Genomic DNA, 54,593 nt, shown 5'->3' with positions numbered 1-54,593 from the left:
CTAAGAAACAAATAGATATGGCATTAGAGAAAGGTTTTATAGCACTCCATACTTATTATGAAGATATAAGGATAGAAGCAAGAATGGCAATAGATTATGCAAGGCTTCATCATAAACCTATTGTGGTGTTAGCAGGAAGACCTTATCATATTGATCCAGAGATTAATCATGGGATAGATCAGCTCCTTAATGATCTTGGAGCAGTGGTAGTAAGTGAAGATAGTATTTGTCCTAAGGATGAAAAGCCAGAGGTGAATATACTGAATCAATGGACTTACCAGGCAAGGCTTTATAATACAGCTCATTATGTAGCGCGTCAGAAGGATATAGATCTTATTCAACTTGTATCATTTGGATGCGGGACAGATGCAATTACATCAGATGAAATAAATAGTATTTTACAGCGAGCAGGAAAACTTTATACACAGCTTAAAATAGATGAAACAAGCAATCTAGGAGCTGCTAAAATTAGAATTAGAAGTATGTTCGCAAAGGCAATAGAGGGGCAGGGGAGAAAGTCTTATGCAAAATTATAAAGTATTCACAAAGGAAATGAAAAAAGATTATACCATTATTGCACCAACTATGTTACCCATACATTTTGGGATTATTAAAGAGGTTCTGAGACAGTATGGTTATAAGCTGGATTTTTATGAAGGTACAACAGAGCAGATGTTAAAAGAAGGCTTAAAAAGTGTTCATAATGATTTGTGTTATCCAGCTATTATTGTTATAGGGCAGCTCATGGCAGCCTTAAAAAGTGGCGAATTTGATCCTGATAAAACAGCACTTATGATTACACAGACGGGAGGAGGATGTAGGGCCTCTAACTATATCCATCTATTAAGGAAGGCGCTTAAGAAAAGTGGGTATGCGCAGGTCCCTGTTATTTCAGTTAATGCAAGTGGGCTTGAGAGACACCCAGGTTTTAAACTAACGCCAGCGCTACTTGGCAAGTGTCTTATTGCTATGTGGTATGGGGATTTAATTATGTGGGTAAGCAATCAGTGTAAACCCTATGAGCTTAATAAAGGAGATACTCAAAAAGTCAGTGACCATTGGGTGAGTTACTTAGCGGATATTTCAAGTACACCTAAGTTTTTGCAAATTAAACGTCAGTATAAAGCTATTCTACGTGACTTTGAAGCTATACCTAAGCATCATGTAGAGAAAATAAAGGTAGGTATTGTAGGGGAAATTTATGTGAAATACTCACCACTTGGTAATAATCACTTAGAGGATTTTCTTATTCGAGAAGGAGCAGAAGTGGTGATGGCAGGCGTTGGGGATTTTATGATGTACTGCTTAAGTAATAGGGAAATAGATGCAAGGCTTTATGGGCGATGTGGTATAGGTGTTCTAACTTGTAAGCTTGGTTATCACTATTTGCACCATGCCCAAAGAAAAATGATTAAGTGTATTAAAAGATTTAGTCATTTTAAGGCGCCTACAGATTTTGAGAAAGTTAAGAAACTAGCAAGTGATTTTATGGGGCTAGGTGTTAAGATGGGAGAAGGTTGGCTTCTTACAGCAGAAATGTTAGAACTGGTAGAAAGTGGTGTTCAGAATGTGATTTGCACACAGCCTTTTGGGTGCTTACCTAACCATATTGTGGGCAAGGGTATGATGAGAAAGATTAAAGAAATCTATCCAGAATCTAATATTGTAGCCATTGACTATGACCCTTCAAGTGCTAAGGTCAATCAGGAAAATCGTATTAAATTAATGCTTGCAAATGGTATGCAAAATATTCATTTGAAAAATGCCTAGTAAATGAGAAAAAATGGATAAAAAACCGTTTATAATGCTGAAGTTAAATTTTTTTTATAGTTTAAAATTGGAAAAAATAAGCATATTATATAAGGGATAAAAGAAAATTTAGAAGGGTATAGGCAGATTGACTATTGAAAAAAATAAAAATAGCAAAATGAACAAAAAAATAAAAAGAACACAAAAAACTTAGGGCAGACTTAAGCGTTACCCCTTGCTATAATAATCATGTAACTTCCCCCAGATGTTACAGCAAATATGAATTTATTTGCTACCCCTAGAATAAAATACCTTCTCTCAAAGAGAAAGACCCGTTGTCTTTCTCTTTTTTCTTTGCCCTTTTTTATTTTCCAAATACATACTAATGTTCCCAGAAGTAGTTTCTAATATAATAGAACTATAAAGATAAAGTAAGAGGGGGAAAGTATGAAGAAGCAGTTAAAGCAAAAAAAGTGGCTTATGATAGGACTTGGTTTAGGAATACTGATTCTTTTAAGTATAGGCGTTTATAACTATAAGCAATCTCAAAGTTTTTTTATGAATTATAATGCTTTTCAGGAACAAGTAAGAGAAGGAAAGATTAAAGAAGTAAGTATAGGGGATAGCCCTTATATTACGTTTAAACAAGTAGGGGACGATATACTTTATAAAACAGAGAACCCTCGTACGTTAGATTTCAAAGAAAAACTTCTTTTGAAAAATATAAAAGTGACAGAAGGTAATAATAACACAACTTTTTATTTTGTTCAGATGTTCATTAGTGCGACAGTTTTTATAGGCGTCTTTTATATTGTTTTTAGAGGGACTAAAAGACACACAGGTATGCAGACTATGGCATTAGGTATAAAAGCTATTGAAGCAGATGATTTAAGAATAGGTTTTGAGCAAATAGCAGGTAACCATGAGGTTAAAGATCAGGTGGAAGATATTATAGGTTTTATTAAAGACCCTCAGAAATATACACAGCTTGGTGCACGTATGCCAAAAGGACTTATATTTTATGGGCCACCAGGTACAGGTAAGACACTTATGGCCAAGGCTATTGCTAAGGAAGCAGGTGTACCTTTCTTTTCATTAAGTGGGTCAGACTTTGTACAGATGTATGTAGGTGTAGGTGCAAGCCGTATCAGAGAAGTATTTAAAGAAGCTAGAAAACATGAAAGAGCTGTTATTTTTATTGATGAAATTGATGCTATTGGTAAAAAGCGTAGTAATAATCTTTCAGGAAGCAATGAAGAAAAGGATCAAACTCTTAACGCATTACTTACAGAGATGTCAGGGTTTAAACATGATGAAGGCATTGTGGTTATTGCAGCAACCAATAGATTAGAGTTATTAGATGATGCTCTTCTAAGGCCAGGACGATTTGATAGACAAATTGAAATAGGTTATCCTGATCAAGGTGCTAGGGAGCAAATTATTAAACTTTATTTACAAGGTAAGCCTATAAGCGATGAGGTGGATAGTGAGAAATTGGCTAGACAAACTGTACGTTTTACAGGTGCCATGCTTGAGAATCTTCTTAATGAGGCAGCTATTTTAGCGGCTAAAGCGGGAGAGATAAAAATTACAATGAATCATATTGAAAAGGCCTTTTCTGTTGTACTAGCAGGAGCTGAAAAAAAAGACCGTTCCTATATTACGCAAGAAGAGAGACGTATTACAGCCTTTCATGAAGCAGGGCATGCCCTTATTACTAAGCTTATAGTACCTATGCAGCGTGTTGTCAAAGTAACAATTGTACCAACAGTAAAAGGCGCTGGAGGATTTAGCATGAGTATTCCAAAAGATAGTATGTATATGACTAAGAGAGATTTTATCAGCCAGATTCAAATTGCACTTGCAGGCAGAGCAGCAGAGGAAATAATTTTTGGAAAAGATCTTATTACAACAGGAGCTAGCAATGATATAGAAAAAGCAACTTACTATTTAAAAGAACTCATAACACGCTATGGTATGGATGATACGTATGGATTAATCAACTGTGAGGTCATTTGTCCAGGTAACAGTAACCAAGAACTTTTAAAAGTATGTAAGGAAAAAATGGATCAGATTTATGAAGAGACTAAGCTTGTTTTAAAGGAACATGAAGAAAAGCTTATGGTACTTGCTGAGGCTTTACTTGAGCATGAAACTTTAAATGAGGATAAAATTATAGAGTTAATAGCATAAAAAGAAGCCAGGTCCTACGGCCTGGCTTCTTTTCTAATATTTATTTTTATGTAATGCTGAAATATCATCACGCCAGTATAGTCTAACTCGGTTAATAGTTTTTACAGGGGTGATCTTACCTTTACTCACTAATTCATCGAGGTATTGCCTTGAACAATTCAAAAGCTCAGTTGCTTCAGCTGTTGTAATGATTTCGGATTGAATAAATGTTATGAGCTGTTCCTTACTATCAAAATTAAATTCCATATCAATATGCCCCTCTCCGTAAAACGCAAAATCCCTTAAATTTACTTTATCATATAGATGTTAATTCTATTGTAAAATAAAATCGTGAATTTGGCAATTAATTATAGAATATATCGGAATAATGCAATAAAAAAGTAAAGTTATTTTTCAATCTTTCTTCACATAATTTGGCTATAATCATAGTAAAAATAAGGGTTAATACAGCTGATTTGGAGGTTATATAATGAATATTTTAATTATAGAAGATGAAGTACGTGTAGCAGATATTATGACAAAGTATCTTGAAAAGGAAAATTATAAGGTTTTCTATGCCTATACAGGTAGAGAAGGACTAGATTTATTTTATAAAAATAAAATAGATGTAGTGCTACTGGATTTAATGCTACCGGATATCCAAGGAGAAGATATTTGTAAAGAAATGAGAAGTGTTTCAAATGTTTATATCTTTATGATTACAGCAAAAGGTACACTGGATAATAAAGTAGAGGGGTTCCAAATAGGAGCCGATGAGTACTTAGTCAAACCAGTAAGTCCTAGAGAGCTTGTTGCACGTGTCAAAGCATTAGAAGGTCGTAAAGAGCGAGAAGAAAATAAGGATACACTTGTCTTTGATAAAGGTCACCTTAAAATCTATCTTCAAGAGCGTATGGTGAAAATCAATAATGAAATTATTAATCTTACGCCAAATGAATTTGATTTGCTTTATGAACTGGCTTCTTCACCAGGACGTGTTTTCACCAGAGAGCAGCTTATAGAGGCTGTTATGGGTATTGATTTTGATGGGTTTGACCGTACTATTGACGTGCATATTAAAAACTTACGTAAGAAAATAGAAGAAGATACAAAGAGTCCTAAATATATTAAGACTGTAACAGGTATAGGTTATAAATTTGAAGGTACATTAGTATGATTTCCATGCGTAAGCAGCTTTTTGCGCTACTTTTATGTGTAGGTACATTAACGATTCTTATTACAGCACTTTTTGTTAACGCTACTATCCATACAGAGTTTAAAAATTATATAGAGGATAACATTCAAAAGACCAGTGGAATCATTGTAAGACAGTTAGAAGAAATTTATGATAATGAAGGTTCATGGAATGAAACTTTAGAAGAAAGCCTATTGACTAATACACAAATTGGTAAGTTTTCAGTAGCTATTTTAAATCCTGATAAAGAACTTATATGGGGGAAAACGAAAGAAGAACTAGCTCAGGAGATAGAAGACTTAGAGTATCCATTCTTTTATTTACCACAGATGATGCAGTTTAAGGATAAGATCTATACATTTCAAGACATTCCTATTGAATCGGAGCAATACGGCTTAGTAGGTTATGCACGTATTGGTTATTTCCCTTCATGGTTGTTATCTACTTCAGACATTGATTTCCAGGCAGGGATTAACCGCAGTATTATTTGGAGTGGGCTTATTGCACTGGTATGTTTTGCTTCTATAGGTGCTTATATTACAAGGTTATTTACTAAACCTATTTATGCTATTGCAAGAACTTCAGTAGACCTAGCGGAAGGCAAATATTATACAAGGTATAATAAACATAGTAGCATTAAAGAAATAGAAAATTTAAGGCATAGTATGAATTACCTAGCTCAAAAGTTAGATGAGCAAGATACTTTAAGACGAAAATTGATTTCAGATGTTTCTCATGAGATTCGTACACCTCTTCATATTTTACAGAGTAACTTAGAGGCAATGATAGATGGTATCTATCCAATAGATGAAGATCAAATGCAAGTACTTTATCAAGAAGTTGTGCGATTTGGAAGCCTTCTAAGTAACCTAGATAAGCTGAAAAATATTGAAGATAGCACAACAGATCTTCATAAACAGGAACTTTATATGAATAGTTGTATTAAGGAAGTCTATAATGTCTTTAAGATTGTAGCTAAAGAAAGGCATATACACTTTAAACTAGATTTAAAACAGACAGACCATGTAACTGTTTATGCAGATTACAATGCTTTAAAGCAAATTCTTATGAACCTTTTCTCTAATGCTTTTAAATTTACAGAAGAAGGTAGTATTAGAGTGTATACAACCATTGAAGAGAAAATGGTATGTATGTATATAGAAGATACAGGAATCGGTATAAGCAAAGAAGATTTGCCTTATATCTTTGAACGTATGTATAGAGGAGATAAGAGTAGAGAGAAATATGAAGGCAGCGGTATAGGGCTTACAATGGTGAAAAAACTTATTACTGAGCATCAAGGAAAAGTTGAAGTGCTTAGTGAAGAGGATAAAGGAACGACTATGATTATTAAGCTTCCTCTTATACATCATACAAAGTCTAAAACTTTAAAAAGTCTTTTTCCTAAAGAGTAATATAAGAAAAGGTCACCTAATGGGTGACCTTTTTAAGTCTTGTTTTCACTATAAACAATTGACTAAGTTTATAAACGATTAACGTTCAGCGTATTTCATAAAGAAAGGTGAAATATATTTATAAGTCACCATAATAAGTGCACTTTCTATAGGAAGCATAAGGAAGGATTTAATAACACGTGCACTAATAAGTACCATAAAGGCCTTACCTGTAATCATAGAAAGCCATAATGGATTTAAGAATAGCTGAACAATTAGAATAACGAGTAAATTACTTAGGACAATACGACTAATAGACAGCTTGTGGCCATAGAGCATCTTTCCATAAATATAACCTGTTGCAAGAGCACTTAAAGTAAAACCAGGGAAATAAGCACCTCCTGTTGGAAAGACAATGGCACCGATAAAATCGGCTAATGCTGCACCAAGGGCAGCAGAGCGTGGTCCAAAGAGCATACCCATAATAACAATGGTAATAAAACCAAAGTTAATACGAAGTAGTGGACCAAGGTTAATACTAGCAAAGCGCACTAAAACAATATTAAGTGCGACAAGTAGTGCAATAAGCACCATTTTAGTTAATTTATGATTCATAAAGCACCTCCAAAAAATGTGTATTGAAGAGCGCTGACTTGGCAGCGGAATGCGACATAAGCACCGCAAGCATTAAGCTTTTCGTCTAGTGGCAACTTCCCGTCCAACTAGCACTTAACGCGCTTACATCTACTCTGCCAACTGTCTATAGTGATAGTAGTATTATATTCAAAAATTCATACAGTTACAAGAATTGTTTCTACCAAGTAGGCAGGTTTGGTTGACACTCTAAATTTAAGAGACTATAATGACTTTAAATTGTAATAAAATGACACACTTTGACAAAAGAAAGGACAGAAAAAATGGAAAATTTAAATAGAAAAGACCCTTATATGATGCTTAGTATTGTGAATATGAAATTAAGAGATGAATGTGATTCTTTAGAGGCACTTTGTAAAGACTATGATTTAGACATGGAAGAACTTTTAGGGCGTATGGATGCTATTGGTTATACATATAGCATGGCAAACAATCAGTTTGTAGGCTAAATCAGAAAGGAGAAAGGGTTATGGAAACAAAAGAAAAAAATTTATTAAATTATGCAAAGCTTATTGTAGAAGTAGGTGTTAATATTCAACAGGGGCAGTATCTTATGATTACATCACCAATTCAAACAGCTTATTTTGCAAGGGCACTTACAAAATGTGCTTATGAAGCAGGTGCTAAAAAAGTTTATGTAGATTACGTAGATGAAGAATTAAGTAAAGTAACGTATATGCATGCACCAGATGAAGCCTTTTTAGAATATCCTCAGTGGGTGGCCGAAGGGAAAAAAACACTTGCAGCAAACAACTGTGCTTTTATCAGCATTTCTGCATCTAATCCAGACTTATTAAAAGATGTAAATCCAGCACGTATTGCAACGATGCAAAAAACGGCAGGTATAGCTTTAGAAGGATTTAGAAACTACATTCAAAATGGAGATGTAGCTTGGTGTGTAGCTTCTATTCCAACAGCCGAATGGGCTATGAAAGTATTTCCTAAGGCACAAAATAGTGATGAAGCTATAGAAAAATTATGGGATAAAATTTATATTGCAACACGTATATATGAACAAGACCCAGTAGAAGCATGGAAAGAGCATACAAGGAATTTAGAAGAAAAAACAAAGTTCTTAAACAGCAAGAAGATTACACAGCTTCATTATCAATCTAAAGGAACAGACCTTTATGTAGAACTGCCAAAAGGTCATATTTGGCAAGGTGGTGGAAGCTATAATAAAGCAGGAACTTACTATGTAGCTAATATGCCGACAGAAGAAGTTTTCACTATGCCTTCTAAATATGGTGTAAATGGTAAGCTAGCTTCTACAAAGCCTTTAAGTTATGGCGGTAACTTAATAGAAAACTTTGTTCTTTATTTTGAGAAAGGCCGTATTGTAGATTTTACAGCAGAGTCAGGATATGAAACACTTAAATCTCTTATTGAGACAGATGAGGGTTCACATTACCTAGGCGAAGTAGCTATTGTACCGGATGACTCACCTGTATCTAATACCAATACTATTTTCTATAATACATTATTTGATGAAAATGCTTCTTGTCATTTTGCTATCGGAAGTGCTTATCCAGATACAATTGAAAAAGGTACTGAGATGAATAAAGAGCAGTTAGAAGCAGTTGGTGCCAATACATCTTTAACACATGTAGATTTTATGGTAGGGGATACAAATCTTACGATTGAAGCAGAGACAGAGAGTGGAGAAAGCTTTATAGTGCTTAAAGACGGTAACTGGGCTTTTTAATTTGACTGGTTACTTTCAAAGATTGAAGTAGGAGAACAATATAAATAATTTTTATAAAGAGAGGGCGAGGCAATATAGGTGCTTCGTCCTTTGCTATATAAAGTGATAAAGAGATACTTTGAAAAGTAAATACATAATAAAAGGAGAGAAGATGATGAAGATTTGTGTACTTGATGCTAAAACATTAGGAGATGATATAGACCTTACGCCTATTCAAGCAATGGGAGAAGTCATGATTTATGATTTAACTCAGCCTCATGAAGTTGCTGAAAGAGTTAAAGATGCTCATGTGGTTGTGACCAATAAGGTACAGCTTGGCAAGAAGCAGCTAAAAGATGCTAAAGAACTAAAATTGGTTGCACTCTTTGCAACAGGTTTTAATAATATTGATTTAGAGTATATGAAAGATAGAGGAATTGGCGTAGTCAATGTACCAGGATACTCTACAAAGAGTGTGGCACAGCATACCTTTGCTTTACTGTTTAATTTATTAGAGCATTTAGCTTTTTATGATGAATATGTAAAGACTAAGTCTTATGCAAATAGTAATACTTTTGCATATATTGCCAAGCCTTTTTATGAAATAGCAGGGAAGACTTGGGGGATTATAGGAATGGGTGCTATTGGCAAGGAAGTAGCAAGAATAGCCGAAGCTTTTGGCGTACATATTATCTATTATTCCACTTCTGGGAATAATGGACGTGCTGGCTATACGTGTGTAGATTTAGATACCTTGCTTAAAGAAAGTGATATTATCTCTATTCATGCGCCTTTAAATGAAAAAACTCAAAACCTTATAGGATATAAAGAGATGAGTAAGATGAAGAAGAGTGCTTTGCTAATGAATCTTGGAAGGGGAGGTATTATAGAGGAGGTGGAACTTGCTAGAGCACTTAAGGAAAATCTCATTAGAGGAGCAGCCCTAGATGTCTTAAAGGTAGAACCAATAGAACAAGAGCATCCTTTATATGATGTAGATCCATCTAAATGGATTGTGACACCTCATATTGCATGGGCTAGTGTAGAGGCCAGAGGTAACCTAATTGGACAAGTAGCAGCTAATATAGAAGCCTTCTTTAAAGGGGAGATGAGAAACCGTATTGTTTAAAGAGAGAATAAATTCCAAGCTTGTCAATAGGTATGATTTAGAGTCTGGCATCATATGTTAGTAATAAGACAGTACTTTTTAGGAGGTACTTATGAACCCTATTTTCTTAATTGTTATTCTCGTTATATGTGTTATTATCGTGTTTATTCTTGCAGATATTCAGAGTCGTAAAATACCTTCTACATTTCCTGAGGAGATAGAAACTAATGAAGAGGAAGAAGGAGACGAGGAAGATGAAGAAGATGAAATACCAGAAGAAGAGGAGCAAGAAGTTGAGATAGGTGAAGATGCTACAGACGAGAAATCAGAAAAGCTAAAGTCATAACAGAGAGTGATTAAAGGCACTCTCTTTTTTCATTGCTTTTAAAATAGGTTACCCTTACAATAGATTTTATAAAAAAGCATAACAAATACATAAGAGGAGATGACAAAATGAAAGGGTTATTGATTGTAAATGGATATATGCGTACACCAAAATTTGAAGAGATTACACAGTTATATAAAGAAGCAGCTGGTAGTTATGGGGTTAACTTACAAGTTTGCTACACAGATGAAATAGCATATGGTATGGATGATAGAGGTAAGTTATGGGTAAATGTAAACGTAGAAGAGATAGGGTTTGTACTCTTTTTAGATAAAGATATAGTTTTAGCACAGCATTTAGAAACATTAGGACTTAGAGTGTTTAATACATCGGCTGCCATTGGTGTTTGTGACCATAAAGGAATGACTATGCAGGCATTAGGCGGAGCCAATATTGCAATGCCTAAGACCATTATCGCACCACTTGTATTTGAAGGTATGTATGATGAGAAACAGGAAGACCGTTATATTAGACATATTGAAGAGGAGTTGAGCTATCCACTTATTGTCAAAGAATGTTATGGTTCTTTTGGTATGCAAGTTTATAAGATAGAGGATACAGAAGCATTAGTAGAATTAAGAAGTAGAATTGCACATAAACCTCATCTTTATCAAGCTTATGTAGCAAGTAGTGAAGGAAAAGATGTACGTATTCATGTAGTGGGAGATAAAGTGGTAGCGAGTATGCTCAGAGTGAATGAACATGACTTTAGAGCTAATATTACGAATGGTGGTAAGATGATAGCTTATAGTCCTTCTAAAGCTTTTGAGGAAATGGCTGTGAAGGTATGTAAAGTGCTTAAAGTAGATTTTGCTGGCGTAGATCTTATGTTTGGAGAAGCAGGTGAACCTCTTTTATGTGAGGTTAATTCTAATGCACATATTAAAAATATTTTAGATTTAACAGGCATTAATATAGCAGAGAAGATTATGGCTTATATTTTAAAGGAAGTGACAAAATGAAACAGGGTTTACTGATTTATAAAAGAGAAGATTATAGGGTTAATGAAAGTTATGCGGCTATGCTTATGGAGTATGGCAAAAAGAATCAGTTACAGATACAATTTGTATTCTATGAAGATTTGCAGCTTGGAGTAGATGAAGATGGACTTTGGATGAGTCATAAAGGAAAACGACTAGAAGGGGTAGATTTTGCCATTAATCGTTCAAGAGAGAGCATGCTTTCTAAGCAATTAGAGTTTATGGGGATAAGGGTATTTAATTCATATGACGTGACCTATTTAGCAAATCATAAAGGGCGTACGCATCAGTTTATAAGTAGCTTAGGGATACCTTCTCTTAAGACAAGCTTTTTTTATCCAGAGTTTATGAAGAGTGAAAAGGTACCCTTCAAGTATCCTTTTGTAATAAAGGCACCAGAGGGACATGGTGGAACAGAAGTGTTCATGGTACATACAGGTGATGAACTACAACAAATTCTTAGAGAGTATGAACATAAGGAGTGGATTTTGCAAGAGATATGTTCACATGTAGGTGAAGATGTGAGAGTATTTGTAATCGGAGGAAAGATTATAGGTGCTATAAGAAGATATTCACAAACAGATTTTAGAGCCAACTACTGTTTAGGTGGAAAAATAGAATGGTATGACTTACGTGAAGAGCAGAAGAAACTTGTAGAATGTATTTTAAAGCATTTACCTTGTGATTATGTAGGCATTGACTTTATGATAGATGGGAAAGGAAAATTTATCTTTAATGAGCTCGAAGATGTTGTAGGAAGTAGAAGTTTATATACACTGAAGAGAGTAGATACAGCAAAGCTCTATATAGAACATGTTGCAAAGAACTTAGGCAATAAAAATGTCTAGAGAGGCCATAGGACTGACTCTAGACATTTTTTAATCTTCTTTAACATGTTCATAGCCTTGATGAAAGATTTGCTGAATATGTGAATCAGCAAGAGAATAATAAACGACTTTACCTTCTTTACGCGCTTTAACAAGTTTAGCGGCCTTAAAGGTACGTAGCTGATGAGAAATAGCTGAATGGGTCATATTAAGTACTGCAGCAAGGTCGCATACACACATTTCGGATACGAAAAGTGCACTAAGTATTTTGATACGTGTAGGATCAGAAAAAACTTTAAAAAAGCTGGATAAATCGGTTGCACTATTTTCATCTAAAATACAAGGGATCACTTTCTGAACGACCTCTGTATGGATGACATTACAACTGCATATATCTATTTCTTTTCCGTTCATAAGAATCCTCCTATTCATTATAAGTTCTATTATTAATAGGTTAGCCTTAAGTTAGAGGAATGTCAAGTTAACTAAATATTTATATACATTATAGATAAATGTTGATTATAATAAAAGTTGGTTGTACTATGAAAATAGAAGACTTGTGTCATGTTAAGAGAAATGGGGTGAAGGTATGATTAAATTTGAAAAGGAACTTGAAAAATTCAAACCAGTATTAGAGGTTAATAGTATTGAAGATCATATAAGTAATGAAGAGATAAAAGATATTATAGATCTCATTAAGATGAATCAACAAGTTAATGAACAGGGGAATTGATTTATGCAGGTAAAATGTCCATATTGCAATCATGAAGTAGAAGCCTTACAGTATTGTGAAATCTGTGAAAAAAAAATAGATTGGATTATAGGTTTCTATGAAAAAAGTCAATATTACTATAATAAAGGGTATGGCCATGCAGCTCTAAGAGAACTTTCATTAGCTATTCCCAATTTAGAAAAAGCTATTTATTATAATAAATATAATATTCAGGCAAAGAACCTTTTAGGACTTATTTATTTTGAGATTGGACAGGTTTCTTTAGCACTTAAAAGCTGGATTTTAAGTGAGGCACTTTGTAAAGAAGATAATCTTGCAAGTACATATATAGAAAAATTACAAAATCATCCTAAGCAGCTTGAAAGTTATAAAGATAGTATTGTACTTTACAATAGAGCCTTACATTATATGCAGAAGAAAAATGATGATATGGCTATTATTCGTCTTAAAAAGGCCATCCATATTAATCCTAATTTTCTAGAAGCACGTAACTTATTAGCACTATGCTATATATATCAGAAACAAAATCATAAAGCATTGCCACATCTTCATTATGTCTTAAGGAAAGATGGAAGCAATACAAAAGCATTACATTTTTTAAAAGAGATAGAAATGCCACAAGAAGAAATAGAAGAAATGTCAGACGTCATCATAGAAGCACCTCATATTAATGATTTAGATATTATGACGGATATTAAGCCACAAAAAGTTATTAATAGAGGCGGTATATTTGGACACTATGTCCTGTACTTTTTATTTGGAGCGCTATGTATGTTTGGTATACAAGTAGGCCTTATTACGCCAAATAAAACTGCCCAGCTTGAACAAGAACTTTATGATAGAACAACAGAAAATACAAGTATTAAAGTGCAGCTTGATACCTTTATGCAAGATTATGAAACTAAAATAGGGAAGCTTACAGAGTCTAATACAAAACTTTTAGCGGAGAATGAAAATTTAAAACAAGAATATATGAAAATAAGCCAGGAAAGTAAGCTTTGGGAAGTACGCATGCTTAGAGACAAAGGAGATATGAAAGGTGCAGCAGAAGTACTTAATAACATTTCTGTTAGCGATTTAAAAGAAGATAAGAAAACCCTTTATGAAGAATTGAAAGCAAGTATTTATCCAAAGGCAGGAGAGGCTTTTTATAACGAAGGCTATAAGTTGTATAAAGCCGAGCAGTATATTGATGCTATGATACAGTTTGAAAAAACACTGATTTTTATACCAAAAACTAAAAATGGTGGTAATGCCTTATACTATATGGGACAGATAGAAGAAAATAATAAAAATATCTCTAAAGCATTACAATATTATCAAATAGTTCTTAAGGATTATACAGAAACTCCAGTTTATAAAAAGGCTCAGGAGAGAGTAAAAGAGCTTGAAACACAAGGTTCTCAATGAAATGTAAAAAATTAGAAATTGATTGACAATATTTGTAAAATATACTATTCTATAGAAGTAAAATACTTAAGAAAAGGGGTGCTGCATTGAACATAGAGTTTTGTATGCACGACACTACACTTATTGTGAGTCTATCTGGAGAGATTGATCACCATACTTCTGTAGAGATACGTGAAACAGTAGATAGAGAGTATCAAAAAAGACGTGCAAAAAATATTTTATTTGATTTTAGCAACATTGTATTTATGGATAGTTCGGGGATAGGACTACTAATGGGACGCTATCGCAATGTTTCCATATGTGGAGGCTATGTAGGCTTATACAATGTACCAACTAAAGTGGATCAAATTTTAAACATATCAGGAATTTATAAATTAATGAAGCTTTATGAAAGCAAAGAGCATGCTTTTAAAAGCCTTGCATAAATAGATGGTAATAGGGGGAAAGAAGATGCAAAATTCAAATGACATGCAGATAGAGTTTGCAAGCAACTCGCTTAATGAATCTTTTGCACGTGTTGCAGTAGCTGCTTTTTTATCACAGCTTGATCCTACAGTAGACGAGCTGTATGATGTGAAAATGGCAGTTTCAGAAGCTGTAACAAACAGTATTATACATGGATATGATGCAGACCCTAATCGCACCATTTGGATTAGGTGTGCCTATAGTGATAGGCTTGTAACCATTGAAGTTAAAGATGAAGGCAAAGGAATCAAAAATATTGATGAAGCTATGCAAGCTCTTTTTACAACATCTGAAGAGGATGAACGCGCAGGGTTAGGATTTACAGTGATGCAGTCTATGATGGACCAAGTAGTTGTTGAGTCTGAGGTTGGCAAAGGTACTAAAGTCACCATGACAAAGACTTTCTATTAATATCCCACACATTTGGTAGAAAGGTGGGAGCTTATGGATCATACAATCAAATTGATTATGAAAGCACAACAAGGAGACGAGATTGCTAAAGAAGTTCTAGTAGAAGAAAATATTGGTCTTGTTTGGAGCCTTGTTAAAAGGTTTGGAGGAAGAGGTTATGAACTGGAAGATTTATTTCAAATCGGCAGTATCGGGCTTCTCAAGAGTATTGAAAAATTTGATTTAAGTTATAATGTTAAGTTTTCAACATATGCAGTGCCAATGATAGTGGGGGAAATAAAAAGGTTTCTGCGTGATGATGGCATGATTAAGGTGAGCAGATCTCTTAAGGAAACAGCTTATAAGGCTAAAATGATGAAGGATGAACTTTGTAAGAGTTTAGATAGAGAGCCGACTATGAATGAAGTAGCAGCGGGCTTAGATTTGCCGCTTGAAGAAGTAATTGTTGCGTTAGAAGCGAATACAGAAATTGAATCTTTAAGTGCAGTTATCCACCAGGGGGATGGTAAGCCTATTACACTTGAAGATAAGATAGACCAGGCGCCTACTCAGCAAAATAATATGATTGATCATATTGTGATTGAGCAGGTTATCGAAACACTTGAACCATTAGAAAAAGAAATTATTGTATATCGTTATTATGAAGATCGTACACAGACAGAAATAGCACAGCTTTTAGGTATTTCACAAGTTCAAGTGTCACGTATAGAAAAACGTATTCTAAAAAAAATGAGGGGAATGCTAAACTCCTCGTAATTGAAAACTCAGTAGGTAAAACGATTTCTACCTGCTGAGTTTTTTGTGTTTTATAATGTTCGGATTTTTAGGGGAGTGCTCTATAAAAATAAACAACATAAATAATAAAGATAAAACAAATAAAAGAAAAATACGAACTATAAAAAAATAATAAAATAAAATGTTCGAAAATATATTGACGATGTGAAGTGTTCTGTGGTACCCTTTATACATAAGAAAATAAACTTTTGTAAAAAAAATAGAATTTTCAATAGGGGGACCTTATGGAGAACTTTGTTATTTATGTTGAAAAAAGACCTAGTTTTGATGTTGAAGCAAAACGTGTTCAAAATGAACTCATAGAGTTCTTAGGGATTAAAGGAGTAAAAAATGTACGTGTACTCAATCGTTATGATGTAGCAGAGATTACAGCAGATGCTTATGAAAAAGCACTAAAAACAGTTTTCTCTGAACCACAGTCAGATGAAGTATATGAAGGGGAATTGCCAGAACTTAATGGTTTTATCTTTATGACAAGCTTCTTAAGTGGACAATATGATCAAAGAGCAGATTCATGTGTACAATGTATTAAAACAATTGATCATACACTCATGCCACTTGTAAAAGCTTCAAAAGTTTATGCTATTGAAGGTGAATTAACACAAGCAGAATGTGAGTGTGTTAAGAAACACTTAATCAATCCTATTGAAAGTGAAGAAGTTGCACTTGACGCAAAAGATTTATTAAATACTGTGCATCCAGTCCCAGAAAGCGTTAAAGTACTGGATGGATTTACTGATTTAACAAGAGAAGGACTTGAGGCCTTTAGAAAAGAGCAAGGACTTGCAATGAGTTTAGATGATCTTGTTTACTTCCAAAATTACTTTGTTTCAGAAAAACGTAATCCAAGTTTTACAGAACTTAAAGTAGTTGATACCTACTGGTCTGACCATTGTAGACATACAACTTTCATGACAGAGCTTACAAATATTGAGATTGAAGAAGGTACACTTGCAGCTCCAATTAAAGAAGCTTTTAAGGTCTATAAAGGCATGAGAAGGGAGCTGTATAACAACAAAGATAAAAAAGTAAGTTTAATGGACATGGCGACAATCATTGTGAAAGACCTTAAAGCTCAGGGGGGTCTTAAAGAGATGGTGGAGTCAGATGAAATTAATGCATGTACACTCGAAAAAGCTATTGAAGTAGATGGTAATATGGAAGACTACTTAGTACTTTTCAAAAATGAAACACATAACCATCCAACAGAAATTGAACCATTTGGTGGTGCTGCAACTTGTCTTGGTGGTGCAATCCGTGATCCACTTTCAGGTAGAAGCTATGTGTACCAAGCTATGCGTGTAACAGGAGCAGGGGATGTTACAGAATCTATGGATGAAACAATCCCAGGTAAATTACCACAAAGAAAGATTACACAGACAGCTACAAATGGATACAGTTCATATGGTAACCAAATAGGTCTTGCAACAGGTGAAGTTAAAGAATATTATCACCCAGGTTATAAAGCGAAGCGTCTTGAAGTAGGTGCTGTAGTAGGTGCTGTTAAATCAGATGCTGTAAGACGTGAAGAGCCAAAAGCTGGTGACATAATCATTCTTCTTGGTGGTGCAACAGGCCGTGACGGCTGCGGTGGTGCAACAGGTTCTTCTAAAGAACATACAGAAGACTCCCTTAAACAGTGTGGGAGTGAAGTACAAAAGGGGAATCCGGTAGAAGAGCGCAAACTTCAACGTATTTTCAGAAATCCAGAGTTCTCAAGATGTATTAAACGTTGTAATGACTTTGGTGCAGGTGGGGTATGTGTTGCTATTGGTGAAATTGCAGAAGGTCTTATTATTGATCTAGATGCAGTGCCAGTTAAATATACAGGTCTTGACGGTACAGAACTTGCTATTTCTGAATCACAAGAACGTATGGCTATTGCTATTGAAGCAAAAGACTTTGATAAAGTTGTAGCACTTTGTGAGAAGGAAAACTTAAATGCAGTAAAGGTAGCAGATGTAACAGAAGAAAAACGCCTTATTATGCAATGGCGTGGTGAAGAAATTGTTAACATTAGCCGTCAGTTCTTAGATAGTGCTGGGGTTACTCAACAAAGAGAAGCTTATGTAACAGCACCAAATTGGGTACAAGATACAAGAACACTTACAAAAGAAAATGTTATAGATACATTTAAGGATCTTAATGTAGCAAGCCAAAAAGGTTTAGGTCTTCAATTTGATTCAACAATTGGGGCTGGTACAGTGCTTATGCCATATGGTGGTAAGAATCAGCTTACAAAAGAAGTAGGTATGGTTGCTAAAATCCCAGTTCTTAAAGGTGAAACAACAGCAGCAACTTATATGACACATGGCTTTGATCCATATCTTTCAGAAGGCAGCCCATTCCATGGTGCTTTATATGCAGTTGTAGAAAGTGTAGCAAAACTTGTAGCACTTGGCGCAGATTATAAAGATACTTATCTTTCATTCCAAGAATACTTTGAACGTTTAGGTGAAGAAAAAACGAAATGGGGTAAACCAGTAGCAGCTATTCTTGGTACACTTACAGCACAAAAAGCACTTGGCATTGCAGCAATTGGTGGTAAAGACAGCATGTCAGGTACGTTTGAACAGCTTACAGTACCTCCAACACTTATTTCTTTCACTTGCAACATTGGAGATGCTAAGACATGTGTAAGTGGTAGCTTTAAAGAAGTAGGAAGCAAACTTGTTTATGTACATATTCCGGTCGATGAGCATAAAGTACCAAACTTTGAGGTGATGAAAACAGCTTATGATACAGTTTATAATCTTGCAAAAGAACAAAAAGTGCTTGCAAGTTATGCTATTGGTAAAGGTGGCCTTGTGACCGCCCTTAGTCAAATGGCAATTGGTAACGATATTGGTGCAAATGTAAGTTTTAAAGGTTTGGATGTACTCCCATTTGAAGCAAACTACGGGGATCTTATTTTAGAAGTTTCAAATGAAGTGGCAATGGCGTTAACGCAAGATATCTTCGTAGTAATAGGTAAAACAGTAGAGGAAGCTACCTTAACAATAGATGAAGTAACTGTAGGCTTAGATGAAGTTAAGCTAACCATGGAAAAGCCACTTGAAAAAGTATTTACTTTAAAGGTAGATGCTAAAGAAGATGCAGTAGATGCAACTTTTGATAAACCATCTAAAATCTACACGGCTACACATAAAATTGCAGTGCCAAAAGTTGTTATTCCGGTATTCCCAGGTACAAATTGTGAAAATGATACAACAAGAGCCTTTGAAAAAGCAGGAGCGAAGGTAGAACAGGTTCTTTTCCTTAACCGTAGTCCAGAAGCAATCAAAGATTCTATTGAACGTATGGCAAAAGCAATTAATGAGGCGCAAATTCTTGCTTTCCCAGGTGGCTTTTCTGCAGGAGATGAGCCGGATGGTAGTGCAAAATTCATTGCAGCGGCTTTCAGAAATGAAAAACTCACAGAAGCAGTAATGAAGCATCTTTATGAACAAGACGGTCTTGCACTTGGTATTTGTAATGGTTTCCAAGTACTTGTAAAACTTGGTCTTCTTCCATATGGTGAAATTTGTGAAATGACACATGCAACACCAACTCTTACTTACAATACAATTGGTAAACATATTTCACTTATGGCTAAAACAAAGATTACAAGTGTTCAGTCTCCATGGCTTCGTTATGTAACAGTAGGCGATATACATGAAATTCCACTTTCTCATGGTGAGGGGCGCTTTGTAGCACCACAAGTTGTACTTGACGAACTTGTGAAAAACGGACAAATCTTCAGCCAATATGTAGATGCCAATGGTAATCCAACAAAATCTGGAGATGTTAATGTAAACGGTAGTCTTTATAACATTGAAGGTATTGTATCAAAAGATGGCCGCATTATCGGTAAGATGGGGCATAGTGAACGTATAGGTGAATGCGTACACAAAAATATTCCAGGACATAAAAATCAACGTCTCTTTGAAGCTGGCGTAGATTACTTCAAATAAAAGGAGTTAAGGGTATGAAAATAGCATTTGTAATGGGTAGCGATTCAGATCTACCTATCGTAGAAAAAGGAATAGAAGTTGTACAAAGCTTTGGTGTACCTGTTGAAGTGCGCGTGATTTCCGCGCACCGTACACCAGCTGAAGCTGAAAGTTTTGCAAGAAATGCTGAAGCAAACGATATTGGAGTTATTGTAGCAGCAGCAGGTAAGGCAGCACATCTTGGTGGTGTACTTGCAGCTTACACAACACTTCCAGTTGTAGCACTTCCAATCAAATCAAACACACTTGATGGTTTAGATGCACTTTTATCTATGGTGCAAATGCCACCAGGGATTCCAGTTGCAACAGTAGCTATTGATGGAGCACTGAATGCAGGGCTTTTAGCGCTTCAAATTTTAGCTGTTTCAGATGAAGCTATTAGAGCAAAGCTTAAAGCTTACAAAGAAGAGATGGCAGTTAAAGTAAGACAAAAAGATGAAATGATTAGAAATCAATATAATTAGGGGGCTATTTAAAATGGAAAAACAAACATTATTATACGAAGGCAAAGCAAAAAAAGTTTATACCACAGAAGATGAAAGATATTACATTGTTTCTTATAAAGATGATGCAACAGCTTTTAATGGTGAGAAAAAAGGTACAATCTTAGGCAAAGGTGTTGTAAACAACCGTATGAGCAACATTATGTGCCGTATGTTAGAAGAAAATGGAATTGAAACACATTACGTAGAAGAATTAAACGATCGTGAAACAGTTGTAAAAGCTGTAGAGATTGTGCCACTTGAAGTGATTGTACGTAACGTAGCAGCAGGTTCGTTCTCCAAACGTTTTGGAGTGGAAGAAGGTACAGTACTTAAAAACCCAACACTTGAATTTTGCCTTAAGGATGATGCACTTGGTGACCCTATGATTAATGACTACCATATTTTAGCTTTAGGTATAGCAACATCAGAAGAGCTTCAAATAATGTCAGAGATGACTTTTAAAATCAATGCGCTTTTAAAAGAATACTTTGACAAAATCGGTGTTAAATTAATTGATTTTAAAATTGAACTTGGTAGAGTGGATGGAAAAATCATCTTAGCTGATGAAATTTCTCCTGATACATGCCGTTTCTGGGATAAAGAGACAAATAAAAAATTAGATAAAGACCGTTTTAGACGTGATATGGGCGGTGTAGAAGAAGTTTATGCAGAAATGCTTAATAGAGTAACAAAGTAAGAGGTGAACTATGAATTATTTTGATGGGGATACACTTCATGAGGAATGCGGCGTAATTGGTGTATATCTTAATGAGAGAATAGATGCAGCAAACTACGCTTACTATGGCCTTTATGCACTTCAGCATAGAGGTCAGGAAAGTGCAGGGATTACCGTTAATAAAGAGGGTAAACTAGAAAGTACAAAAGGTATGGGGCTTGTAAGCGATGTCTTTAATGAACACAATTTAAAAAGCCTTACAGGCAATATTGCAATTGGACATGTACGTTATTCTACAACAGGGGATAAAGACCTTAGTAACTGTCAGCCGCTTGTAGCAAAGTATAAACATGGTTCTATTGCACTTGCTCATAATGGGAACCTTACAAATAGTGAAGGCGTAAGGGAGATGCTTGAAGATGAAGGGGTTATCTTCCAATCTACAACGGATTCTGAAGCTATTTTAAATCTTATTGCACGTCATTATAATAGAGGACTTGAATCCGCTATCCGTAATACTATGCAGCTTATTAAAGGTGCGTATGCTATTGTTATTACAACACAAGATAAATTAATTGGAGCACGTGATCCACATGGTCTTCGTCCACTATGTATTGGTAAACTCCAAGATGGTTATGTATTAGCTTCTGAAAGCTGTGCATTAGATGTTATTGATGCGGAGTTTGTAAGAGATGTTATGCCGGGAGAAATGGTGATCATTGATCAAGATGGCTTAACAAGTATTAAACCCAAAAGTTGGTGCCAAAAGAAGCTTTGTGTATTTGAACTGATTTATCTTGCAAGACCTGATAGTGTTATTGATGGCAATAGTGTGTATCAGTTTAGAGAAAAAGCAGGGGAAATCCTTTGTCGTGAAGCAGGTATTGAAGCAGATGTTGTTATTCCAGTACCAGACTCCGGAATACCATCTGCTATAGGTTATTCTAAAGCATCAGGTATTCCTTTTGTGGAAGGATTTACTAAAAATCGTTACATTGGCCGTACTTTTATTCAGCCAACACAAGAGATGCGTGAAAATGCAGTACGTATTAAGCTAAACCCACTTAAACATAATATAGCGGGTAAACGTGTTGTGATGACTGATGATTCTATTGTGCGTGGTACAACATGTAAACGCATTGTAGAACAAATTCGTAAAGCGGGAGCAACAGAAGTACATGTATGTATTACTTCACCTCCAGTTAAATACAGCTGTTACTTTGGTATTGATACGCCAGATCGTGAAAAATTAGTAGGGGCAATGATGTCTATTGAAGAAATTAAAGATTATATTGGGGCAGACAGCCTTACATATCTTTCATTAGAAGGATTAAAAGAAGCATGTGGAGGAAGTAGTAATTTCTGCCGTGCATGCTTTAATGGGAACTATCCAATGGAAGTACCACTAAACCCAATGAATGAGGAAGATAAATAGGAGGATGGCTATGTCAAATAAAATTACTTATCAAGATGCAGGTGTTGATGTACATCGTGGTTATGAAGCGGTAAGCAAAATGAAGGAACACGTTAAATCTACTTTTACAGATGGTGTATTAACGGATATCGGTAGCTTTGGTGGCTCTTATTCGATTGCAAAATACATGGGTATGGAAGAACCTGTTCTTGTGTCAGGAACAGACGGTGTAGGGACAAAGCTTAAGCTTGCTTTTGATTTGAATAAACATGATACAATTGGAATTGACTGTGTAGCTATGTGTGTAAATGATATTTTATGTAGTGGAGCTATTCCACTTTTTTTCCTTGATTATATCGCAACCGGACGCATCTCTCCAGAGCAAGTTGCTGAAATTGTAAAAGGTATAGCAACAGGATGCAAAGAAAGTTTATGTGCTCTTGTAGGGGGAGAAACAGCAGAAATGCCAGGGTTCTACAAAGATGGTGAATATGATGTAGCTGGTTTTGCAGTAGGTATTGTAGATAAAGCTAAAATGATTGATGGAAGCAAGATGAGAGCTGGAGATGTAATCATTGGACTTCGTTCATCAGGTGTACATAGTAATGGTTATTCACTTGTTAGAAAAATAATTGATACTTATAAATTAGACCTTAATGCATATTGCGAAGAGCTAGGTGAAACTTATGGTGAGGCTTTCTTAAAACCAACTAAACTTTATGTAAAAGCAGTTATGGCTGCAAAAGAAGCTGCAGAGCTTAAAGGTATCGCGCATATTACAGGTGGTGGCTTCATTGAGAATGTACCACGTATGCTTCCAGAAGGTGTAGATGCAAGAATTAATATTAATGCTATCGATGCACCTAAAGTTTACACACTTCTTGAAAAATTAAGTGGTTTAGAAATCAATGAACTTTACAATACATTCAACATGGGTATTGGGATGATGATCGTTACAGAAAAAGAAGATGCTGATAAAGTAGTAGAAGAACTTTGTAAAGTTGGTGAAGAGGCAACTATAATTGGTGAAATTGTAGAGGGTAACAAAGAGGTTATATTATGTCAGGATTAAGACTAGGTGTACTGGTATCAGGATCAGGGAGTAATCTTCAAAGTATTATTGACGCAGTAGAGGCAGGCAATCTCAAAAGTGAGATTGTCTGTGTCCTTTCTAATAAAGAACAGGCATTTGGATTAGAACGTGCAAGAAAGCACGGTATTCCAGCCTATTTCATTAATCCAAAAGAAGCAGATTATGATGTGAAGGTTCTAAATTGTTTACAGGAACATGATGTAGAATTAGTAGTCCTTGCAGGCTACCTTAAAATAGTAGATGCCAATATGATTGAAGTTTATAAAGGACGTATGATTAATATTCATCCTTCTCTTTTACCTAAATTCGGCGGTAAAGGCTATTATGGTATTAAAGTACATGAAGCAGTTCTTGCAGCAGGGGAAAAAGAAAGTGGGGCCACTGTACATTTCGTAGAAGTAGGGATTGATACAGGAGAAATCATTCTTCAGGAAAAAGTACCTGTCTATGAAACAGATATACCTGATGAGCTTCAAAAGCGTGTACTTCATGAAGTTGAACACAAAATATTAGTCAAAGCCATTAAAAAGCTAGAGGAGGAAAGAGCATGAATATTCTTATCGTAGGAAACGGTGGACGTGAATCAGCTATTGCAGATACGATTAAACGCTTTAGACCAGAAGTAAATCTATTTGTAGCACCAGGTAATGGTGGAACAGCAACAAAATATACAAATGTAGATATTGCAGTCAATGAAATTGAAAAACTTGTAAATTTTGCAAAAGATAATGCTATTGACTTAACAGTGATTGGACCAGAAGAGCCACTTGTACTCGGTATTGTAGATGCTTTCCAAGAAGCACAGTTAAATGTATTTGGACCAAATAAAGCATGCAGTACTTTTGAAGGAAGCAAAGATTTTACAAAAATCTTTTTAACTAAATGTGATATTCCAACAGCAAAATATTTAACCTTTACTAAAGAAGAAGAAGCGAAAGCTTTAGAAGCAGTTAGAACTTTTAGCTTACCTGTAGTTGTAAAAGCAGATGGACTTGCAGCAGGGAAAGGTGTTATTATTGCCCAGAGCTATGAAGAAGGTGAAACAGCTATTCGTGAAATTTTCAGCAATAAGTTTAAAGGGGCAGGCGATAAACTTGTTATTGAAGAATTCCTAAATGGTATAGAAGCCTCTCTGCTTTGCTTTGTAGATGGCAAAAGCATTGTACCACTTGCAACAGCTAGAGATTACAAACGTGCGTTAGATCATGATGGTGGTCTTAATACAGGGGGAATGGGGGGGTTCTCACCAAATCCTATTATTACAGATAAAGTCATGATCCAAATTGAAAAAGAAATTTTAGAACCTATCATTCAGGGTTTTAAAGCTGAAGAACTGGATTATAGAGGGATCTTGTTTATTGGTCTTATGATTGATGAAAAAGGACCTAAGGTACTTGAATTTAATGTACGCTTTGGAGACCCTGAAACACAAAGCATCTTATCTCGTCTTGAGACAGATTTAGTAGACATATTCCATGCTTGTATGAGCGGAACGCTTGGTCAAATTGAGCTTAAATGGAATAGTAAACCAAGTGTGACAGTTGTTCTTGCAAGTCGTGGCTATCCAGAAACAAGTGAAAAGGATGTAGTCATTAATGGACTAGATACATTAGAGGCAGATACTTATCTTTATCATGCAGGTTCAAAACTTGTAGATGAGCAAATTTTAACAAATGGCGGAAGAGTGCTTGCAGTAACAAGACTTGGGGATACACTTGAAGAAGCAAGAAATGCAGTTTATAAAGAAGTCATGAAAATTCAGTTTGCGGGTATGCAGTATAGAACGGATATCGGAAAGATAGAATAAATCCTTTGTATTTAAAAGGTTTATATAATTGATGGGTAAAAAATGGGTAAATTTTAAATTTAAAGGGCGGTTTCTGTACTGCCCTTTTTTTGTTGGGTAAAAATAGAATCTAATTGAGCAGCAGCTTTTTTATCATATTCTTCAATGCTATGGGTATAGAATTTTAATGTAGTTTCTACTTTGGAGTGTCCTAATCTTGAAGATACAGATTTAATATTTACACCTTCATTAATTAAGAGTGTGGCATGCAGGTGTCTTAAATCATGAAATCGTATTATAGGTAGGTTATTAGCTATTAAAACTTTTCTAAAATACCTACTTAAGTCATGACTATCTATTGGACCATTCAATTTATAAGAGTAGAATAGTTGTTTTGTTATAGGAATACTTTTCATGCTGTTTATATATTCTTTAAGCACCTCACTTACAACTACAGGCATATATATTTTTCTTATAGAACTCTCTGTTTTGGTTGGTATAGAGGTTCTTTTTTCTGTGTCATATAATCCAACTTGTTTGTCTACAGTTATAGTATTAGTGTTAAAGTCAATATCTTCTAATGTTAAGGCTCGAATTTCACTATTTCTTAATCCGCACCCACTTGCAAGATAGAATGCAGCCTTTTGAAGTAGGTTTGTTTCATTTTCATAAATACTAATTAGTTTATATCTCTTCCATATTCATAAGTTCAGTATATTTAATGGGATGTTCTTTAGGAAGTTTTATGTGTCTATATGGACTGTGAGATATAATTTCCCATTTCTCAGCGAATTTTAAAGTGTTATTAAGAACGGATGCAGTAGATTTGATTGTAAGAGGGCTATAGCTTTTGGTCATTGTATTTATAAACTTTTGTATATCTATAGGTTTAATCTTATTTATAGGTAAATCTCCAAAAATGGGTCCTAAGTGATTTGTGTAAGCATTATTATATACTCTATGGGTGTTATTTCTACATTTGAGTAGCACATATTCATCCATAACTAATTTAAATAAATCTTTAAATAACATATTTTCATTGCTACCTACAAGCCCTTTATCTATTTGATAGATAAAATCTTTTTCAGCTTGTAGAGCCTCTTTTTTATTTCCAAAAAACATAGTTTCGTATCTATGTCCATTTCGAGTAACTCTAATTCTCCATTTATTAGGTTTGTTATCTGGATTTTTGGTCCTTTTTTCTAATGCCATATATTAATCAGCTCCTTGTATAGTTTATAATTAAAGTAGCACTATATTTTATAGTGCTACTTTAGAAACATAATTCTGTAGCAGTTTCAAAACAATATTCCATTTTTTTATATCCATATACCGAGTATATATCTTGTAAGAACCACATAGTGACTTGCAGGTATTCAGCACGGTCATAGTCACAGCTATATAATTTTATAGCAGACAGAAACTTTTCGTATGTGATAAGTTCTTTGACCGCCCAAATATGAGCTTTGCGTTCTTGCTTTAAATTTCTTATAGTACGAATATCTAGTATGTCCCCTGAACTAGTGAAATGATGGCCAAGCTCTTCGGCGAGAATACATTTTTTAGCTATGTCGTTTAATGATTTATCTATGAAAATTATCCCGTCTCTATATGCTCCTTCTAAACCATATTCTAATGGTATCTCATAAATAGAAACTACTGATTGATATTTAATTAGCAAATCTTCGTATGTCAGAATAATCCCCCCTATTTTGTCTTTGGTCATTTTTATAGATCATAAAGTATCTGTAGTGATATTTTTTTATACATTGAACGGCTATGCTTTCTATGGCATATTATCTTTCTTTTTTCTCTGTAATTTCCTTTTCTTTTTCATCGAATAATGCATTTAGATACTGCATTATCAGTTCCATCTTTTGGTCTGTTATATCTTCATCAGCTAAATGAGCAGCAATTGTGCGTACTTTAGGAGGTAAAGAATGCTCTTCTCTTCCTAATAAGTAGTCAACTGATACATGGAAGTAGTCAGCTACTTTTTGCAATTTTTCTGCCGTAGGAGAACTTTTATCCCAATTTCTTATTGTGCTACGACCAATTCCTACGATTCTTTCCAGTTCAGTAACTGTAATATTCTTCTGTTCACAAAGTAATTTTATCCTCAATACTATATCCATAATGTTCGCCTCTTTCAAAAAAATATGCGTAAATTTACGAATTAATTATTGACAATGCGTAAATAATCGCATATACTATGTTTAAGCAAAACAAAACGACATCTGCACAATCAATATAGGGTATAAATCATAAAATACATCCGTTCCCCAACGTGTGTCTATTTTTTATACCATTTAATGCGTATATTTACGCTGTAATATAATGATACAACGTAAATATACTCCTGTCAAGCTGTTTTGCTAAAAAATGAGACAATTTGTAAAGGAGGAAATAAATGAAAAAAGAACTTATTAAAGCCTTCCAAAACGATAAGTTTGGGAACGTGAGAGTTGTATTAATAGGAACCAACCAACAACCTTATTTTGTAGGTAAAGATGTAGCAGAAGCACTTGGGTATACAAATACAAGTGATGCTATAGCAACTCATGTTGAAGATGAAGATAAAATGCAAATCGCATTTCACGATTTGAAGAAATATGGGTTAATTGGCTTTGGTACAAAAGGAACTCAACTAATTAATGAAAGTGGTCTTTATAGTCTTATTCTTTCAAGTAAACTTCCATCAGCTAAAGAGTTTAAACGTTGGGTAACATCAGAAGTATTACCAAGTATTAGGGAAACAGGAAGTTATTCAACAGAACAACATAACCCATACGGGAATCTTTCCAAAGAACTACAGGCCATATTTGTAATAGACCACAAGCAACAGGAAATGGATATTCGCATTACCAAGTTAGAAAATACTATGACTATTGATTATGGGCAACAGAATGATATACAGGCACTTGTATCCAAAAAGGTAATTAGTGTGTTGGGCGGAACAGATTCCCCGGCTTATAAGAATAAAACAGTATCAAGTAAAGCATTCAAAGAAATATATAGATGGCTTAAAAGAAAGTTTGAAGTTAATTCCTACAAAAATATAGCCGTTAAAGACTTTGAAAGATCAAAAGAAATTATTCCACAATGGGAACCGAGCGAAGAATTACAATTGATGATTAAAGGTTCTAACTCACAAATGAGATTAGGGCAATAGAGGGGAGTGTAGTAAATGGCTAGAGCTAAAACAAAAGAGTACACATTGTTTGGTAAAGAAGTAGCAAAAGCACTTATTGATAAAGGATGGGAAAATCGAGACCTTGCAGAAGCACTTGGAGTGTCAGATGCCTATATAACGGATATTTTGCAAGGGAAAAGAAAGGCAACAAAGAAGAAGAAGGAAATGGCTGAAATATTAGGTTTAAATATAGTATTAGCAAATTAAGGAGGGGCTTTATGGGCTTTGAGGAATTAATTAGGAAAACCATTATGGAGTCTGTAAAAGCGGCGGTGCAAGAAATTTTAAGCGTGATGCAGTTTGAAGTTTATCCAAATGTTATGAATGTAAAGCAAGCATCAAAGTATTTGAATGTGTCGGAAAAATGGATACGCCTTAATTTAGATTCTATACCCCATTATGAAATGGGTGGATATAAATTCAATAAAGAAGATTTAGACCAGTACAGATTAGATAAAACAGGTAGAAGTTTTAAAGTCGTTAGAAAATAGCGGAGAAGAATTTACAGGTATAGAGGTGAAATAAATGAATATTCAGCGTGGCCAAATAGTTTGGATTGATTTTCATAAAAATTTAGGTAGTAAACAAGGAGGACTTAGACCTTGTATTGTAATTCAGAACAATGTAGGTAATCGTTTTGCGCCTACTGTTATAGTAGCGGCGGTTACAAGTGTAATAAAAAAGCCTAACATGCCTACTCATGTTGTTATAGACCGCGAGTATAGAGGGCTTAAAAAACCTAGCATGGTGTTACTGGAACAACTTGATACAGTGGATAAATGTGAAATAGTTCAAATACACGATGTGCTAAGCGAAAGTGATATGCAAAGGGTAGATAAGGCCTTAAAAATAAGTTTAGAGGTGCGCTAATGAAGTTATTAGGCGAAATCTTAGGCGGAGTAGTGTTTGGTATTATGATTGCTAGCCTATTTATACTTCCGATTATAGTTAGTTTTTTGTGTATGTAAAAAGCGCCACCATTAAGGCAGCGCATAGAAAAAGACCTATATATAGGTTAACACCTTTTATGGAGGTAGGCAATATGCTCCAAGAAATAACAGTTAGAGATTTGATTAATATGGTGCATGACATTCATTACAGCAGGATTAGAGATCTTACACAAGAGAATGAAAAACTTAAGCTTTATAAAGAGCTTATAGATAAATCTTATACCAATGATGATTTGGCACAAGAGAATATAGCATTAAGAAATAGAGTGGCTGATTTAGAAAAAGAAGTAAAGAGTTGGCGTAAAAATGGTACGCCATTTTAGGAGGGGAATATATGGCAAAGAAAAAAGAAATTGAGCTAGATCCAGTAGTTGTGCAAAATAAGGCTCGCATGGATGAGATCATAGAGGAAATCAAAAGTATTAATGCACATAGAGAAGAACTTAAAGCAGTTTGTGAAGAACGTGTAAGAGGTATTACAGAAAGTTATCAAGATAAAGATGTACTTCAATACGCACGCATTAGGCACTTGGAGGAAGAACTTAAAGTTTTAATGGATGTAGTTCCTAAGCAAGAAACCAAGACACAATACAAGGTATCCTTACTTTGTGGTGATGTGGTGCTGAAAAAAGCCACTAAGAAACTTGATTATGATAAAAAGAAGCTGCTTGAATGGGCAACTAGTAATGGCAGAACAGACCTTATCAACTCAAAAACAGTTGATGAATTTAAGTGGTCAGAGTTTAAATCTAGTTTAGCTATACAGGAAGGCCTTGGTATTGATGGCATAGTTGATATTACAACAGGAGAAATGCTAGAAATTGACGGGTTAAGTGTAGTTAATGTACCAGAGGAAGTGGTAATTAAATGAATATTAGGTTATTAACCGCTAATGAAATTGAATGTAGAGTACAAACGGTTAAGAATAATGGTTGTTCTGTTTTGCTCTATAAAGATGCTCGGTGTGATATGAGGATACTTGATGAAACATTTGGTGTGCTTGGGTGGCAGCGAACGCATGAATTAATAAATGGAAATTTATTCTGTAATGTCAGCGTATGGGATCAAGATAAAGGCTTTTGGATTGTTAAGCAAGATGTAGGAACAGAAAGTAATACTGAAAAGGAAAAAGGGCAGGCAAGTGATAGCTTCAAGAGAGCATGTTTTAACCTAGGCATAGGTAGAGAGCTTTACACAGCGCCATTTATATGGATTAATTTAGGCCCTAATGACGTTAAAGAAAACAAGGGCAAGTATTATCCTGCTATAACATTTGAAGTGAAAGAGATAGGATATAACGCTAACAAGGAGATAGATAGGCTTGTTATAGTAGATAATCATGGAGCAGAACGCTATAGATTAGGAACTCAATTGCCTAGTCCTACCAAAGCACAAAAAACATTAAGTGAGGCACAAATAAAACGCTTATATGCACTTGGTAAAAAAGCCCGGAAGAACTCAAGAGAAGGCTCAAGAAGAGGTGTATAAGAAGTATCATTGTAAGCCGCTAGAGCTAACAAAACAGCAGTATGACGTAGTGTGTGTAGGTTACGAAAAGATAGGTGCTAAAAATGACAAAGATTAAATCTGACTTTCAAGAAATACTGCCAGATGATTGCAAACAGTACAATGAGGTTTTCAAGCGTTACCTAGACCTTAACAGTGAGAACGTAGAAGAGGCCTATAGCCTTATGAAAGATAGTCTAATGCTTGCACAAAGGTGGTCAGAAATTCAAGCTACTGCACGTAAGATACACGATGCTAGTAATAAAGAGTTTGCTGTAACAGCATTTAAAGATTGGGCTTATCAGCGTTATAGACAAATGCAACTTATACATGAAAGTACACGAATCATATGGAGAAGTTGCAATGAGTACTTGATGTGGAACAGAAGAAATGCAGAAGGAAGGTGATCTAGTGGCACAGAGAAGAATGATTAGTTTAAAGATAGTAGATACAGATATTTTCTTAGATATGCCTTTAACTGCACGTTACTTATATCTTGAGTTTTGTACTAGGGCAGATGATGAAGGGTTTATAGCTTCACCTAAGAAGATATTAAGGATGGTTGGGTGTTCTGATGATGATTTTAAGATACTTATGGCAAAACAATTTATTATTCCTTTTGAAAGTGGTGTATGTGTTATTAAGCACTGGAAGATACACAACTATATTAGAAGTGATCGATTTACAGAAACTATCTATTTAAATGAAAAATCATTATTAGCAGTAGATGAAAATAGCGCATATGTGAAGGTACACGATGAAAATACACACTATGTCATACCAAATGTCATACCAGATGTCAACCAAGTGGTAGGCAGTATGGATACACAGGTTAGGTTAGGTAAGGATAGGTTAGGTAAGGTTAGTAAAGGTAAGGATAGGTTAGAGGAAGGTAAAGGTAGTAAAGAGACAATAGAAACGCTAATAGATGCTTACGCATCCTCTGGGAGTGAACTTAATAAAACTCTTCTTGATTTTGTAGAAATGAGAAAAGAGATTAAAAAGAAACTTACTACTAGAGCATTAAAGATGATTCTTAACAAGCTAAACAAACTAGCAGATGATGAGTACACAAAAATTAAGATACTTGAACAGAGCATCTTGCATAGCTGGCAAGATGTATATGAACTTAAGCAGGGAAATAGCAATTATTCAGTTAATAATTCGCCAGTTGATAAAGCGATGCAAGGTTTAGCTAACTGGCTCAATGAGGAGGGTAAACATGAATAAGGAAGAGTTTGCAAGAATTATAGCTATGATTATCTCATTTTTTCCAAATTCTAAAATTAATACTGATAATAATACACAAATGGAACTATGGTATGGCATGCTAAAGGATTTAGATTTTAATATCACTAAATTAGCTATAACAAAAATGGTTACAGATGAACCATATGCCCCAAGCAACATGATAGGAGCAATTAGAAAGTATTATGGTGAGATTACGGGGGCCACGCCTATAGCAAATGAAGATGGATATGGGATGGTTCAAAAGGCTATACGTGCCTATGGATATGATAGACCTGAAGAAGCACTTGCAAATTTACCCCAAAACGTAAGGGATGCCGTTATGGCGTGTGGTGGATGGTTGCAACTTTGTCAAACAAAAGTAGAGGACCAAACAATTATGCGTTCGCAATTTAACAAAGTTATGGCTAATATAAATGCTCGAAATAATGCTTCTAACAGACTTAACTTAGCAGTAAAGAAAAACATTGAGAGGTTACAAGAAAAGAGCGATAGGGTGCAGAGGATTGAGTTTAAGGAAGCTCCTAGAATGGATATACAAGAACGTAAACAAAGCAAGGAAAATATTGAGGCAATGGCTAAAGTTAATGATGTTATAAAGTCTTTAGGGCTAAGGGAGGATTAAAAATGAGCGATAGAGTACAGAAAATAAAGAAAGTACTTAGTTATACAGAACTTCAAGCATTTAAGGCTGTGTATGCAGAAATGAACGGAGAAAATGGTGTGGTTGTTGTAAGCAAGATATTAGGGAAAGTAAAAGCTACAAGAAGTGTGGCAGTAAGTGCATTCAAAAAACTGCAGATAGCAGGTGTTGTAGAAACTAGGTCGCTTGGGATGAAAGGTACTTATATTGAGTACTTAGACCAAGAAATATTAAAGGAGTTAGCTAAATAGGGTATGGCTGTGCATGAGATAAGGGTACGTTTGGACGATAAAAAATTTAAAAGATTACAGCAAGCTATGAAAGCAACTGGGATGAGTCGTCAAGATTATGTAGAAGATGCTATAAGAGAAAAAATGCTTCTAGACAGCCTAGTTGAGACTATGGGAGGGGGTGAAGCTGATGATAATTAACTTTACAATACCCGGGCAAGTAAAGAGTAAAGCAAGACCACGCATGAGTACAAGGACAGGAAGAGCGTATACACCTAAAGATACAGTGATGTATGAGAATTGGGTTAGACAATGTTATATAGATCAGGTAGGCAGAAACATGTTAGAAGGAACACTTGTTGCAGATATAACAGCATATTATCAGATGCCAAAAACAAGTGCTACAAAAGCTTTAAAAATGGTCAGCGGAGAGATAAGACCAGTAGTTAAGCCTGACTTAGATAACGTAGCTAAGATAGTTCTAGATAGCTTAAATGGAATAGCATATGCAGATGATAAGCAAATCGTAGAACTACGAGTGAAAAAGGTATATGGATCAGAGCCTAAAGTAGAGGTAGTAATTTCAAGTTTGGGGTGATTATATGAAATATCAAGATGCGATTACCAAAGACCACACTAAAATTTGCACGGTACAGTACACAGACAACAAGGGAATGCAACATTGCATTAGAGGTAGCCTTAGAGCCTTTCTTGAAGACATGCAAAAGATGAGCTTATATGAAATAGCTAGTATCATCAAAAATGCAGAGATTACGGAGGGGTAATGTATGGATAAGTATTTAGTTGCACTAATTGTTTTAGCTTTAACTGTGCTTGGGTTAGAACTTGTGTATGGAGCATACAGACAAAAAAGGATTGCTAGGAACGCAGAGGAAAAGAAAATGTTAGATGTATGCCGTAGGGTAATGCGTGATAAAGGTATTAGCTTTAAAGAAATTGCAGTACTACATGATAACCAAATTGTATTTGTTGTCAATGATAAGGTTGCAGAATGGAGTGGAAGCTATTATGTAGCACATGAAGATTATGGTAGAACAGTTGTACTTAAGGATATAAGCGATTACAGAAAAGAATACGTGTTGCAGTATGAGGAAGATTTAGAAGTAATAGGAATCAGAGTATTTAAACCAAAAGAAATAACATTTGTCTAAGAGTATGCTACATGGTTGGGATATATGCCTGTATTTTAATCACATTTACCTTTTGTGCGCTCACATCTAATAAATCTAAGGAAACAAAAGAAAAATGCAATATAGTTGATTTTAGTATGGTTTATGAAGGAGGACAAAAATGGCATGTAATAGGGAATGGAGAATACTTGGAGATTGATGGTGACACTGAACAGGCACAAGAAAAAGCCGAACTTAGGTTAATGGACTTAGGATATAAAAATATAAGGCTAAGAATCTATATGTGAGGTGTTGTTGTGAAAAAGATGTATTTTGAAGTGATAGACATATTACAAGAAACTAATGGCCGGCTTTATGAACTATATGGGTATACCGACTATGAACTACTAGACTTGATAGATGATGATATCGCTTATGCTAAAGAAATGATGGCACATGCTGTAAAACAGACAATATTAGTTAAAAATGGACAGGGTAAAGTGCAAGAATTAGAGTTCTATATCAATCTTACTAATGGAGAACAACTTTTTGAGGTAGGCATGAAAGGAGATTTGGTTGAAGCATGATAGAGGTAATTGAACTAGAGGACATTAATGAGAGATTAAGAGGCATCAAGAAGGGCATGGCTGGTATTACTTATATGATTATCAGTTTAAAAGAATTTAGATAGGGGGAGAAGAAAATTGTTCGTTAGAAACAAACGTCAGTATGCAACATATAAGGCAGAGACAGATACTAATGTGTATACCAGTTTCATATTCGGATTTGCAGAACGATGGGCAGATAAAATGGAGGCATACCTAGACCAGGGCGTACGCAATATGGAGAAGTTAGTAGACAGCACATTCAATCAAGCGAGCACACATGTAGGGATAAAACCTATTTATTTGACACCTAGCATGGTAGAAGAGGGCAAGAAGATACTTTATAAGTATTGGGAGCATGGAGAAATGCTTAAAGATTACTTAGAAAATAAGCATTAGAAGCTAAGGGGTGTTGTAATGACAAATGAGGAGCTTTTTATTAAGGGTGATTATGACACCCTATATCAAAAAAATGTAAAATTTATTCATCATATAGCTAAAAAGTTTGGAAATTTAAATATAGAGTATGATGAATTGATTGCACTAGGTAATTTAGCTTTTGCTAAGTTACTTAAGAAATATGATCCTAGTAAAAGTAAGTTTATTACGGTATTTGCAATTGTGATAACGAATGAAATACTGATGCATCAGAGGAAGCAAAAGAAAAGAGATAAGGCTATTTCATTAGAAAGTACACTAGGAACGGATAAAGAAGGTAATTCATTTAGTTTACTAGACACCGTATGTGACGATACGGTAAACATCGAACAAGATATAGAAGGGAAGGTAATGTTAGAGCAGGCTATTAGGCGAATAAAGACATTGCCAAGTCTAGAATGTGAAATAATGATGGGCTATATCGCTGGAGAAACTCAACATAATATGGCTAAGCGACTTGGGCTAAGTCAGAGCTATATATCAAGAGTTATATCTAGGGTGCAGATTAAGCTAAAGAAAGAAGTTGAAAAAGGAACAGAAATTAAGGAGGGGAAAGACATGGCCATTAGGCAAGGAAGCAAAAGAGATACAGTGTTTAAGTTGTTAGATGAAGGTATAACAAGTCCTAAAGAGATTGCAGCAATCACAGGCTATGACTATGGATGCATTAATACTTACAAATATGCCTATAAGAAAGAGCGCATGCAAATGCCAAAAGTAGAGGAAGAAGAAATTAAAGTAGAGATCCAAGAAGAGTTCAAACAACAGCAAAAAGAAGTTGTTAAGCCTAGGTTGGCTATAAGTGAGCTTAATGGGCTATTTACTTACAAGTTAGATGGTGGATTCTTACACATTGATGATGAAATAAGCCTTAATGCAGAGGGGATAGATAGCTTTATTGAAGAACTTAAGGAAATTAAGAAGTATATAGCGTAGGTGAGTTATGAGGCTGTATATGGCAGTAACAGTTGATGAGTTTGAATTACCGCTCTATGTAACTGACACAGTAGTTGATATGGCTAGATGGGCTGAGAGTACACCTATAGCTGTATCAACTGCTATTACAAGAGGTCGTAGTGGAAAGTATAACGGATTTAAGTATATTAAAGTTGAATTTGAAGATGCAGAGGAAGAATAAATCAAACAATCAATTTGCGCTAAAGAATTAATTGTTGGAGAGTGACGGTATGTATTTTGAAATCGTAGAACTCGGGTACTTTATAGATCAAATTAGAGGTATTAAGAAACAAATGAGAGGATACGTTACAGGAGTTGTGTGTGTGTATTTAGGTTGCAAATTGTATGAAGTAGAACTTCAAGACTATGGTTACTATCAACTTTGGGATTGGCAAATCAAAGAGGTGATGTAATGAAAAAATATCCTGTAACTCAAAGGTATTTATAACAGCTCAATCACGTATTGAGTGGTAAAGCTGATAAGCATGAGGTGCAAAGTGTTAAAGAAAACACCAAAAGATACCTCAAAAAATGCAAGGAAGATACCAGGAATAGGGTTGTATATTACAATTCGTAAATTCAATTTTTGATGGAGTGAGATGATGGAAAATTACAATAGATACACAGTGTATATGGATGATTGTGCAGCAATCGTAATCGAAATAGACAGAGGGTGTGATAGACCTAACAATATGTCAGATGATGAAATTATAGATGCTTATATGGAGAACAACTATGGTGGACGTAATTATGAAGTAGAAGAAGGAGATCCTGATACAGTGTTCCTAGATGAAGAAGATATATGGGGACTAGTTGAGGACTGATGAAATAAAAGTGAATTTTTAAGGAATGAGGGGTTAAGATGAGCGAAGAATTAAAAAAAGCATTAGAACTTATTAAGAATGAGTGTAGCAAATATACCAGATGTTGTGATGGCTGTTATATGTATAGTGAAGAGTTTGATGAATGCAGAATAGGAGATGAAGATCCTTGTGATTGGGAAATAGAAGAAACAAAGTAACTTTTGTAAAAATAAAGGGCTCACTAAATAAATACTAGTGAACCCAATATATAAACAAAACTCTACTTAATAAAAAATTATACGCATTAAAAAAAATAGGTCAATACATCATGAAAAAGTAAAAATTTAAAATAAATAAAAATAATTTTTGGGTGGGTGAAGTAAGTGGAAGACAAGGATAAGCGTTGTTGGAATTGTATTCACTGTATAGATGGATATTGTGATTTAACAGGGAAATGTCCAGTATGGATTGAAGATAGTGAGGAGTGTGATTGCTTTGAGCAGAGAGATTAAGTTTAGAGCATGGCACAAAGTAGAAAAGTGTATGTTTGAAGTGTTTGGGTTTGACGTTAATCACGTCTACCCATTCACTACAAGTGGAATAGTGATACCGCCAACAATAGATGATGTTGAAATGATGCAATACACAGGACTTAAAGACAAGAACGGAAAAGAGATCTATGAGGGAGACATTGTTAAGTACAACTACAATAACCAAGTATATCAAGATGTGTATGCAAAAGTTGAGTACAGTATTGCAGGCTTTAGGCTTAATGCTGACTATATAAGCCGTCACCTTAGCAGGCATATTAGAATAGCTAATACAGATTACTATGAGGTAGTCGGAAACATATACGAGAACCCAGAGTTGCTAGAGGTACAAAATGATTAAGTTGATATTATCTGGGCTATATGCATTTTTATTAACAATTTTTGCTATAGAGACATTACACATTGAGCCTAATAGTCTTATGGCATTTATGATTGCATTGTTGGCAGGTCGATTTGTCATTAAAAAAATCTAAGTTTTAGAGGTCGAAGGGAGAAGTGTAGAATGGTAGAAATCAAAGGTAATACTATATGTCCTAAATGTGGTTGTAAAGTGGAAGGTGGATATTGCGAATGCTTACCAACAACAAACATTAAAATACCCATGCCAAAAATAAAAGAACCTAAAAAGGACGTTGATGTTTCAAGAATTATCGTGGAGTATGCAAATGGTAAACGAGTTGACGTTGTGAAAGGTTACTTGGTGAGCTTTGATGACGAAGGTAATTCAAGTTGTATAGAATTCAACGTATAAAATAATTTTTTTAGGAAGGTGAACAACAATGCTAAAAAAATGTGGTGATTGCAATAACCTAAAAGCATTAAAAGAAAATGGTACGCACGTTTTGGTTTGTAGTATAACAAATCACATATGTAATGTGCACGATACAGTAATTTGTGGCTACCACAAATCAAACAAATAGTTCATCGGAAGAGGTGAAGGAATGACTTTGTATGAATTTATAAAGAAATTTGTAAGACCCAACTCTTTAATAAAGCTTTGGCAGCATGACATCGAAGGATATAAGTTAATTCAAGAAGAAGGTCAGAGCAATGCATGTATGGAATGGAAAATACTATCTAACAAAGCATGGCAATGTAAATATAATGATTCTAAAGTGTTAGGTGTAAAAGATATTGTGTGTGATGATTTTTATAGAGAGGCAATCAATATCGTGATTGAACAAATAAAATAGTTTTTTGATAAGTCATCTAGGTGAATAAAATAAAACTTGCATAAGAAATAGATACATTTCTTATGCAAGTTAATTAGAGAGGGAATGCTGATAGACTTTGAGTTAATAATTCATTAGTCGAAAAGAAAGATTTAAATAATTTATATTCTATTTCATAATCTTTATTTATCGAAAGTTCGTTTAAGATAAGATTCAAGTCATCAAGTAATTCAATAGCTATAATAAGAGTATCTAAACGAATTCTATTAATAGAAGAAATATCATTATTTGCTGCATAATCAAATATTTTTGAATTAAGATTTTTTATTTTGGCATTATAGACAGATAAACTTTGACGTAGTGGTGTTGATGATTCTCCTTTTTGATCAGCAATATACAGTGATTGAGAAAGTCCGTTAAGTTGATTTTGAATATTAACAATTTCTTCATAAAAATTATTTAAGTCTTTAGTGGTATTCAATGCAGAAGCCATTAAGTATAAGGGAACGGAAAGAATAACGATAATTAACATAAATTTAGCAAAATAATATTTTTTCATAATACACCTCATATCAGCTAGTCTTTTATTATAAGGATTAGCAATACTAAAAAAAATATGTAAAAACTAGTTAGATAGAGTAAGATAAATAAAATTAGTTTTTGAGTAAAAAAATATCCCTTGGCAGAGAAATAAGTAACAGCCATGGGAGATGGATTTTTTATTTTATGATAGCCAAGGGATATTTTATAGATAGGTATGACGATTTAAAAAAGGAGTCCTATCTAATAATTAGTATAAAGTAAATATTTTTACTAATCAATAGAAATGTTTTGACCATTTTGTTGAGGTCAATAAAATGGTCCAGGAGGTGGTAGTTATATTAGATGGATTTGTAGGTGGATTATTTGTAGCATGGATTTTAACTTGGTTTGACGTAGACTTGATGGTGCTTGAAGTAATCCAACCTTTTATAGATATACAGTTAACCACAAGCCACTATTATATATTAATAGCAATGATAGGGTTAGTTGGCAGAGCCTTTGGAGCTAAATAAAAAAAATGATTTTTTGAATGCTTATATTAACCATAAGGGGTGATGTATATGAAAGAAGTTTTATATACTAGCGAAAGATGGGAAAATGTTAATGCTGCTAATAAAGAGTTATTGAAACTGTATCTAAGAAGCAAGGTTACAGATAGAAGTAGGCCGAATACCTTAAGGGAATATGGATATGACTTGAAGTTTTTCTTAGTATGGAATTATGTGTATAACAATAATATGAGCGTTCTTGAATTCAAAAAAAGGCATTTTGAGGACTTTAAATTCTTTATGATAAATGATAGGGAGTGTAGCAACGCAAGAGTCAACAGGGTAATGTGTGTAATAAGAAATATGATGGGGTATGCAGAGGATGATGACGATGAATACGAAGAATATATGAGGAATATCGCAGCAAAGGTAAAGACATTAGATAAAAAACCAAGGAAAGAAATTACCTTTGTAACGGAGAAACAAGTCGTACTACTTAGGGAGTACTTAAGAAGTATTGAAAACTATAAATACATGTTTCTTTTAGATCTTTTATACGATAGCGGTGCAAGAATAAATGAAATACTTCAAGTAGATAATACTGCCACGGCAGATAGAGGATTTATTAAAGTAGAGTGCAAAGGCGGTCAAATGGAGTATATATTATTGCATGATAGAGCAAAAGAAAGCTTGAAACTTCACATGCAGAACCTTAAAGGTAGTGATATATGGGTTAGTGATAAAGGAACTAAGATTAAAAATACCGGTACGCTCAGAATATGGGTAAAGAATATGTACTTAATGCTTAAGGGCATAGATAAGAACACCCCATATTTTACACCCCATAGTTTTAGGCATAGCATGATTGAAAACATGGAAAATGGGACGCATTACCTATGTGAGCAATTAGGAAGACCATTTACTACAGAAGAGATAGCAGCGTTGGTACATCATAAGAGTATAGATATGACAAAAAGCTATATGAAGCCGAAAGAAGATAAATTAATTATGAACTTATTTGGAATAAGACTAGACTAAGGGGGATTAATATGAAAAAAGACCACTTAAGAGATTATGCGACAGCTACATTTAGATATTATGCTAAAATAGGCAAGACTTCTGAACAGGTTAAAGAAGATATAGGTAATATGCTTATGGAAGCTAGGGAAGAACGTATCATTAATACTGGTGGAACAGGAAGCCCTACGGAGCATGCCATAATGGAGAAGGAACGTGTTATTAATGAACTCAAGGCAGAGATAGATGATTTGGAAGCTGTGGAAAAAACACTAGAATTACTTAAAAGAAGATTTGACTATGGGACAATTAAGGCTATAGAAATAGTATACTTTACAGATCCTAATAAGCCATTAGAAAAGAATGATTTATCAAGTAGAGTAGTTAAAGCAGCAGCTGAAATACCTTGTGGGGAAGCTACAGTATACAGAATGTTAAGTAAGGCTAGAAGAGTATTTGCAGAAGAGAGAGGATTAAGAAGTAATTGGGAGAAAACAGAAGAAAAAGCTAGTATTTGATAGTAGTAGACTAAAAAAACATGCTATACTGATATAGTCAAGAAGCAAGGTAAATACGGAGTGTGCAACGTATACCGAATCTTGGTACCACATTACGATCATTTATTTTCCCCCAAATAAATTGGTGAAGTTGAAGGAAAGGGCCCTTGGTTTATAGGCTGAGGAGCCCTTTTGTTGTACATAGACTGTTGCGAAACAGACAGTATTATAATTTTAAATCAGGATGTGTAAAAATGTTTGAAATTAGATAGGCAATGCAATTAACTGTATAGGTTATGCATTGCTTTTTTAGTCTAAAGAAAGAAGGTGAGCGTTGTGAAGCTAACATTAAAACAAAAGGCGTTTGCTGATTATTATATTCAGACTGGCAACGCCACTGAATCAGCAATTAAAGCAGGATATAGTAAGAAAACGGCAAAAGAAGTTGGATGTGAAAACCTAACAAAACCTAACATAAAAAAATATGTAGATGAACGACTAGAACAAATATCCTCAGAACGCATAGCAGATGCCAAAGAAGTTATGGAATATCTTACAAAGATTATGAGAGGGCAGGATGTTGAAGAAGTTATTGTGGTAGAAGGAGAGGGTGAAGGTTGTTCTTCAGCTAGAAGGATGGACAAGGCATTAAATCAAAAGGATAGAATTAAAGCAGCTGAGCTAATAGGTAAAAGATATTCAATGTGGACAGAACGAGTTGAAGCAAAAGTGTCTGTAGAGCCTACAGAAGACTGGTTCGAGGAAGATTAATAACAGTATAACTAAACTTTGATAAATAACGGTTTAATAAACATAGTATTATCAACGCTTTTAATAATAACCACAGATAACTATGGATTATTTGTGGTATGTAGGAGGTGAAGCCAGATGCCTATAAGACGTATAAAAATATCAAAGTTGAAAAAGGAATTTTTTAATGATTGGGTGCTAGACACTATTAACGATTATTCTAAGCGATATAACGTCTTTTATGGCGGTGGTTAGGTGGAAGTGGTAAATCCTATGGTGCTGTGCAAAAAATCGTTCTAAAGGCTAGATTTAATGTTAGAAAGGTACTAGTGGTTAGGAAAGTAGGTAATACTTTGAGGCATTCTATTTATGCTGTAGTAAAAAGCATACTTACTAAGAGTGGTACGCCATTTAAGGAAAATAAAACAGATTTAACACTTACGCTGGATAACGGGAGTGTTTTTTTATTTAAAGGCATAGATGATCCAGAAAAGATTAAATCTATAGCAGATATTACAGACATAGTTATTGAAGAAGCCAGTGAACTAACCATAGACGACTTTACTCAGTTAGACATACGTCTTAGGCCAGTAGAAGCACCTAACCCACAGATATACTTAATGTTCAACCCTGTATCTAAGGCTAATTGGGTTTATCAGCATTGGTTCTTAAATGACATTGAAAACGCTCAAATTATTCATAGTAGCTATTTAGATAATAAGTTCCTTACGGAAGACTACAAAGCTACGTTAGAGAATCTTAAAAATACCAACCCTGCTTATTATAAGATTTACTGCTTAGGCGAGTTTGCTACACTCGATAAGCTAGTCTTTCCTATTATTCATAAGCGACTGATAAGTGAGAATGAGGTTAAAGGCTTACGCTTATTTGTCGGCATGGACTTTGGTTACGTTAATGACCCTACTGCTATTATCTGGGGTTACTACGATAAGCTGAATAAAATTATTTATATCATTGGTGAGTATTTCAGAAAGGAAATGACTAACGATGAAATAGCAGAGGTTTTGCAACAGTTAGGCTTATCAAAAGAACAGATCATAGCCGATAGTGCAGAACAAAAGTCAATCGAAGAAATAAAACGCTTAGGTTGTAGCAGGATTAAAGCTGCCAGCAAGGGGCCAGATAGTATTATTCATGGGTTACAGTGGCTACAGCAACACTCAATTATCGTTGATGAAAGATGTACGACTTTAATTGAGGAGTTTGAGAACTATACATGGAAAAAAGACAAGAAGACAAACGAGTATATCAATGAACCTATTGATACATTTAACCATGGTATAGATGCTCTAAGATATGGCGTTGAGCCATTAAGAGGAAAAGGAGGTGTTAGGTTTGGATAATCAAGATTTATTTATTGTACAAGAGTACATTAAAGAGTTTTTAGCAAGTAAAGAACGTAAACTTATGCTAGATGGACAGCTTTATTATGAGAATGAGCCACTTGGTATAGAAATGCCTCATGCATTTATGACTAACCTAGTGGATGAAAAAGTGCAGTACTTACTTGGTAAAGAACCTAGTATGACAAGTAGCATAGATAATAGTAGTTACTTAGATGAAGTTATTAACGTGCTAAGTGATAATTTCCTTTATGATCTACAGCTACTTGGAACAGAGACAAGTAATAAAGGTATTGCATGGGAACAGTTATATTTCGATGAAGAAGGTATACTTAAACGTATGCTTATTCCAAGTGAGCAAATTAAGCCTGTATGGGTAGATAACTCGCATAGAGAATTGAAATGGGTTATTCGTATCTATGATATTGAAGAGTACATGAATAATAAGAAGGAAACGGTCACTAAAGTTGAGGTTTACGATAGCGACAAATCTTATTACTACATCTTAGATAACGGTACTTTAAAGCTAGATAGTGAGAAGTACTTACAACTAAATGACAATGAAGAGTTCGGGCATTTTACCATCGATGGAAAGCAATATAGTTTTGGTAGAGTGCCTTTTGTATTTTGCAAAAATAACGCTTGTGAAATGCCAGACCTTAAGATGGTAAAAGAGTTAATAGATGCGTATTGCCATAACAGAGAGCGCTTAGATAAGTTGCTAGAGGACTTTAAAAACTTCTTAGTTGTTATTAGAAATTACGCTGAGAATCCTGAAAATGCAGTGAGCCTAGATGAAATGCTAGAGAAACGTCGTATTTGGGTAGACACAGACGGTGGTGTTGAACTTGTTAATCCTACTATAGACACGACGGCTAATGAGAGCCATGATAATACACTTAAAGATGATATTATCTTGTTTGGCCGTAGTGTTGACCGTAACAAAATGATAAGTGGCAACACTCCTTCGGGAGTGGCATTAAAGACACTTTATAGTGGACTGGACCTTAAATGTAATAAGTTAGAAATAGAGGTTAAAAATTATTTTAACCAGCTTATGTGGTTTATTAAGTCCTACTTAGAAGTTAAAGGAGTTAGCCCACAGGATAAAGAAAAACTTAGTATCCTTCTTAATCGTGATATTACAATGAATGAGAGCCAAGTCATTACAGATTGTAAAAATTCAGTTGGAGTTATCTCTACTAAGACTATTGTAGCAAATCATCCATATGTTACTGATGTTGATGAGGAACTTAAACAGATTGAAGCCGAAAACGCTTTTAATTGGCAGGAGTATGTTAAACAGTTGAAAGATGATAATGAGGAAGTTGAGGTGTAGATGATGCAAAAGGTTAATGTTTTAGGTGTTGAATATTCTATTAATGAAGTCACGCCTATTGAGTATCCTAAGATTGAAAATAGTGATGGCTTGTGTGATTTTACCACGAAAACTATTTGTATCGATAAAGAACTTAATAATGAAACACCTACAAGCATGGAGAATATGAAGGCTTATAAAGCTACAGTTGTAAGGCATGAGTTGATACATGCTTTCTTTTATGAAAGTGGCCTTGATGTTTCATGCTCTTGGGGAAGGAATGAACAACTTGTTGATTGGATAGCTATCCAGTTACCTAAGATGGTGAAAGCTATGAAAGAAGTTGGTGCTCTGTGAGTAATAAGGATTACTGGAAGAAACGTATAGATGAAACAGCTCAAAGACGATTTGATTTAACTTATGAAGTGATGCAATCAGAAACACGTAAGATATACGATAGAGTTACTCGTGAGATAGCTAAAGAAGTTGAAGCTATGTATTATAAGCTATTAGATGAAGAACTCTCTAGGGCTGAAATATGGACTTATAAGCACTATAAGGATTTACTTAACAGTATAAATATGAAAATGGTTAAGCTAGGGCTTAAAGAAATCAATATACTTAACTACAATTTAGAAGAAGCTTTAAGAGAAATCTATGTGGAGACACCTTTACCACAACATACGCCTATTAAGCCTTCGTTTACTGTATTAGACGATGTAGCAGTACAGCAGATTATTGCGAGGTCTTGGAGCGAGAAACATTTTATATCTACTGTATGGGATAATAAAAATAAGTTGTCTGGGATACTGAAAAAAGGCATTACAGACACTATTGTCTTAGGGAAATCGAAAGATGACCTTGTAAAAACTGTTAGGAATAAAATGCAAGTAGGTTTTAATGAGGCGGATAGAGTAGTTCGTACAGAACTCATGCATACCATTAATTCAGGTGTTGTGCAACGTTATAAAGACAGTGGTTATAAAGAACTCGAAATACTTGTGGCAGAGGATGAAAGAACATGTGATAGGTGTGGGGGTAAAGCTGGTGAAATTGTAAGCATTGATAGTTATGATATTCCACCTTTTCACCCACGTTGCAGGTGTACTTGTATCCCAGTAATTGAATAGTTAATTAAGCACTCTTAATAGGGTGCTTTTTATATTAAATGGAAAGGAAGAATAGCAATGAAGAAAATCTTTATTTCTCAACCTATGAACGGTAGAACAGACGAAGAAATTTTAAGAGAAAGAGAATTGGCTATCAGAAGAGCAAAAAAGGCATTCGGTGATGACATTGAGATTATTGACAGCTTCTTTCAAGGAGCGCCTGCTGATGCTAAGCCGTTGTGGTATTTAGCAAAATCAATTGAAGTCATGGCACAAGCTGATGGTGTTTTCTTCGCACATGGTTGGGAAGAAGCTAGAGGGTGTAAGATTGAGTACGAATGTGCTACAAAATATGGTATTCCGTACTACGTATGCTTTTAATAGCCAATTTAACAGGTTTTAGAATTGAAATCGGCTTTAGTATTGCTAAGGCTGTTTTTTATATGCCTTTTAATAGGTTGTAGGCGTAAAAGAACAACCGAACATAACAAATCCGTGAGAGCATACTCGTAAAAAGCGTAGGAGGATATTATGAAGAGAAAGTTTTTAGAAGATTTAGGGCTTGAAAAAGAAGATATAGACAGTATCATGGCCGAAAATGGTAAAGACGTTGAGAAGGCTAAAGCTGACTATGAAGATGTTAAAGCTCAACTTGAAACAGCTCATGCAACGATCACTGACTTAAAGAAAAATAATGTAGATAACGAGAAGTTGCAGAATAAGGTCACTGAATATGAGACAGAAATTACAAAACTTAAAGATGAAGCGGCTAAAAAAGACTTTAACTATAGACTTGAAGATGCTTTAAAAGGTTCGAAGGCCAAGAACTTAAAAGCACTTAAAGCACTTCTTGATATGGATAAGGTTAAGCTTGAAGGTGACAAATTTACAGGACTTGAAGAGCAGCTTACAGCACTCAAAGAAAGTGATGCTTACTTATTTGATGCAGAAGAACAGCAACCACCACAACTAGGTGGATTTAAACCTACTAATACAGGTGGTGCGTCTAAAGGTATTACAAAAGAACAATTCCACAAAATGAGCTATTCAGAGAGAGCAGAACTCTATAACGCTCAACCTGAAGTTTATAAACAACTAACACAATAAAAGGAGGGCCTTAATATGGCACAAACAAAATTAACAAATTTAGTAAATCCACAAGTAATGGCTGATATGATTTCAGCAGGATTAGATAAAGCGATTAAGTTTTCACCACTTGCAAAGATTGATAGCACATTAGTAGGTCAACCAGGTAATACAATTACTGTTCCTAAATATGCTTACATTGGTGATGCAGAAGTGGTAGCAGAAGGTGTAGCAATGGATACAGTAGTATTATCAGCTACTACAACAACTGCTACTGTAAAAAAAGCTGGTAAAGGTGTTGAGATTACAGATGAAGCTGCATTAAGTGGTTATGGTGATCCAGTAGGAGAAGCAGAAAAGCAACTTAAAATTTCTATTGCAGCTAAGATTGATAATGATTGCTATGATGCACTTAATAGTGCTACAGCTAAATATGATGGAAAAGCAGCTATTATCGGATATGAAGGTATAGTGAAAGCTGTTGATGTATTTGGAGAAGAAGACTATACACAAAGAGTAATGTTTATTCATCCAAAACAAATTACTCAATTAAGGCTTGACCCAGAATTTAGAGACAAAAATAAATATCCTTTAGATGTGGTTATGACAGGGGTTATTGGAGAGATTGCAGGTTGCCAAGTTATCCCATCTAAAAAAGTTAAATTAAACTCTACTTGGTATGAATGTCCTATTGTAAAAGTAACAAATGCAGAAGTAGATGGAGATGTACCAGCATTAACCATTTACAAAAAGCGTGATGTTATTGTAGAAAGCGATAGGGATATTCTTAAGAAAACAACTGTTATCACAGCAGATGAACATTACACAGCTCATTTATCCAATGATAGTAAAGTAGTTGTTGCTCAATTCAAAGCAGAAGCTGGTGCGTAAGGAGGGATTAGATGTTGTTAAGAAGGTATCATAATCGAGAAGAAAAGCAACTAGATCAAGAAGTAAAGCAAGAAAAAGAGATTGAAAAGCCTAAAAAACGTAAACCTAAAAAAGAACAGCAGGGTGAGGAATAATTCCTTCACCTTTTTCTTAAGGATGGTGAGAGAATGAATACACTTGAACTATTAAAATTAGAACTTGGTGCTGATGAGACACAGGAGCCATTATTACAAAGGTATATTGATAAGGCTATCAATAAAGTAATGAACTTTACTAAGCGAGATAAAGCTTATGTAGAAAAAGAATTACAAAACCAAGTAATAGATTTAGCCATTATACTCTATAATCGTAAGGGTACAGAGGGGCTAAAATCTCAATCATATAGTGGTGTTTCTGAAACCTATGTAGAAGATATACCTAATGAAACTAAACGTGATCTATACGCTCATAGGTTGTTAAAAAGAGGTGGCTCTAATGATTAATCGGCAGATGCAAAGGTGTACAGTATGGCAAAAAGATGGTGAAACAGATGAATGGGGTGCACCTTCACAAGATGAAACCATGATAGCAACTATCAATATTGCAATTAATGTAGTAGATACGATTAATATTAAAAATAGCATCGAATATGGAGAGATTACACACTTAGGTCTTACATCTTTTAGGGGGCTTAAGAAAGGTCATGTACTGAGAATTTTAGATAAAGTTTACACAGTAGAAAAACAGCCTAATGAAGTTACAAGACTTAGCCAAGTATATCTAAAGGAAGTGGTCTAGTGGGCGATGTTAGTAAAAATATGGAGAAAGCTATTAATAACTTAGATAAGGCATTATTAGCTGGGTTAGAAAAGGTATGCCAGATGATTGAGAATACTGCCAAAGAAGAATGTCCTGTAGACGATGGTCCTTTAAGAGCAGATATTCAGCATGATATAGATGTAAATAACAAAATAGGCATTATAGGTAACACATTAGAATATGCGCCTTATAGACATGAAGGAACAGGTATTTATGCTATAAGTGGTAATGGTAGAAAAGAGGTGCCATGGCGTTATAAGGATGCTAAAGGTAAATGGCACACTACAAAAGGTATTAAGCCTAAAAGGTACCTTCTAACTGCTGTAAATGCACATAGAAATAATATCTTAAAAGTTTTAGGAGAGGGGGCTAGAACTGAGTGGATGAAGTAATTGCGATACTTATGAATGATGAACAACTGAAAAGCCTTGTAAGTGGTATTTATCCATTTGGTGAAGGTTCAACTGTTAGTGAGTGTATCGTGTATGAATTTTATACTGCAAGTGACAATGGAATTAAGGCTACAGATGTTTTAATGATTGATGCTATAGGATTTTCTATAGGTAAATCTTTAGCCATTATAGAACGTGCTAAGAGCCTTTTGTTAACATTAGGCGATGCAAAGTTAACAAATAAAGTTTTAAAAGTAGAACAAAACGGTGGAGGTAGTCTTAAGAATGTCGTGGGGAATAAGACCATGTACTATCAAAAGGCTACCTTTAACATTACAAGGAGGGTAAACAGATGAAAGCTAAAAAGCTATTAATGCCATTAAAGCTTCAGTTTTTTGCATCTAGCACCACAATGACAGATAAAGATGATGTAAAGCTTGGTTCTGGGGACCTGTATATTATGGAGTTTACAGGCAAAGTTCCAGAAGACACAGAAATTGAAGTGGATGCCAATAAAATTGGACATATAAAAGGTGGGGCAAGTTTAGAGTACACAAACGAGTGGAAAGTTGTATCAGATGATATGGGGGTTGTGATTAAAAACTTTCTAACAAAAGAAAATGTTAACTTTAAAAGTGGTATCTTGGCTTGGAATGGTAAAGTGTTGCAAGCATTATGTGCAACAGCTAGGGTTACAGAACCTACTCGAGAGAACGCTTATCGTATTGTAAAAATTGGTGGGAAGAAACATGCAGATGGCAAGTCCTATATTATTCACTTTGTACACACAACAGATAAAGGAAAACATATTAAACTCACTATTGTGGGTACAAGTAGAAACGGCTTTACAATTGCATTTGATCCAGAGAATGAAACGGTAATTGATGCTGAATTTACCGCGATTAGTCAAGACGATGAAGGAACACTTGTTACTTATAAAGAAGAAAAAGAACTTGCTGCATAAGGCTAGGTTTACACCTAGTCTTTATTTTTATATTAGGAGGAATGTACAATGTTAGATTTAAGCGTACTAGCACAGGAAACGTTAGATATTAAATTATTAGATGGTGAGATAGTTTGCATTAAAAACCCATCTAAAGGGCTACTTATCGAATTAAATAAAGCGGATTTAAAAATGGCACAAGAAACAGACTTTGAGAAAATGGTAGAAATGCTCGAGAGAATCACTGCCAAGATTTTAAGTAATAACACGAGTAAAAAGATGTTTACAGCAGAGCAACTTGAAGAACTTGACATTGATTACTCATTACAAACCCAGATTTTTAAAGCTTACTTGGAATTTGTTACAAAGTCTCTTAATAACCCAAACTAGATAACCCATTGCTTATATCCAAAAAACATAAAAGTGATGGGTTAGACATATCTCCACTATTTACAACGGATGATGAACGGCTTATGTGGGAATACGTTCAAATGGCACAATTTCTTAATATGAGTTATGAAGAGGTTAAGTATATTCCATTTGATGAGTTTGAGATATTGAAAAAGCTTAAACAAATAAATGATTATTCTAAGACTAAAGAAGGCCTTGAGATACTTAAAGACAATATACGTTATACATGTACTTCTCCTGATGTTGATAAGTTAAGAGAAAAATACGGAAAGGATGAAGATAATGGCTAGTTTAGACTTAGGAACACTTAAAGCAAGCGTTGTAGTCGAGGGGTCAGAGAAAGCCAAAAGTGACCTAAGAAGTGTAAATGAAACAATTAATAGCACCGAAAAGTCTTTTGAGAATACAGCTCAAAGTACACTTATGAGTAATAAAGAGATGCAAAGCTCAATCATGAAATTAGCACATCAGTATAAGGCTAGTGGCATGACTATGAGTGAAGCTATGACTAAAGCAAATGCTGAGATTAGAGTTTCACAACAAAAGGCTATAAATGAAAACAACAATAGTGTTAGTTCATTTAGTAGATTAGCTAGTGCATTTAAAGACGGAATGAGTAATGCCAGTGTGTTTGGCATGAAATTAGGTGATTTAGGCGGTGCACTTAGTGGTGGAGCTGGAATGAGTAGTTTTATGCAAGGTGCAGTAGCAGGGCTTTCCATGGCCCTTGTAAATTTAGCTGTACAAGCTGTACAACAGGCTATATCTGCATTATGGGATTTTAGTAAACAGGCTGTACAAACTGCAAGTGACCTAGAAGAAAGTGCCAACGTAGTAGAGGTTGTTTTTGGCAAAGAGAATAATGTCTCTAAATGGGCTAAAGAAAATGCAAGCTCTTTTAACTTAAGCAGATTAGAGGCTGAAAAGTTTGCTGGTACGCTAGGAGCAGTTCTTACACCAAGTGGCTTAGGCATAGACGTTATAGAGGATATGTCTATTAACTTAACAAAGCTATCAGGTGACTTAGGTTCATTGTGGAATAAGAGTTCTGAGGAAGCTTTTAACGCTTTAAGAAGTGCTATTACAGGCGAGACAGAGCCAATGAAAAACTTTGGTGTAGTTATGACACAAGTTAACTTAGAAGCCTATATGCTTACACAAGGCATTAATAAGCAATGGAAAGAGTTAACGCAAGCAGAGCAAGCACTTGTACGTTACAATTATATCTTAGAAAATACTAAGACCGCGCAAGGAGATGCTATTAGAACTGCTGATGGTTACGCTAATGCTAGTAAACAATTAGAATTAGCTATAGAAAACGCAGGTAATGCTTTCGGCCAAGGTTTTTTACCAGGGTTAACAAGCTTTAAACAGCATATTGCAGAGTTCATAAACGACAACGAGGAATTGATAAGGCTTATTGGAAACTTACTGGGTAATTTAGTGCAATCATTTGCAGAAGCTATAAAAATAATTACTCTACCCTTTAAGGGGGTGCTGACTGTAATTAACTGGATAGCCGGTGGTATTAACAGTATCTTAGAGTCTGTACGTGGTAAATCTAACGAGGTATTGGATAGCATTTCTTCTATAGGTAAGAAAACAAGTGGAACAGTAACTTACGAAATGCAAGATATGGCTAGTGCCACAAAAGATGCTATGGGTGATGCTGCCACTAGCGTAGAAGACACTTTTAATGGTATGGAAGAGAGTGCAAAGGATAGTCTCAATGGTATAAGTGAAGCATATAAATCTTTTTTCCAAAAGCAAATGTCAGAGTATGAAAAACAGCTTAGGGAACAGTACAACGGTGGAACTTTAAGAGAAGAAAAGAAAATTCAAGAGAAGTTAGCACTGCATGAGAAGATGCTTAATAAACAGCTTGAAAAAGACGAAGAGTACGAAAAACGTAGAGCAGAGATTGAAAAGAAATACCGTATGCAATCTAGTACTGAAAACGGTAGAACAGTTATTTCTTATGTACCAAGAAATGCGAACGGTACTTCATATTTCAGTGGTGGACTTACCCGTATGAATGAGGTAGGCCCTGAATTAATGTTCGTGGAAAGAGGGGCTAAAATTGTGAACAACCACGAAACAAGGGAAATGTTTAACAATATAGCAGATAATAGTGGAGTAGAAAATAGACTAGATACCCTCATTAGTGCTATTCAGAAAGTAGAGAGAGTTATTAAGATGCTGCCAAGTGAACAGCAAATGCTTGCTCGTGGTGGACTAGTGTAAAGAAAGGAGGGATAGCATGGCACATGTAATGTTTAATCCTAGTACGGTAAATAGTGATTTATCATCTACTAAAAGTAGAATGAACTTTCAAAAGTTTATCAATGACTATAACAACGGACTTATTGACAAAGGTAACACCTCTAAAATTTCATCATTAAGTATATTGGTACACAATGTAAAAAAGGACCAGACTGTAAATGCGACTGTTTCTGTTTATAATCAAATAATTAACCGAAGTTTTACGTCTAGGTATGAAGATACAATAAGTAGAAATATCTATCAAGATTTAAGTATCGCTATTAATCCTACTTCTTTTATAAACTACTTAAACTCTAATGGTGGGAATCTTGATGCAACCATAACGAGTGGAACAGCAAATTACAATACTCCTGTTGTTATAGGTACAGAGTTTCGCACTAAAGAAATAGCAGGTGTAAAAAGCGGGCAAGTAACAATAACGGGTAGTGAAGTAGACAAGGCAATTAGAGTAACCCGAACAGATAATGTTAATGGGATATACGTTGAACTTGATAGCTATAACGGAAAAGAATACGTTGAATTATTTAAAGGCGCAAGTAATGGAACATTTGTAGATATTCCCGCAGGAACGATTACAGACTTGTCTTTAGAATATTATGTTTGGGTATACGCAGGATTATTGCTAGAAAGTAATGGGCCTACTAAATTAAATGAAGGTTCAGACTCGTCCTTTTTAAAGTTTAAGTTAGATAATCTAACAGTAAGCAATCCTACAATTAGTAATTTAGCAACTGTAGGTGATTATTGGGAAAAACCTATTACTGTTAACTGGCGTTCTACTCATCAAGAAGGCTATGAGTGGGAAGCTTATTATAATAACCAAAGAATCAGGAACGGTACTGGTCGCACTGAAACATCTTTCACATTACCTGCTAATACTTTCAGCGGTACATTACCATCAAGTGTAAAAGTTAGAGTTTATAGAGATTATGGTGGTACTCGATACTATTCTGGTTGGCAAGAGGTATCGCTTAGGCTTAAAGATATTACAGCTAGTATATCAGAACTAAGTGTTAATGCTGATAATATTGACTATGCAATTCCTATCACATGGAGCTCGGTAAACCAAAGTAAGTGGAAAATCGAAGTTATACAAGCTGGTGTAGTTAAAAATACATTTAGTGGTGATAGCCAGAAGTCTTATACGATACCTGCTAAGAGTATAGCGTTTTACGGTTCTGCTGTATTTAAGTTGTCAGTTGCTTATACAGGTTATGGCAACGTTGACAGGTGGGTTACTAAAGAGGTTACTAAAACTCTAACCAGGATTACAGCAACTTCCTCAAATCTGATTGTTGCAGGAGAGTTTTGGGAGAGAGAAATATCTCTAAGTTGGCAAAGTACCAACCAACATAAGTACGAGGTAACAATCCTCAAAGGCAACACTTTAGTAAAAACTTATACTGGTACAACAGCCACAAGTTTAAAAATACCTGCTAGTACCCTTAGTGCTGGTGAACATACGTTTAGGGTTAGAACAGCTTATACGGGCAGTGCTGGTGATGCTTGGAGTGCATATACCACTAAAAACATAACATTAAAAGATGTAGTAGCTACTATCTCTAACTTACTTGTATCTGGAGACCTGTGGGAAGCACCTATTAACTTATCATGGCAAAGTACAGACCAACAGCAATTTAAGATTGAGGTATTGAAAGAGAATGTAGTTTTTAGAACATATACAGGGACTACAGCAAAGCATTATACTATTCCAGCAGGACATCTTTCAAAAGGCGAACATGTATTTAGAGTTTGGGTAGGTTATGCGAATAGATTTGTAAATAATCAAACTAGAAGCTTAACATTAAAGGATATTGAAGCAACCATCTCAAACTTACTTGTAGAAGGTGACTACTGGGAAAATCCTAT

79 protein-coding genes, 1 pseudogene and 1 riboswitch (2 of these 81 only partly in view) are annotated in these 54,593 nt (G+C 34.9%); of the genes and pseudogenes, 72 read left to right on the top strand and 8 right to left on the bottom strand.

The genetic code is table 11. The annotated features are described in order from the left end of the window. The 3 genes from ACLTBU_RS02415 to ACLTBU_RS02405 form a co-directional block, all read left to right on the top strand. A protein-coding gene (locus tag ACLTBU_RS02415; protein ID WP_412217329.1) for an acyl-CoA dehydratase activase-related protein crosses the window boundary here: on the top strand, positions 1-536 show its end. The gene continues 2,416 nt to the left of window position 1, outside the view; the window shows 536 of its 2,952 coding nt (coding positions 2,417-2,952); its start codon lies beyond the left edge, outside the window; it ends in the stop codon at positions 534-536. Continuing rightward, entirely contained in the window at positions 523-1,770 is a 1,248-nt protein-coding gene (locus ACLTBU_RS02410; protein WP_412217327.1) for a hypothetical protein, read from the top strand. The genes ACLTBU_RS02415 and ACLTBU_RS02410 overlap by 14 nt, the downstream gene beginning before the upstream one ends. A gap of 426 nt (positions 1,771-2,196) precedes the next feature. Then, positions 2,197-3,942: an ATP-dependent metallopeptidase FtsH/Yme1/Tma family protein gene (locus tag ACLTBU_RS02405; RefSeq protein WP_177669305.1), complete on the top strand. Its 1,746-nt coding sequence runs from the start codon at positions 2,197-2,199 to the stop codon at positions 3,940-3,942. 33 nt (positions 3,943-3,975) lie between these two features. Here the strand turns inward: ACLTBU_RS02405 and ACLTBU_RS02400 are convergent, their stop codons facing one another. Beyond that, positions 3,976-4,188, bottom strand: a complete 213-nt coding sequence (locus ACLTBU_RS02400) for a helix-turn-helix transcriptional regulator (protein WP_177669307.1) — start codon at positions 4,186-4,188, stop codon at positions 3,976-3,978. Positions 4,189-4,411: 223 nt separating this feature from the next. On the opposite strand from ACLTBU_RS02400, the gene ACLTBU_RS02395 reads away from it, so the two are divergent. Further along, on the top strand, positions 4,412-5,098 hold the full coding sequence (locus ACLTBU_RS02395) for a response regulator transcription factor (protein ID WP_283246128.1): 687 nt from the start codon (positions 4,412-4,414) through the stop codon (positions 5,096-5,098). Beyond that, entirely contained in the window at positions 5,095-6,531 is a 1,437-nt protein-coding gene (locus tag ACLTBU_RS02390) for a sensor histidine kinase (protein WP_177669309.1), read from the top strand. The genes ACLTBU_RS02395 and ACLTBU_RS02390 overlap by 4 nt, the downstream gene beginning before the upstream one ends. A gap of 78 nt (positions 6,532-6,609) precedes the next feature. On the opposite strand, the gene ACLTBU_RS02385 is transcribed toward ACLTBU_RS02390, so the two are convergent. After that, positions 6,610-7,125, bottom strand: coding sequence for a folate family ECF transporter S component (locus tag ACLTBU_RS02385; RefSeq protein ID WP_249331292.1), 516 nt, complete (start codon positions 7,123-7,125; stop codon positions 6,610-6,612). Positions 7,126-7,165: 40 nt separating this feature from the next. Further along, positions 7,166-7,264: riboswitch (THF riboswitch) on the bottom strand. Between the two features lie 163 nt (positions 7,265-7,427). On the opposite strand from ACLTBU_RS02385, the gene ACLTBU_RS02380 reads away from it, so the two are divergent. The 6 genes from ACLTBU_RS02380 to ACLTBU_RS02355 all read left to right on the top strand — a co-directional run bounded on the left by ACLTBU_RS02380 (position 7,428) and on the right by ACLTBU_RS02355 (position 12,169). Next, entirely contained in the window at positions 7,428-7,613 is a 186-nt protein-coding gene (locus ACLTBU_RS02380) for a DUF4250 domain-containing protein (RefSeq protein ID WP_177669313.1), read from the top strand. Positions 7,614-7,633: 20 nt separating this feature from the next. Then, on the top strand, positions 7,634-8,869 hold the full coding sequence (locus tag ACLTBU_RS02375) for an aminopeptidase (RefSeq protein WP_177669315.1): 1,236 nt from the start codon (positions 7,634-7,636) through the stop codon (positions 8,867-8,869). Positions 8,870-9,020: 151 nt separating this feature from the next. Next, positions 9,021-9,977, top strand: a complete 957-nt coding sequence (locus ACLTBU_RS02370; RefSeq protein WP_412217326.1) for a D-2-hydroxyacid dehydrogenase — start codon at positions 9,021-9,023, stop codon at positions 9,975-9,977. A gap of 91 nt (positions 9,978-10,068) precedes the next feature. Beyond that, positions 10,069-10,302 (top strand): hypothetical protein, encoded by a 234-nt coding sequence (locus ACLTBU_RS02365; RefSeq protein WP_249331294.1) that lies wholly within the window; start codon positions 10,069-10,071, stop codon positions 10,300-10,302. A gap of 107 nt (positions 10,303-10,409) precedes the next feature. Beyond that, the gene (locus tag ACLTBU_RS02360; RefSeq protein ID WP_177669321.1) at positions 10,410-11,303 is read left to right on the top strand and encodes an ATP-grasp domain-containing protein; all 894 of its coding nucleotides are present in this window, start codon (positions 10,410-10,412) and stop codon (positions 11,301-11,303) included. Next, a complete protein-coding gene (locus ACLTBU_RS02355; RefSeq protein ID WP_412217325.1) occupies positions 11,300-12,169 on the top strand; it encodes an ATP-grasp domain-containing protein in 870 nt (289 codons plus the stop codon). Before ACLTBU_RS02360 ends, ACLTBU_RS02355 begins: the two co-directional genes overlap by 4 nt. Positions 12,170-12,199: 30 nt before the next feature. Here ACLTBU_RS02355 and ACLTBU_RS02350 read toward each other — a convergent pair whose 3' ends face one another. Then, on the bottom strand, positions 12,200-12,562 hold the full coding sequence (locus tag ACLTBU_RS02350) for an ArsR/SmtB family transcription factor (protein ID WP_177669324.1): 363 nt from the start codon (positions 12,560-12,562) through the stop codon (positions 12,200-12,202). Between the two features lie 175 nt (positions 12,563-12,737). Here ACLTBU_RS02350 and ACLTBU_RS02345 point away from each other — a divergent pair, with 175 nt between their 5' ends. The 12 genes from ACLTBU_RS02345 (at position 12,738) to purD (ending at position 25,429) form a co-directional block, all read left to right on the top strand. Further along, a complete protein-coding gene (locus ACLTBU_RS02345; protein WP_177669326.1) occupies positions 12,738-12,881 on the top strand; it encodes a hypothetical protein in 144 nt (47 codons plus the stop codon). A gap of 3 nt (positions 12,882-12,884) precedes the next feature. Continuing rightward, positions 12,885-14,291 (top strand): tetratricopeptide repeat protein, encoded by a 1,407-nt coding sequence (locus ACLTBU_RS02340; RefSeq protein ID WP_320651483.1) that lies wholly within the window; start codon positions 12,885-12,887, stop codon positions 14,289-14,291. 86 nt (positions 14,292-14,377) lie between these two features. Further along, entirely contained in the window at positions 14,378-14,716 is a 339-nt protein-coding gene (locus tag ACLTBU_RS02335) for an anti-sigma factor antagonist (protein WP_249331297.1), read from the top strand. 25 nt (positions 14,717-14,741) lie between these two features. Continuing rightward, a complete protein-coding gene (gene spoIIAB / locus ACLTBU_RS02330) occupies positions 14,742-15,167 on the top strand; it encodes an anti-sigma F factor (protein WP_177669330.1) in 426 nt (141 codons plus the stop codon). Positions 15,168-15,200: 33 nt separating this feature from the next. Then, positions 15,201-15,923, top strand: a complete 723-nt coding sequence (gene sigF, locus ACLTBU_RS02325) for an RNA polymerase sporulation sigma factor SigF (RefSeq protein ID WP_177669332.1) — start codon at positions 15,201-15,203, stop codon at positions 15,921-15,923. Positions 15,924-16,186: 263 nt separating this feature from the next. After that, positions 16,187-19,915 carry a phosphoribosylformylglycinamidine synthase gene (locus ACLTBU_RS02320; protein ID WP_249331298.1) on the top strand — a complete coding sequence of 1,243 codons (3,729 nt, stop codon included), beginning with the start codon at positions 16,187-16,189 and terminating at the stop codon, positions 19,913-19,915. Between the two features lie 14 nt (positions 19,916-19,929). After that, on the top strand, positions 19,930-20,418 hold the full coding sequence (purE, locus tag ACLTBU_RS02315; protein WP_412217323.1) for a 5-(carboxyamino)imidazole ribonucleotide mutase: 489 nt from the start codon (positions 19,930-19,932) through the stop codon (positions 20,416-20,418). A 13-nt stretch (positions 20,419-20,431) separates the two neighbouring features. After that, positions 20,432-21,136: a phosphoribosylaminoimidazolesuccinocarboxamide synthase gene (purC, locus tag ACLTBU_RS02310; RefSeq protein WP_412217322.1), complete on the top strand. Its 705-nt coding sequence runs from the start codon at positions 20,432-20,434 to the stop codon at positions 21,134-21,136. A 10-nt stretch (positions 21,137-21,146) separates the two neighbouring features. Next, the gene (gene purF / locus ACLTBU_RS02305) at positions 21,147-22,550 is read left to right on the top strand and encodes an amidophosphoribosyltransferase (RefSeq protein ID WP_412217321.1); all 1,404 of its coding nucleotides are present in this window, start codon (positions 21,147-21,149) and stop codon (positions 22,548-22,550) included. A 22-nt stretch (positions 22,551-22,572) separates the two neighbouring features. Further along, on the top strand, positions 22,573-23,601 hold the full coding sequence (gene purM, locus ACLTBU_RS02300) for a phosphoribosylformylglycinamidine cyclo-ligase (protein ID WP_412217348.1): 1,029 nt from the start codon (positions 22,573-22,575) through the stop codon (positions 23,599-23,601). Further along, complete coding sequence (gene purN, locus ACLTBU_RS02295) at positions 23,589-24,173, top strand: phosphoribosylglycinamide formyltransferase (protein ID WP_177669343.1); 585 nt, start codon at positions 23,589-23,591, stop codon at positions 24,171-24,173. Before purM ends, purN begins: the two co-directional genes overlap by 13 nt. Beyond that, positions 24,170-25,429 (top strand): phosphoribosylamine--glycine ligase, encoded by a 1,260-nt coding sequence (gene purD, locus ACLTBU_RS02290; RefSeq protein WP_412217320.1) that lies wholly within the window; start codon positions 24,170-24,172, stop codon positions 25,427-25,429. The genes purN and purD overlap by 4 nt, the downstream gene beginning before the upstream one ends. A 59-nt stretch (positions 25,430-25,488) precedes the next feature. Here the strand turns inward: purD and ACLTBU_RS02285 are convergent, their stop codons facing one another. The 4 genes from ACLTBU_RS02285 to ACLTBU_RS02270 form a co-directional block, all read right to left on the bottom strand. After that, positions 25,489-26,082, bottom strand: coding sequence for a site-specific integrase (locus ACLTBU_RS02285; RefSeq protein ID WP_412217346.1), 594 nt, complete (start codon positions 26,080-26,082; stop codon positions 25,489-25,491). Between the two features lie 10 nt (positions 26,083-26,092). Next, positions 26,093-26,620: a hypothetical protein gene (locus tag ACLTBU_RS02280; RefSeq protein ID WP_412217319.1), complete on the bottom strand. Its 528-nt coding sequence runs from the start codon at positions 26,618-26,620 to the stop codon at positions 26,093-26,095. Positions 26,621-26,681: 61 nt separating this feature from the next. Then, positions 26,682-27,134, bottom strand: a complete 453-nt coding sequence (locus tag ACLTBU_RS02275; RefSeq protein ID WP_412217318.1) for an ImmA/IrrE family metallo-endopeptidase — start codon at positions 27,132-27,134, stop codon at positions 26,682-26,684. Between the two features lie 70 nt (positions 27,135-27,204). Then, positions 27,205-27,543: a helix-turn-helix domain-containing protein gene (locus ACLTBU_RS02270; RefSeq protein ID WP_412217317.1), complete on the bottom strand. Its 339-nt coding sequence runs from the start codon at positions 27,541-27,543 to the stop codon at positions 27,205-27,207. A gap of 275 nt (positions 27,544-27,818) precedes the next feature. Between ACLTBU_RS02270 and ACLTBU_RS02265 the strand changes: the two genes are divergently transcribed. The 28 genes from ACLTBU_RS02265 to ACLTBU_RS02130 all read left to right on the top strand — a co-directional run bounded on the left by ACLTBU_RS02265 (position 27,819) and on the right by ACLTBU_RS02130 (position 38,855). After that, a complete protein-coding gene (locus tag ACLTBU_RS02265) occupies positions 27,819-28,580 on the top strand; it encodes an ORF6C domain-containing protein (RefSeq protein ID WP_412217315.1) in 762 nt (253 codons plus the stop codon). A gap of 15 nt (positions 28,581-28,595) precedes the next feature. After that, positions 28,596-28,808, top strand: a complete 213-nt coding sequence (locus ACLTBU_RS02260; protein ID WP_412217314.1) for a helix-turn-helix domain-containing protein — start codon at positions 28,596-28,598, stop codon at positions 28,806-28,808. Between the two features lie 11 nt (positions 28,809-28,819). Further along, complete coding sequence (locus tag ACLTBU_RS02255) at positions 28,820-29,092, top strand: hypothetical protein (protein ID WP_412217313.1); 273 nt, start codon at positions 28,820-28,822, stop codon at positions 29,090-29,092. Between the two features lie 34 nt (positions 29,093-29,126). Next, a complete protein-coding gene (locus ACLTBU_RS02250; RefSeq protein ID WP_412217312.1) occupies positions 29,127-29,471 on the top strand; it encodes a type II toxin-antitoxin system PemK/MazF family toxin in 345 nt (114 codons plus the stop codon). Positions 29,472-29,643: 172 nt separating this feature from the next. Then, a complete protein-coding gene (locus ACLTBU_RS02245) occupies positions 29,644-29,874 on the top strand; it encodes a hypothetical protein (RefSeq protein WP_412217310.1) in 231 nt (76 codons plus the stop codon). Between the two features lie 11 nt (positions 29,875-29,885). Beyond that, positions 29,886-30,422, top strand: a complete 537-nt coding sequence (locus ACLTBU_RS02240; RefSeq protein WP_412217308.1) for a host-nuclease inhibitor Gam family protein — start codon at positions 29,886-29,888, stop codon at positions 30,420-30,422. Next, positions 30,419-31,039 (top strand): hypothetical protein, encoded by a 621-nt coding sequence (locus tag ACLTBU_RS02235; protein ID WP_412217307.1) that lies wholly within the window; start codon positions 30,419-30,421, stop codon positions 31,037-31,039. The genes ACLTBU_RS02240 and ACLTBU_RS02235 overlap by 4 nt, the downstream gene beginning before the upstream one ends. A gap of 83 nt (positions 31,040-31,122) precedes the next feature. After that, entirely contained in the window at positions 31,123-31,464 is a 342-nt protein-coding gene (locus tag ACLTBU_RS02230; RefSeq protein ID WP_412217304.1) for a hypothetical protein, read from the top strand. Positions 31,465-31,468: 4 nt separating this feature from the next. Beyond that, on the top strand, positions 31,469-32,287 hold the full coding sequence (locus ACLTBU_RS02225; RefSeq protein WP_412217302.1) for a replisome organizer: 819 nt from the start codon (positions 31,469-31,471) through the stop codon (positions 32,285-32,287). Continuing rightward, positions 32,280-32,930, top strand: coding sequence for a replicative helicase loader/inhibitor (locus tag ACLTBU_RS02220; RefSeq protein WP_412217300.1), 651 nt, complete (start codon positions 32,280-32,282; stop codon positions 32,928-32,930). The genes ACLTBU_RS02225 and ACLTBU_RS02220 overlap by 8 nt, the downstream gene beginning before the upstream one ends. A 2-nt stretch (positions 32,931-32,932) precedes the next feature. Then, on the top strand, positions 32,933-33,199 hold the full coding sequence (locus ACLTBU_RS02215; RefSeq protein WP_412217299.1) for a hypothetical protein: 267 nt from the start codon (positions 32,933-32,935) through the stop codon (positions 33,197-33,199). Between the two features lie 30 nt (positions 33,200-33,229). Further along, complete coding sequence (locus tag ACLTBU_RS02210) at positions 33,230-33,379, top strand: hypothetical protein (protein WP_412217297.1); 150 nt, start codon at positions 33,230-33,232, stop codon at positions 33,377-33,379. Beyond that, positions 33,369-33,776 carry a RusA family crossover junction endodeoxyribonuclease gene (locus ACLTBU_RS02205; protein ID WP_337530288.1) on the top strand — a complete coding sequence of 136 codons (408 nt, stop codon included), beginning with the start codon at positions 33,369-33,371 and terminating at the stop codon, positions 33,774-33,776. Before ACLTBU_RS02210 ends, ACLTBU_RS02205 begins: the two co-directional genes overlap by 11 nt. Before the next feature lie 4 nt (positions 33,777-33,780). Further along, a complete protein-coding gene (locus tag ACLTBU_RS02200; protein ID WP_337530286.1) occupies positions 33,781-33,963 on the top strand; it encodes a hypothetical protein in 183 nt (60 codons plus the stop codon). Positions 33,964-33,966: 3 nt separating this feature from the next. Beyond that, on the top strand, positions 33,967-34,350 hold the full coding sequence (locus ACLTBU_RS02195) for a hypothetical protein (protein WP_412217294.1): 384 nt from the start codon (positions 33,967-33,969) through the stop codon (positions 34,348-34,350). Positions 34,351-34,361: 11 nt separating this feature from the next. Then, a complete protein-coding gene (locus ACLTBU_RS02190) occupies positions 34,362-34,616 on the top strand; it encodes a hypothetical protein (RefSeq protein ID WP_412217293.1) in 255 nt (84 codons plus the stop codon). A gap of 9 nt (positions 34,617-34,625) precedes the next feature. Next, a complete protein-coding gene (locus tag ACLTBU_RS02185; protein WP_412217291.1) occupies positions 34,626-34,895 on the top strand; it encodes a hypothetical protein in 270 nt (89 codons plus the stop codon). Between the two features lie 117 nt (positions 34,896-35,012). Further along, on the top strand, positions 35,013-35,312 hold the full coding sequence (locus ACLTBU_RS02180) for a hypothetical protein (RefSeq protein WP_412217289.1): 300 nt from the start codon (positions 35,013-35,015) through the stop codon (positions 35,310-35,312). Positions 35,313-35,330: 18 nt separating this feature from the next. Further along, positions 35,331-36,287 carry a sigma-70 family RNA polymerase sigma factor gene (locus tag ACLTBU_RS02175; RefSeq protein WP_337530276.1) on the top strand — a complete coding sequence of 319 codons (957 nt, stop codon included), beginning with the start codon at positions 35,331-35,333 and terminating at the stop codon, positions 36,285-36,287. 19 nt (positions 36,288-36,306) lie between these two features. After that, positions 36,307-36,489 (top strand): hypothetical protein, encoded by a 183-nt coding sequence (locus ACLTBU_RS02170; RefSeq protein ID WP_337530274.1) that lies wholly within the window; start codon positions 36,307-36,309, stop codon positions 36,487-36,489. A 49-nt stretch (positions 36,490-36,538) separates the two neighbouring features. After that, positions 36,539-36,721 carry a hypothetical protein gene (locus tag ACLTBU_RS02165; protein ID WP_337530272.1) on the top strand — a complete coding sequence of 61 codons (183 nt, stop codon included), beginning with the start codon at positions 36,539-36,541 and terminating at the stop codon, positions 36,719-36,721. Positions 36,722-36,910: 189 nt separating this feature from the next. Beyond that, positions 36,911-37,132, top strand: coding sequence for a hypothetical protein (locus tag ACLTBU_RS02160; protein WP_412217284.1), 222 nt, complete (start codon positions 36,911-36,913; stop codon positions 37,130-37,132). Between the two features lie 38 nt (positions 37,133-37,170). After that, positions 37,171-37,329 carry a hypothetical protein gene (locus tag ACLTBU_RS02155; protein ID WP_320650834.1) on the top strand — a complete coding sequence of 53 codons (159 nt, stop codon included), beginning with the start codon at positions 37,171-37,173 and terminating at the stop codon, positions 37,327-37,329. Positions 37,330-37,494: 165 nt separating this feature from the next. After that, positions 37,495-37,623 (top strand): hypothetical protein, encoded by a 129-nt coding sequence (locus ACLTBU_RS02150; RefSeq protein WP_412217281.1) that lies wholly within the window; start codon positions 37,495-37,497, stop codon positions 37,621-37,623. Next, positions 37,607-38,002, top strand: coding sequence for a YopX family protein (locus ACLTBU_RS02145; protein ID WP_412217279.1), 396 nt, complete (start codon positions 37,607-37,609; stop codon positions 38,000-38,002). Before ACLTBU_RS02150 ends, ACLTBU_RS02145 begins: the two co-directional genes overlap by 17 nt. After that, positions 37,995-38,135: a hypothetical protein gene (locus tag ACLTBU_RS02140; RefSeq protein WP_412217277.1), complete on the top strand. Its 141-nt coding sequence runs from the start codon at positions 37,995-37,997 to the stop codon at positions 38,133-38,135. Before ACLTBU_RS02145 ends, ACLTBU_RS02140 begins: the two co-directional genes overlap by 8 nt. Positions 38,136-38,164: 29 nt before the next feature. After that, on the top strand, positions 38,165-38,413 hold the full coding sequence (locus ACLTBU_RS02135; protein ID WP_412217275.1) for a hypothetical protein: 249 nt from the start codon (positions 38,165-38,167) through the stop codon (positions 38,411-38,413). A 190-nt stretch (positions 38,414-38,603) separates the two neighbouring features. Beyond that, positions 38,604-38,855: a hypothetical protein gene (locus ACLTBU_RS02130; RefSeq protein WP_412217273.1), complete on the top strand. Its 252-nt coding sequence runs from the start codon at positions 38,604-38,606 to the stop codon at positions 38,853-38,855. Between the two features lie 73 nt (positions 38,856-38,928). Here the strand turns inward: ACLTBU_RS02130 and ACLTBU_RS02125 are convergent, their stop codons facing one another. Beyond that, entirely contained in the window at positions 38,929-39,393 is a 465-nt protein-coding gene (locus tag ACLTBU_RS02125; protein WP_412183527.1) for a hypothetical protein, read from the bottom strand. Between the two features lie 298 nt (positions 39,394-39,691). Between ACLTBU_RS02125 and ACLTBU_RS02120 the strand changes: the two genes are divergently transcribed. From ACLTBU_RS02120 to ACLTBU_RS02020, 21 genes and pseudogenes are all read left to right on the top strand, one after another. Continuing rightward, entirely contained in the window at positions 39,692-39,889 is a 198-nt protein-coding gene (locus ACLTBU_RS02120; RefSeq protein ID WP_337530250.1) for a hypothetical protein, read from the top strand. A 48-nt stretch (positions 39,890-39,937) separates the two neighbouring features. Further along, positions 39,938-40,903, top strand: coding sequence for a tyrosine-type recombinase/integrase (locus ACLTBU_RS02115; protein WP_412217270.1), 966 nt, complete (start codon positions 39,938-39,940; stop codon positions 40,901-40,903). 11 nt (positions 40,904-40,914) lie between these two features. Next, complete coding sequence (locus ACLTBU_RS02110; RefSeq protein ID WP_412217268.1) at positions 40,915-41,400, top strand: hypothetical protein; 486 nt, start codon at positions 40,915-40,917, stop codon at positions 41,398-41,400. 315 nt (positions 41,401-41,715) lie between these two features. Next, on the top strand, positions 41,716-42,150 hold the full coding sequence (locus tag ACLTBU_RS02105) for a terminase small subunit (RefSeq protein ID WP_337530244.1): 435 nt from the start codon (positions 41,716-41,718) through the stop codon (positions 42,148-42,150). A 248-nt stretch (positions 42,151-42,398) separates the two neighbouring features. Continuing rightward, positions 42,399-43,493: pseudogene (locus ACLTBU_RS02100) on the top strand (PBSX family phage terminase large subunit); the annotation flags it as partial. After that, entirely contained in the window at positions 43,486-44,832 is a 1,347-nt protein-coding gene (locus ACLTBU_RS02095; protein WP_412217265.1) for a phage portal protein, read from the top strand. The pseudogene ACLTBU_RS02100 and the gene ACLTBU_RS02095, both read left to right, overlap by 8 nt. Beyond that, positions 44,833-45,168 carry a hypothetical protein gene (locus ACLTBU_RS02090; protein WP_412217262.1) on the top strand — a complete coding sequence of 112 codons (336 nt, stop codon included), beginning with the start codon at positions 44,833-44,835 and terminating at the stop codon, positions 45,166-45,168. Next, positions 45,165-45,941 (top strand): minor capsid protein, encoded by a 777-nt coding sequence (locus ACLTBU_RS02085; RefSeq protein ID WP_412217260.1) that lies wholly within the window; start codon positions 45,165-45,167, stop codon positions 45,939-45,941. Before ACLTBU_RS02090 ends, ACLTBU_RS02085 begins: the two co-directional genes overlap by 4 nt. A gap of 57 nt (positions 45,942-45,998) precedes the next feature. After that, positions 45,999-46,301, top strand: coding sequence for a DUF4406 domain-containing protein (locus ACLTBU_RS02080; protein ID WP_412217258.1), 303 nt, complete (start codon positions 45,999-46,001; stop codon positions 46,299-46,301). A gap of 150 nt (positions 46,302-46,451) precedes the next feature. Further along, entirely contained in the window at positions 46,452-47,027 is a 576-nt protein-coding gene (locus ACLTBU_RS02075; RefSeq protein WP_412217256.1) for a phage scaffolding protein, read from the top strand. Positions 47,028-47,042: 15 nt separating this feature from the next. Continuing rightward, entirely contained in the window at positions 47,043-47,897 is an 855-nt protein-coding gene (locus ACLTBU_RS02070) for a N4-gp56 family major capsid protein (protein WP_412217254.1), read from the top strand. Between the two features lie 11 nt (positions 47,898-47,908). Next, on the top strand, positions 47,909-48,031 hold the full coding sequence (locus ACLTBU_RS02065; protein ID WP_337528817.1) for a hypothetical protein: 123 nt from the start codon (positions 47,909-47,911) through the stop codon (positions 48,029-48,031). A gap of 33 nt (positions 48,032-48,064) precedes the next feature. Further along, the gene (locus tag ACLTBU_RS02060) at positions 48,065-48,379 is read left to right on the top strand and encodes a phage head-tail connector protein (RefSeq protein ID WP_412217253.1); all 315 of its coding nucleotides are present in this window, start codon (positions 48,065-48,067) and stop codon (positions 48,377-48,379) included. Beyond that, positions 48,372-48,674 (top strand): hypothetical protein, encoded by a 303-nt coding sequence (locus ACLTBU_RS02055; protein WP_412217251.1) that lies wholly within the window; start codon positions 48,372-48,374, stop codon positions 48,672-48,674. Before ACLTBU_RS02060 ends, ACLTBU_RS02055 begins: the two co-directional genes overlap by 8 nt. Beyond that, on the top strand, positions 48,674-49,087 hold the full coding sequence (locus ACLTBU_RS02050; protein ID WP_412217249.1) for an HK97 gp10 family phage protein: 414 nt from the start codon (positions 48,674-48,676) through the stop codon (positions 49,085-49,087). The genes ACLTBU_RS02055 and ACLTBU_RS02050 overlap by 1 nt, the downstream gene beginning before the upstream one ends. Beyond that, entirely contained in the window at positions 49,075-49,443 is a 369-nt protein-coding gene (locus ACLTBU_RS02045) for a hypothetical protein (RefSeq protein WP_412217248.1), read from the top strand. The genes ACLTBU_RS02050 and ACLTBU_RS02045 overlap by 13 nt, the downstream gene beginning before the upstream one ends. Continuing rightward, positions 49,440-50,051, top strand: a complete 612-nt coding sequence (locus ACLTBU_RS02040) for a hypothetical protein (RefSeq protein ID WP_412217246.1) — start codon at positions 49,440-49,442, stop codon at positions 50,049-50,051. The genes ACLTBU_RS02045 and ACLTBU_RS02040 overlap by 4 nt, the downstream gene beginning before the upstream one ends. Before the next feature lie 48 nt (positions 50,052-50,099). After that, positions 50,100-50,420 carry a hypothetical protein gene (locus tag ACLTBU_RS02035; protein ID WP_412217244.1) on the top strand — a complete coding sequence of 107 codons (321 nt, stop codon included), beginning with the start codon at positions 50,100-50,102 and terminating at the stop codon, positions 50,418-50,420. 101 nt (positions 50,421-50,521) lie between these two features. Continuing rightward, positions 50,522-50,731, top strand: a complete 210-nt coding sequence (locus ACLTBU_RS02030; protein ID WP_412217242.1) for a hypothetical protein — start codon at positions 50,522-50,524, stop codon at positions 50,729-50,731. After that, entirely contained in the window at positions 50,724-52,685 is a 1,962-nt protein-coding gene (locus ACLTBU_RS02025; protein ID WP_412217241.1) for a hypothetical protein, read from the top strand. The genes ACLTBU_RS02030 and ACLTBU_RS02025 overlap by 8 nt, the downstream gene beginning before the upstream one ends. A 16-nt stretch (positions 52,686-52,701) precedes the next feature. Beyond that, positions 52,702-54,593, top strand: partial view of a hypothetical protein gene (locus ACLTBU_RS02020; protein ID WP_412217239.1) — the 5' portion only. Its footprint extends 1,645 nt past the window's final position; only the first 1,892 of its 3,537 coding nucleotides appear in the window; the start codon lies at positions 52,702-52,704; the stop codon falls past the right edge of the window.

This window comes from Zhenhengia sp., from assembly GCF_046966505.1.
Classification (GTDB): domain Bacteria; phylum Bacillota; class Clostridia; order Lachnospirales; family Cellulosilyticaceae; genus Zhenhengia; species Zhenhengia yiwuensis.
The sequence above is the reverse complement of the archived record's forward strand: the minus strand, read 5'-3'. Positions and strand labels throughout refer to the sequence as shown.

Coding starts and splice junctions, on each gene's coding strand:
- ACLTBU_RS02410 (WP_412217327.1), top strand. CDS start 523: ATGCAAAATTATAAAGTATTCACAAAGGAAATGAAAAAAGATTATACC.
- ACLTBU_RS02405 (WP_177669305.1), top strand. CDS start 2,197: ATGAAGAAGCAGTTAAAGCAAAAAAAGTGGCTTATGATAGGACTTGGT.
- ACLTBU_RS02400 (WP_177669307.1), bottom strand. CDS start 4,188: ATGGAATTTAATTTTGATAGTAAGGAACAGCTCATAACATTTATTCAA.
- ACLTBU_RS02395 (WP_283246128.1), top strand. CDS start 4,412: ATGAATATTTTAATTATAGAAGATGAAGTACGTGTAGCAGATATTATG.
- ACLTBU_RS02390 (WP_177669309.1), top strand. CDS start 5,095: ATGATTTCCATGCGTAAGCAGCTTTTTGCGCTACTTTTATGTGTAGGT.
- ACLTBU_RS02385 (WP_249331292.1), bottom strand. CDS start 7,125: ATGAATCATAAATTAACTAAAATGGTGCTTATTGCACTACTTGTCGCA.
- ACLTBU_RS02380 (WP_177669313.1), top strand. CDS start 7,428: ATGGAAAATTTAAATAGAAAAGACCCTTATATGATGCTTAGTATTGTG.
- ACLTBU_RS02375 (WP_177669315.1), top strand. CDS start 7,634: ATGGAAACAAAAGAAAAAAATTTATTAAATTATGCAAAGCTTATTGTA.
- ACLTBU_RS02370 (WP_412217326.1), top strand. CDS start 9,021: ATGATGAAGATTTGTGTACTTGATGCTAAAACATTAGGAGATGATATA.
- ACLTBU_RS02365 (WP_249331294.1), top strand. CDS start 10,069: ATGAACCCTATTTTCTTAATTGTTATTCTCGTTATATGTGTTATTATC.
- ACLTBU_RS02360 (WP_177669321.1), top strand. CDS start 10,410: ATGAAAGGGTTATTGATTGTAAATGGATATATGCGTACACCAAAATTT.
- ACLTBU_RS02355 (WP_412217325.1), top strand. CDS start 11,300: ATGAAACAGGGTTTACTGATTTATAAAAGAGAAGATTATAGGGTTAAT.
- ACLTBU_RS02350 (WP_177669324.1), bottom strand. CDS start 12,562: ATGAACGGAAAAGAAATAGATATATGCAGTTGTAATGTCATCCATACA.
- ACLTBU_RS02345 (WP_177669326.1), top strand. CDS start 12,738: ATGATTAAATTTGAAAAGGAACTTGAAAAATTCAAACCAGTATTAGAG.
- ACLTBU_RS02340 (WP_320651483.1), top strand. CDS start 12,885: ATGCAGGTAAAATGTCCATATTGCAATCATGAAGTAGAAGCCTTACAG.
- spoIIAB (WP_177669330.1), top strand. CDS start 14,742: ATGCAAAATTCAAATGACATGCAGATAGAGTTTGCAAGCAACTCGCTT.
- sigF (WP_177669332.1), top strand. CDS start 15,201: ATGGATCATACAATCAAATTGATTATGAAAGCACAACAAGGAGACGAG.
- ACLTBU_RS02320 (WP_249331298.1), top strand. CDS start 16,187: ATGGAGAACTTTGTTATTTATGTTGAAAAAAGACCTAGTTTTGATGTT.
- purE (WP_412217323.1), top strand. CDS start 19,930: ATGAAAATAGCATTTGTAATGGGTAGCGATTCAGATCTACCTATCGTA.
- purC (WP_412217322.1), top strand. CDS start 20,432: ATGGAAAAACAAACATTATTATACGAAGGCAAAGCAAAAAAAGTTTAT.
- purF (WP_412217321.1), top strand. CDS start 21,147: ATGAATTATTTTGATGGGGATACACTTCATGAGGAATGCGGCGTAATT.
- purN (WP_177669343.1), top strand. CDS start 23,589: ATGTCAGGATTAAGACTAGGTGTACTGGTATCAGGATCAGGGAGTAAT.
- purD (WP_412217320.1), top strand. CDS start 24,170: ATGAATATTCTTATCGTAGGAAACGGTGGACGTGAATCAGCTATTGCA.
- ACLTBU_RS02280 (WP_412217319.1), bottom strand. CDS start 26,620: ATGGCATTAGAAAAAAGGACCAAAAATCCAGATAACAAACCTAATAAA.
- ACLTBU_RS02275 (WP_412217318.1), bottom strand. CDS start 27,134: ATGACCAAAGACAAAATAGGGGGGATTATTCTGACATACGAAGATTTG.
- ACLTBU_RS02270 (WP_412217317.1), bottom strand. CDS start 27,543: ATGGATATAGTATTGAGGATAAAATTACTTTGTGAACAGAAGAATATT.
- ACLTBU_RS02265 (WP_412217315.1), top strand. CDS start 27,819: ATGAAAAAAGAACTTATTAAAGCCTTCCAAAACGATAAGTTTGGGAAC.
- ACLTBU_RS02260 (WP_412217314.1), top strand. CDS start 28,596: ATGGCTAGAGCTAAAACAAAAGAGTACACATTGTTTGGTAAAGAAGTA.
- ACLTBU_RS02255 (WP_412217313.1), top strand. CDS start 28,820: ATGGGCTTTGAGGAATTAATTAGGAAAACCATTATGGAGTCTGTAAAA.
- ACLTBU_RS02250 (WP_412217312.1), top strand. CDS start 29,127: ATGAATATTCAGCGTGGCCAAATAGTTTGGATTGATTTTCATAAAAAT.
- ACLTBU_RS02245 (WP_412217310.1), top strand. CDS start 29,644: ATGCTCCAAGAAATAACAGTTAGAGATTTGATTAATATGGTGCATGAC.
- ACLTBU_RS02240 (WP_412217308.1), top strand. CDS start 29,886: ATGGCAAAGAAAAAAGAAATTGAGCTAGATCCAGTAGTTGTGCAAAAT.
- ACLTBU_RS02235 (WP_412217307.1), top strand. CDS start 30,419: ATGAATATTAGGTTATTAACCGCTAATGAAATTGAATGTAGAGTACAA.
- ACLTBU_RS02230 (WP_412217304.1), top strand. CDS start 31,123: ATGACAAAGATTAAATCTGACTTTCAAGAAATACTGCCAGATGATTGC.
- ACLTBU_RS02220 (WP_412217300.1), top strand. CDS start 32,280: ATGAATAAGGAAGAGTTTGCAAGAATTATAGCTATGATTATCTCATTT.
- ACLTBU_RS02215 (WP_412217299.1), top strand. CDS start 32,933: ATGAGCGATAGAGTACAGAAAATAAAGAAAGTACTTAGTTATACAGAA.
- ACLTBU_RS02205 (WP_337530288.1), top strand. CDS start 33,369: ATGATAATTAACTTTACAATACCCGGGCAAGTAAAGAGTAAAGCAAGA.
- ACLTBU_RS02200 (WP_337530286.1), top strand. CDS start 33,781: ATGAAATATCAAGATGCGATTACCAAAGACCACACTAAAATTTGCACG.
- ACLTBU_RS02195 (WP_412217294.1), top strand. CDS start 33,967: ATGGATAAGTATTTAGTTGCACTAATTGTTTTAGCTTTAACTGTGCTT.
- ACLTBU_RS02190 (WP_412217293.1), top strand. CDS start 34,362: ATGGTTGGGATATATGCCTGTATTTTAATCACATTTACCTTTTGTGCG.
- ACLTBU_RS02175 (WP_337530276.1), top strand. CDS start 35,331: ATGACAAATGAGGAGCTTTTTATTAAGGGTGATTATGACACCCTATAT.
- ACLTBU_RS02170 (WP_337530274.1), top strand. CDS start 36,307: ATGGCAGTAACAGTTGATGAGTTTGAATTACCGCTCTATGTAACTGAC.
- ACLTBU_RS02165 (WP_337530272.1), top strand. CDS start 36,539: ATGTATTTTGAAATCGTAGAACTCGGGTACTTTATAGATCAAATTAGA.
- ACLTBU_RS02160 (WP_412217284.1), top strand. CDS start 36,911: ATGGAAAATTACAATAGATACACAGTGTATATGGATGATTGTGCAGCA.
- ACLTBU_RS02155 (WP_320650834.1), top strand. CDS start 37,171: ATGAGCGAAGAATTAAAAAAAGCATTAGAACTTATTAAGAATGAGTGT.
- ACLTBU_RS02140 (WP_412217277.1), top strand. CDS start 37,995: ATGATTAAGTTGATATTATCTGGGCTATATGCATTTTTATTAACAATT.
- ACLTBU_RS02135 (WP_412217275.1), top strand. CDS start 38,165: ATGGTAGAAATCAAAGGTAATACTATATGTCCTAAATGTGGTTGTAAA.
- ACLTBU_RS02130 (WP_412217273.1), top strand. CDS start 38,604: ATGACTTTGTATGAATTTATAAAGAAATTTGTAAGACCCAACTCTTTA.
- ACLTBU_RS02125 (WP_412183527.1), bottom strand. CDS start 39,393: ATGAAAAAATATTATTTTGCTAAATTTATGTTAATTATCGTTATTCTT.
- ACLTBU_RS02120 (WP_337530250.1), top strand. CDS start 39,692: ATGGTCCAGGAGGTGGTAGTTATATTAGATGGATTTGTAGGTGGATTA.
- ACLTBU_RS02115 (WP_412217270.1), top strand. CDS start 39,938: ATGAAAGAAGTTTTATATACTAGCGAAAGATGGGAAAATGTTAATGCT.
- ACLTBU_RS02110 (WP_412217268.1), top strand. CDS start 40,915: ATGAAAAAAGACCACTTAAGAGATTATGCGACAGCTACATTTAGATAT.
- ACLTBU_RS02090 (WP_412217262.1), top strand. CDS start 44,833: ATGATGCAAAAGGTTAATGTTTTAGGTGTTGAATATTCTATTAATGAA.
- ACLTBU_RS02080 (WP_412217258.1), top strand. CDS start 45,999: ATGAAGAAAATCTTTATTTCTCAACCTATGAACGGTAGAACAGACGAA.
- ACLTBU_RS02075 (WP_412217256.1), top strand. CDS start 46,452: ATGAAGAGAAAGTTTTTAGAAGATTTAGGGCTTGAAAAAGAAGATATA.
- ACLTBU_RS02070 (WP_412217254.1), top strand. CDS start 47,043: ATGGCACAAACAAAATTAACAAATTTAGTAAATCCACAAGTAATGGCT.
- ACLTBU_RS02065 (WP_337528817.1), top strand. CDS start 47,909: ATGTTGTTAAGAAGGTATCATAATCGAGAAGAAAAGCAACTAGATCAA.
- ACLTBU_RS02060 (WP_412217253.1), top strand. CDS start 48,065: ATGAATACACTTGAACTATTAAAATTAGAACTTGGTGCTGATGAGACA.
- ACLTBU_RS02055 (WP_412217251.1), top strand. CDS start 48,372: ATGATTAATCGGCAGATGCAAAGGTGTACAGTATGGCAAAAAGATGGT.
- ACLTBU_RS02040 (WP_412217246.1), top strand. CDS start 49,440: ATGAAAGCTAAAAAGCTATTAATGCCATTAAAGCTTCAGTTTTTTGCA.
- ACLTBU_RS02035 (WP_412217244.1), top strand. CDS start 50,100: ATGTTAGATTTAAGCGTACTAGCACAGGAAACGTTAGATATTAAATTA.
- ACLTBU_RS02030 (WP_412217242.1), top strand. CDS start 50,522: ATGGCACAATTTCTTAATATGAGTTATGAAGAGGTTAAGTATATTCCA.
- ACLTBU_RS02025 (WP_412217241.1), top strand. CDS start 50,724: ATGGCTAGTTTAGACTTAGGAACACTTAAAGCAAGCGTTGTAGTCGAG.